The 57,671-nt window shown below is 56.3% G+C and carries 54 protein-coding genes and 1 tRNA gene (2 of these 55 cut by a window edge); 12 read left to right on the top strand and 43 right to left on the bottom strand.

Translation table 11 applies throughout. From position 1 onward, the window contains the following. On the bottom strand, positions 1-843 hold the 5' portion of the coding sequence (locus AXW84_RS04540) for a M20/M25/M40 family metallo-hydrolase (RefSeq protein ID WP_068229318.1). It extends 72 nt beyond the left edge of the window; the window shows 843 of its 915 coding nt (coding positions 1-843); it begins with the start codon at positions 841-843; its stop codon lies beyond the left edge, outside the window. Between the two features lie 102 nt (positions 844-945). Here AXW84_RS04540 and AXW84_RS04535 point away from each other — a divergent pair, with 102 nt between their 5' ends. Genes AXW84_RS04535 through AXW84_RS04525 form a run of 3 tightly spaced genes read left to right on the top strand, consistent with a single transcriptional unit; the run spans position 946 to position 3,558 of the window. Next, on the top strand, positions 946-2,193 hold the full coding sequence (locus AXW84_RS04535; protein ID WP_068229316.1) for a tol-pal system protein YbgF: 1,248 nt from the start codon (positions 946-948) through the stop codon (positions 2,191-2,193). A 7-nt stretch (positions 2,194-2,200) separates the two neighbouring features. Beyond that, positions 2,201-2,998 (top strand): hypothetical protein, encoded by a 798-nt coding sequence (locus tag AXW84_RS04530; RefSeq protein ID WP_068229313.1) that lies wholly within the window; start codon positions 2,201-2,203, stop codon positions 2,996-2,998. Next, a complete protein-coding gene (locus tag AXW84_RS04525) occupies positions 2,971-3,558 on the top strand; it encodes a hypothetical protein (protein ID WP_068229309.1) in 588 nt (195 codons plus the stop codon). Before AXW84_RS04530 ends, AXW84_RS04525 begins: the two co-directional genes overlap by 28 nt. A gap of 6 nt (positions 3,559-3,564) precedes the next feature. Here the strand turns inward: AXW84_RS04525 and AXW84_RS04520 are convergent, their stop codons facing one another. The 11 genes from AXW84_RS04520 to AXW84_RS04470 all read right to left on the bottom strand — a co-directional run bounded on the left by AXW84_RS04520 (position 3,565) and on the right by AXW84_RS04470 (position 15,520). Then, positions 3,565-4,356 (bottom strand): formyl transferase, encoded by a 792-nt coding sequence (locus AXW84_RS04520; RefSeq protein ID WP_068229306.1) that lies wholly within the window; start codon positions 4,354-4,356, stop codon positions 3,565-3,567. After that, positions 4,353-5,375, bottom strand: a complete 1,023-nt coding sequence (locus tag AXW84_RS04515; RefSeq protein ID WP_204248423.1) for a polysaccharide deacetylase family protein — start codon at positions 5,373-5,375, stop codon at positions 4,353-4,355. The genes AXW84_RS04520 and AXW84_RS04515 overlap by 4 nt, the downstream gene beginning before the upstream one ends. 52 nt (positions 5,376-5,427) lie before the next feature. Continuing rightward, complete coding sequence (locus tag AXW84_RS04510) at positions 5,428-6,504, bottom strand: glycosyltransferase family 4 protein (protein WP_068229304.1); 1,077 nt, start codon at positions 6,502-6,504, stop codon at positions 5,428-5,430. Positions 6,505-6,513: 9 nt separating this feature from the next. After that, on the bottom strand, positions 6,514-7,650 hold the full coding sequence (rffA, locus tag AXW84_RS04505) for a dTDP-4-amino-4,6-dideoxygalactose transaminase (RefSeq protein WP_068229301.1): 1,137 nt from the start codon (positions 7,648-7,650) through the stop codon (positions 6,514-6,516). Between the two features lie 31 nt (positions 7,651-7,681). Then, positions 7,682-8,578: a methionyl-tRNA formyltransferase gene (locus AXW84_RS04500; RefSeq protein ID WP_071890994.1), complete on the bottom strand. Its 897-nt coding sequence runs from the start codon at positions 8,576-8,578 to the stop codon at positions 7,682-7,684. A gap of 372 nt (positions 8,579-8,950) precedes the next feature. Then, on the bottom strand, positions 8,951-9,892 hold the full coding sequence (locus AXW84_RS04495; protein WP_068229295.1) for a glycosyltransferase family 2 protein: 942 nt from the start codon (positions 9,890-9,892) through the stop codon (positions 8,951-8,953). Positions 9,893-10,010: 118 nt separating this feature from the next. Further along, the gene (locus AXW84_RS04490; RefSeq protein WP_157886812.1) at positions 10,011-11,168 is read right to left on the bottom strand and encodes a glycosyltransferase; all 1,158 of its coding nucleotides are present in this window, start codon (positions 11,166-11,168) and stop codon (positions 10,011-10,013) included. Between the two features lie 98 nt (positions 11,169-11,266). Then, complete coding sequence (locus AXW84_RS04485; protein WP_162268243.1) at positions 11,267-12,496, bottom strand: glycosyltransferase; 1,230 nt, start codon at positions 12,494-12,496, stop codon at positions 11,267-11,269. A gap of 44 nt (positions 12,497-12,540) precedes the next feature. Next, entirely contained in the window at positions 12,541-13,509 is a 969-nt protein-coding gene (locus tag AXW84_RS04480; protein WP_068229286.1) for a glycosyltransferase family 2 protein, read from the bottom strand. Between the two features lie 188 nt (positions 13,510-13,697). Further along, positions 13,698-14,375 (bottom strand): DUF1919 domain-containing protein, encoded by a 678-nt coding sequence (locus AXW84_RS04475; RefSeq protein ID WP_071890988.1) that lies wholly within the window; start codon positions 14,373-14,375, stop codon positions 13,698-13,700. 86 nt (positions 14,376-14,461) lie between these two features. Further along, positions 14,462-15,520, bottom strand: coding sequence for a glycosyltransferase (locus AXW84_RS04470; RefSeq protein WP_157886811.1), 1,059 nt, complete (start codon positions 15,518-15,520; stop codon positions 14,462-14,464). A gap of 283 nt (positions 15,521-15,803) precedes the next feature. Here AXW84_RS04470 and AXW84_RS23030 point away from each other — a divergent pair, with 283 nt between their 5' ends. Further along, positions 15,804-16,952: an acyltransferase family protein gene (locus AXW84_RS23030; RefSeq protein ID WP_071890985.1), complete on the top strand. Its 1,149-nt coding sequence runs from the start codon at positions 15,804-15,806 to the stop codon at positions 16,950-16,952. Between the two features lie 361 nt (positions 16,953-17,313). On the opposite strand, the gene AXW84_RS04465 is transcribed toward AXW84_RS23030, so the two are convergent. The 22 genes from AXW84_RS04465 to asnB all read right to left on the bottom strand — a co-directional run bounded on the left by AXW84_RS04465 (position 17,314) and on the right by asnB (position 41,759). Beyond that, a complete protein-coding gene (locus tag AXW84_RS04465) occupies positions 17,314-18,306 on the bottom strand; it encodes a glycosyltransferase (protein ID WP_068229276.1) in 993 nt (330 codons plus the stop codon). A gap of 429 nt (positions 18,307-18,735) precedes the next feature. Then, positions 18,736-19,656 (bottom strand): glycosyltransferase family 8 protein, encoded by a 921-nt coding sequence (locus AXW84_RS04460; RefSeq protein ID WP_068229273.1) that lies wholly within the window; start codon positions 19,654-19,656, stop codon positions 18,736-18,738. A gap of 27 nt (positions 19,657-19,683) precedes the next feature. Next, complete coding sequence (locus AXW84_RS04455; RefSeq protein WP_068229270.1) at positions 19,684-20,565, bottom strand: glycosyltransferase; 882 nt, start codon at positions 20,563-20,565, stop codon at positions 19,684-19,686. Positions 20,566-20,602: 37 nt separating this feature from the next. Further along, entirely contained in the window at positions 20,603-21,706 is a 1,104-nt protein-coding gene (locus AXW84_RS04450) for a glycoside hydrolase family 99-like domain-containing protein (protein ID WP_068229267.1), read from the bottom strand. Then, positions 21,699-22,802, bottom strand: coding sequence for a glycoside hydrolase family 99-like domain-containing protein (locus tag AXW84_RS04445; protein ID WP_068229265.1), 1,104 nt, complete (start codon positions 22,800-22,802; stop codon positions 21,699-21,701). Before AXW84_RS04445 ends, AXW84_RS04450 begins: the two co-directional genes overlap by 8 nt. Before the next feature lie 121 nt (positions 22,803-22,923). After that, entirely contained in the window at positions 22,924-23,862 is a 939-nt protein-coding gene (locus tag AXW84_RS04440) for a glycosyltransferase family 2 protein (RefSeq protein ID WP_068229254.1), read from the bottom strand. Then, the gene (locus AXW84_RS23025) at positions 23,859-24,869 is read right to left on the bottom strand and encodes a glycosyltransferase family 2 protein (RefSeq protein WP_071890979.1); all 1,011 of its coding nucleotides are present in this window, start codon (positions 24,867-24,869) and stop codon (positions 23,859-23,861) included. Before AXW84_RS23025 ends, AXW84_RS04440 begins: the two co-directional genes overlap by 4 nt. Before the next feature lie 108 nt (positions 24,870-24,977). After that, positions 24,978-26,216: a protoporphyrinogen/coproporphyrinogen oxidase gene (locus AXW84_RS23020; protein ID WP_071890976.1), complete on the bottom strand. Its 1,239-nt coding sequence runs from the start codon at positions 26,214-26,216 to the stop codon at positions 24,978-24,980. 9 nt (positions 26,217-26,225) lie between these two features. After that, a complete protein-coding gene (locus tag AXW84_RS24490; RefSeq protein WP_157886810.1) occupies positions 26,226-26,849 on the bottom strand; it encodes a hypothetical protein in 624 nt (207 codons plus the stop codon). Continuing rightward, complete coding sequence (locus AXW84_RS24485) at positions 26,842-27,624, bottom strand: hypothetical protein (RefSeq protein ID WP_157886809.1); 783 nt, start codon at positions 27,622-27,624, stop codon at positions 26,842-26,844. The genes AXW84_RS24490 and AXW84_RS24485 overlap by 8 nt, the downstream gene beginning before the upstream one ends. Before the next feature lie 142 nt (positions 27,625-27,766). After that, positions 27,767-28,447, bottom strand: a complete 681-nt coding sequence (locus tag AXW84_RS23015; RefSeq protein WP_071890973.1) for a glycosyltransferase — start codon at positions 28,445-28,447, stop codon at positions 27,767-27,769. A gap of 140 nt (positions 28,448-28,587) precedes the next feature. Then, positions 28,588-28,944: a hypothetical protein gene (locus tag AXW84_RS24480; RefSeq protein ID WP_157886808.1), complete on the bottom strand. Its 357-nt coding sequence runs from the start codon at positions 28,942-28,944 to the stop codon at positions 28,588-28,590. Further along, the gene (locus AXW84_RS04430; protein ID WP_068229249.1) at positions 28,941-30,230 is read right to left on the bottom strand and encodes an ABC transporter ATP-binding protein; all 1,290 of its coding nucleotides are present in this window, start codon (positions 30,228-30,230) and stop codon (positions 28,941-28,943) included. Before AXW84_RS04430 ends, AXW84_RS24480 begins: the two co-directional genes overlap by 4 nt. Positions 30,231-30,281: 51 nt before the next feature. Then, on the bottom strand, positions 30,282-31,148 hold the full coding sequence (locus AXW84_RS04425; RefSeq protein ID WP_068238905.1) for an ABC transporter permease: 867 nt from the start codon (positions 31,146-31,148) through the stop codon (positions 30,282-30,284). 131 nt (positions 31,149-31,279) lie between these two features. Further along, positions 31,280-32,215 carry a GDP-L-fucose synthase family protein gene (locus AXW84_RS04420; RefSeq protein WP_068229246.1) on the bottom strand — a complete coding sequence of 312 codons (936 nt, stop codon included), beginning with the start codon at positions 32,213-32,215 and terminating at the stop codon, positions 31,280-31,282. 276 nt (positions 32,216-32,491) lie between these two features. Next, on the bottom strand, positions 32,492-33,607 hold the full coding sequence (gene gmd / locus AXW84_RS04415) for a GDP-mannose 4,6-dehydratase (protein ID WP_068229243.1): 1,116 nt from the start codon (positions 33,605-33,607) through the stop codon (positions 32,492-32,494). A gap of 1,026 nt (positions 33,608-34,633) precedes the next feature. Next, the gene (locus AXW84_RS04410) at positions 34,634-35,560 is read right to left on the bottom strand and encodes a glycosyltransferase family 2 protein (RefSeq protein ID WP_068229240.1); all 927 of its coding nucleotides are present in this window, start codon (positions 35,558-35,560) and stop codon (positions 34,634-34,636) included. A gap of 80 nt (positions 35,561-35,640) precedes the next feature. Further along, entirely contained in the window at positions 35,641-36,714 is a 1,074-nt protein-coding gene (locus AXW84_RS04405; RefSeq protein WP_269465516.1) for a DegT/DnrJ/EryC1/StrS family aminotransferase, read from the bottom strand. A 102-nt stretch (positions 36,715-36,816) separates the two neighbouring features. After that, positions 36,817-37,245: a sugar 3,4-ketoisomerase gene (locus AXW84_RS04400; RefSeq protein ID WP_068229234.1), complete on the bottom strand. Its 429-nt coding sequence runs from the start codon at positions 37,243-37,245 to the stop codon at positions 36,817-36,819. A 66-nt stretch (positions 37,246-37,311) separates the two neighbouring features. Then, positions 37,312-38,262 (bottom strand): UDP-glucuronic acid decarboxylase family protein, encoded by a 951-nt coding sequence (locus AXW84_RS04395; RefSeq protein WP_068229231.1) that lies wholly within the window; start codon positions 38,260-38,262, stop codon positions 37,312-37,314. A 168-nt stretch (positions 38,263-38,430) separates the two neighbouring features. Next, a complete protein-coding gene (locus tag AXW84_RS04390) occupies positions 38,431-39,774 on the bottom strand; it encodes a UDP-glucose dehydrogenase family protein (protein WP_068229228.1) in 1,344 nt (447 codons plus the stop codon). An 80-nt stretch (positions 39,775-39,854) separates the two neighbouring features. Then, positions 39,855-41,759, bottom strand: a complete 1,905-nt coding sequence (gene asnB / locus AXW84_RS04385; protein WP_068229225.1) for an asparagine synthase (glutamine-hydrolyzing) — start codon at positions 41,757-41,759, stop codon at positions 39,855-39,857. A gap of 122 nt (positions 41,760-41,881) precedes the next feature. Here asnB and AXW84_RS04380 point away from each other — a divergent pair, with 122 nt between their 5' ends. After that, complete coding sequence (locus tag AXW84_RS04380; RefSeq protein ID WP_068229222.1) at positions 41,882-42,328, top strand: acyl-CoA-binding protein; 447 nt, start codon at positions 41,882-41,884, stop codon at positions 42,326-42,328. A 183-nt stretch (positions 42,329-42,511) separates the two neighbouring features. Here AXW84_RS04380 and AXW84_RS04375 read toward each other — a convergent pair whose 3' ends face one another. Beyond that, complete coding sequence (locus tag AXW84_RS04375) at positions 42,512-43,924, bottom strand: FAD-binding oxidoreductase (RefSeq protein ID WP_068229219.1); 1,413 nt, start codon at positions 43,922-43,924, stop codon at positions 42,512-42,514. Positions 43,925-44,047: 123 nt separating this feature from the next. Between AXW84_RS04375 and AXW84_RS04370 the strand changes: the two genes are divergently transcribed. From AXW84_RS04370 to AXW84_RS04355, 4 genes are all read left to right on the top strand, one after another. Beyond that, positions 44,048-44,683 (top strand): C40 family peptidase, encoded by a 636-nt coding sequence (locus tag AXW84_RS04370; protein ID WP_082773694.1) that lies wholly within the window; start codon positions 44,048-44,050, stop codon positions 44,681-44,683. 145 nt (positions 44,684-44,828) lie between these two features. Next, the gene (locus AXW84_RS04365) at positions 44,829-48,326 is read left to right on the top strand and encodes a TonB-dependent receptor (RefSeq protein ID WP_068229213.1); all 3,498 of its coding nucleotides are present in this window, start codon (positions 44,829-44,831) and stop codon (positions 48,324-48,326) included. A 185-nt stretch (positions 48,327-48,511) separates the two neighbouring features. Next, a tRNA-Ala gene (locus AXW84_RS04360) sits at positions 48,512-48,585 on the top strand. Positions 48,586-48,756: 171 nt separating this feature from the next. After that, entirely contained in the window at positions 48,757-48,963 is a 207-nt protein-coding gene (locus AXW84_RS04355) for a heavy-metal-associated domain-containing protein (protein WP_068229210.1), read from the top strand. A gap of 56 nt (positions 48,964-49,019) precedes the next feature. Here the strand turns inward: AXW84_RS04355 and AXW84_RS04350 are convergent, their stop codons facing one another. Then, the gene (locus AXW84_RS04350; protein WP_068229207.1) at positions 49,020-50,234 is read right to left on the bottom strand and encodes a DUF2252 domain-containing protein; all 1,215 of its coding nucleotides are present in this window, start codon (positions 50,232-50,234) and stop codon (positions 49,020-49,022) included. A gap of 143 nt (positions 50,235-50,377) precedes the next feature. Here AXW84_RS04350 and AXW84_RS04345 point away from each other — a divergent pair, with 143 nt between their 5' ends. After that, positions 50,378-50,821 (top strand): hypothetical protein, encoded by a 444-nt coding sequence (locus tag AXW84_RS04345; protein WP_068229204.1) that lies wholly within the window; start codon positions 50,378-50,380, stop codon positions 50,819-50,821. A 104-nt stretch (positions 50,822-50,925) separates the two neighbouring features. On the opposite strand, the gene cysK is transcribed toward AXW84_RS04345, so the two are convergent. The 3 genes from cysK to AXW84_RS04330 all read right to left on the bottom strand — a co-directional run bounded on the left by cysK (position 50,926) and on the right by AXW84_RS04330 (position 53,229). Further along, positions 50,926-51,849: a cysteine synthase A gene (cysK, locus tag AXW84_RS04340; protein ID WP_068229201.1), complete on the bottom strand. Its 924-nt coding sequence runs from the start codon at positions 51,847-51,849 to the stop codon at positions 50,926-50,928. A gap of 68 nt (positions 51,850-51,917) precedes the next feature. Then, complete coding sequence (locus AXW84_RS04335) at positions 51,918-52,331, bottom strand: four helix bundle protein (RefSeq protein WP_236943243.1); 414 nt, start codon at positions 52,329-52,331, stop codon at positions 51,918-51,920. Positions 52,332-52,389: 58 nt separating this feature from the next. Next, entirely contained in the window at positions 52,390-53,229 is an 840-nt protein-coding gene (locus tag AXW84_RS04330; protein WP_068229194.1) for a serine O-acetyltransferase, read from the bottom strand. 156 nt (positions 53,230-53,385) lie between these two features. Here AXW84_RS04330 and AXW84_RS04325 point away from each other — a divergent pair, with 156 nt between their 5' ends. Continuing rightward, entirely contained in the window at positions 53,386-53,721 is a 336-nt protein-coding gene (locus tag AXW84_RS04325) for a cupin domain-containing protein (RefSeq protein WP_068229191.1), read from the top strand. Between the two features lie 163 nt (positions 53,722-53,884). Beyond that, on the top strand, positions 53,885-54,610 hold the full coding sequence (locus tag AXW84_RS04320) for an energy transducer TonB (RefSeq protein ID WP_068229188.1): 726 nt from the start codon (positions 53,885-53,887) through the stop codon (positions 54,608-54,610). 19 nt (positions 54,611-54,629) lie between these two features. Here the strand turns inward: AXW84_RS04320 and AXW84_RS04315 are convergent, their stop codons facing one another. From AXW84_RS04315 to AXW84_RS04300, 4 genes are all read right to left on the bottom strand, one after another. After that, positions 54,630-55,436, bottom strand: a complete 807-nt coding sequence (locus tag AXW84_RS04315) for a mechanosensitive ion channel family protein (RefSeq protein WP_068229185.1) — start codon at positions 55,434-55,436, stop codon at positions 54,630-54,632. A gap of 33 nt (positions 55,437-55,469) precedes the next feature. Then, positions 55,470-56,330, bottom strand: coding sequence for a peptidylprolyl isomerase (locus AXW84_RS25445; protein WP_204248421.1), 861 nt, complete (start codon positions 56,328-56,330; stop codon positions 55,470-55,472). After that, a complete protein-coding gene (locus AXW84_RS04305) occupies positions 56,261-57,517 on the bottom strand; it encodes a HEAT repeat domain-containing protein (protein ID WP_068229182.1) in 1,257 nt (418 codons plus the stop codon). The genes AXW84_RS25445 and AXW84_RS04305 overlap by 70 nt, the downstream gene beginning before the upstream one ends. A gap of 114 nt (positions 57,518-57,631) precedes the next feature. Beyond that, positions 57,632-57,671, bottom strand: partial view of a glycosyltransferase family protein gene (locus AXW84_RS04300; protein ID WP_068229179.1) — the 3' end only. 1,022 nt of this gene lie beyond the right edge of the window; the window shows 40 of its 1,062 coding nt (coding positions 1,023-1,062); its start codon lies beyond the right edge, outside the window — the gene reads right to left on this strand; it ends in the stop codon at positions 57,632-57,634.

The following is a 57,671-nucleotide window of genomic DNA, read 5'->3' as shown; positions in this document are numbered from 1 at the left end:
GGGGGTGTGCACGTGGTCTTCGGGGGCCCCCACGAAGCACCAGTCCCAGGGCTGGGCGGCGCGCTGCAGCTCCTTGGCGTCAGAACCGCCGATGTCTTCCACCTCCAGCTGCACCGCAATGCCCGCCCGCGCGGCAATGGCCCGGACGCGGTCCACGTAGGCGCGGCGCGGGATGAGGGAGTCGCGCAGCGAAATCACGCAGCCCTGGCCCAAGTGCACGCCCTCGGTCACCCATGTAATGTCGCAAATCAGGGCCTGGCGCACGCCGTAGGTGTCGTAGATGTACTGGGCCAGGAACGGCACCGTGCCGCCGCCGTGCTCCTCGCCGCACGAAAAAGCAATGACGCCGTGCTCCAGCGTTTCGCACAGGCGCAGGGCCGTCCACACCCCCAGGCGGTTGTCGAGGTAGCAGCTTTGCACCGTTGTCTCGGTTTCGCGGAAGTCGCAGCGGAACGTCAGCTCGGTGCCGCGGGGCAGCTCGCGGCTGAACTCGTAGCCCAAGGTTTCGGTTTCCTCGTTGATGGTCAGCGCACAATCAATCTCCCCTTCTGCATCGTGGCCCACCAGGCGATAACCGGCGTGGGTTTCGGGGCCCCCAATGGCCACCAGCTGCCGGCCGTAGCGCACCGTGAAGCCGATGCTGTCGAGGTGCGCAAACACGGCCGTGCGCGGCTGCCCGAACACCAGCACCACGCAATCCTGGAAGCCCTCGCCGGCCAGCACCTGGGGCTGGTGCTGCCACTTGGCTTGGTTTTGTTGCACGTAATCAAGCACAAAGGCCGTCAGCGGGCCTTCGTGGCCGGACGGCGCCGCGATGCGGCACAGGGTTTCGAGCAGTTGCATGGGCCGGAGGAAATTGGCCCAAAGCTAGGCCAGAGTCCGTACTTTAGGGCCCCGGCCGGCACCCGCCGGTTTTCCCGGGGCCCTGTTCCCCCGCTCTTCTCTATGGTTCGATTGCTTTTCTGTTGGGGCTTGCTGTTGTTGGGCCCACTGGTGGCCCGGGCCCAAACGGCCGACACAGTTCGCCGCCGCGGCGCCATGCGCGTGGTGCACCTCGACAGCGTGGCCGTGTCTCCCCAGGCCATCGACACGAAGGGCTGGCTGCTGCTCAATAAGGACATTCAGCAGGAGCTCGACGGGGCCGTGCACAACCTCTACAATTTCAAGTACGACCGGGCCGAGAAGCAGTTCCGCTCCCTCAAGCGGCGCTACCCCGAGCACCCCCTCGCCTACCTCATGCTGGGCCTGAACACGTGGTGGAAAATTCGCCCCACCAGCTTCCAGACCAAGGCGTACGACCGGCCGTTTTTCGCTTACATGGACTCGGCCATCACCAAGGCCGAGGCCCTCTACAAGGCCGATAAGCAGAACTACGAAGCCACGTTTTTCCTGGCGGCGGCCTACGGCTTCAGCGCCCGCCTGCACGCCGAGCGCCACGACTGGCGCCTGGCCACCGTCGACAGCAAGCGGGCCCTGAGCTACCTGCAGAAAAGCCAGGAAGCCAACGGCCTCAGCCCGGAATTCCTGTTTGGCCAGGCCCTGTTTAACTACTACGCCGTCTGGATTCCCAACAACTACCCGCTGCTGCGGCCGGTCCTGCTGTTCTTCCCCAAGGGCAATAAAGAACTGGGGCTTCAGCAGTTGCGCACCGTGGCCACCACCGGCTTCTACACCGCCACCGAGGCCAAGGTGTTCCTGATGGGCATCCTCAAAACCGAAGAGAATAACAGCGCCGAGGCCCTGCCCGTGGCAAAGCAGCTGGCCGCCACCTTTCCCGACAATGGCTACTTCCAGCGCTTCTATGCCCTGCTGGCCTACGACCAAGGCGAGTTTGTGGAGTGCGAGCGGGTGAGCAAGGAAATCCTGGCGAAAATAAACCAGGGCCTGCCCGGCTACGAGGCCATCAGCGGGCGCTACGCCAGCTACTTCCTCGGCTACCTCATGCAGTACCGCTACCGCGACGCGGCCAAGGCCCGCGACTACTACCAGCGCTGCATCGTGTTTTCGGAAAGCAGCGGCGACACCAGCGGCGGCTTCTACCTTTTCGCCAACGCCAACCTGGCCCGCCTAGCCGACAAGGAGCGCGAGCTGGCCACCGCCCGGCGCTACTACACGGTCGTGAAAGACATTGCCGACCACAAATCAGAGCAGTACAAAGAAGCCACCACGTGGCTGAAAAAGAACAAGAGCTAAGCCGATTATGGAGCTTTCCGACCTCTTCCTGACCCCGCTCTACCTCGGCATTTTCTATGCCGTAGCGTTCGGCATCCGCGCGCGGGTCACCAATCAGTTCACCAAGCAGTTTTTCATCCCGGCCCTCACGCTCAAGTTCGTCGGGGCCATTGCCCTGGGCCTAATCTACCAGTTTTACTACAACGGAGGCGACACTTACAATTACTTCTACCATACCCAAATCATCAATTCTGCCTTTGGCGACTCTTTCAGCGCAGGGATAAAACTGCTGCTTGACAACGGGGGCAGCACCGACCCCGCTACCGCCAAATACGTGGCCCAAATGTACTGGCACCAGCCCCACTCCGCCGAGTACGCGACAGTGCGCGTCGCGGCCTTCTTTGGACTGTTTTGTTTTAACTGCTACACCGTCATCGCCCTGTTTTTTGCCGCCACCAGCTTTAGCGGCTTGTGGGCGATGTACGTTACGTTTGCCAAAATTCGGCCTCACGTGTACAAGCAGCTGGCCTGGGCCATCTTCTACATCCCATCGATGTTTTTTTGGGGCTCGGGGCTCATGAAGGACTCGCTGGCAATGGGGGCCCTGGGCTGGCTTTTCTATGCCCTGTACCGGGGGGCCATCCAGAAGCGTGGCATTCCACAGGCCGCCGCCATTGGTTTTTTGGCTGCTTATGCTTTGTTGTCTATCAAGGTTTATATTTTGCTGTGCTTCCTGCCAGGGGCCCTGTTGTGGGTGTTCAATGAGAACAACGCCCTTATTAAAACCAAACCGTACGGGTGCTGGCCAAGCCCGTATTCTTCGTAGTGGGCGGGCTCATCGCCGTTTATGCTGCCACCAACCTCACCAAGGGCGATGATAAATATGATGTGGATAAGTTAGGCGAACGCAGTAAAATCACGGCTGACTACTTATATGAAACCAGCGTAAAACAGAACGGCTCGGCCTACAACCTAGGCGCACAAGACGGCACCATCGGCGGCATGGTAAAGCTGGCCCCACAGGCCATTTTCACGGCCCTGTTCCGGCCGATGATTTTTGAAGCCCGCAACCCCATCATGCTGCTCTCGGCGCTGGAAGCGGGATTTTTCCTGATTTTTACGCTCCGCATATTTTGGCGCACCGGCGTGGTAGCCACCATAAAGTTTGTGGCTACCACGCCGGTACTAGTGATGTGCTTTGTGTTTTCGCTGATTTTTGCGGCTTCGGTGGCCATTATCAGCGCTAATTTTGGCACTTTGGTGCGCTACAAAATTCCAATGATTCCGTTTTACCTAAGCGGATTGTATATCCTGCAAAGCATGCTCGACGCCGAAAAGGCTCACCGCCGGGCCCCGGCAACCCGGCGGCGGGCCCTGCCTGCCTAGCCTCTCTTACCGCGTTCCGTTGCGCTGCCGATTGGCCCGGTACTCGGCCCAGGTGGGGTGCGACCACAGACGCGACTGGCCTTCAGGAGCGGACTGGAGGCGAATTCCTCCTTGCAAAGCTGCCTGCACCGCTTTCTTCAGTAGCGGGAGGCCGGCGATGAGTTGCAACAGCGGATACGTAGCAAAATTATCCTCCGCTTCGGGCTGAATCAAGGCTTGGGCGATGATACCGCCCGTGTCGATGCCAGCATCCACTAGGTGTACCGACACGCCGCAGTGGGCTGTGTCATCATTGGCCAGGGCCCAGTAGCCACCGTGCACTCCCCGGTAGAGCGGGGTGATGCCCGCGTGGGTATTGATGAATGGGCACGGCACTCCCGTCAGCACCCGCTTGGCAATGATGCGGGTGCCATTTACTACCACCACGTCGGGGCTCAAGGCCTGTAGAGCCAAGAGAGCCTCCGGGGCATTCACCGACGACACTTGGATGGTGCGGTCAGGCGGCAAGGGCGCGTTGTTTAAGCCATGTGCTTGCCGCAGGTGCTGTAAGCGGGGCTGCGCCGCGCGGCTCAGGGGACCGGCAATGGCCAACTTGAAAGCAATTTGCCCCAGCACGGTGCCCCAGCCCAGCTTCTCGGCACGGCGCGTTAGCAGCTGTTTTTGACTGACTGTAGTTTCAACGATGATGCGGTGGACGCCAAACGCCGCGTCCAAGGCGTGAAATAGAATGTTGGTTGATTCGCCCGGCCCGGCCAGCATCACGATGTTTTTGCCGGCGTATTCAGAAGCAGTGCTCATGCAGCGGGAAGGTTTGGTAAGGAGGGGAGACGGGTGACCACGTCGGCCATGCCCAAAGTTTCCATGCCATAACGGGTCTCCAAATACCGAAAATGGTCGGCAATGCGCCGCAGCACCGCCATGTTTTCGGCCAAATTCGCCCCAAAATTATGCGGGTGCCACCACAAGTGGAAAACTTCGCCGGTCCGGGCGGCGTGCTCCATGCCTTGCAGGATGCGCCGCAGGCGCAGGCCTTCGAGCGGCTTCAGCCGCCCCGACCAGGGACGCAAAAACCGACTGGCCGGTATATTATACGGAAAGCTGGCCGCCATGTCGGCCCAGCGCGCGGTGTGTTGGCCCGATAGGTTCAGGTAGGCGTCCAAAAGGCGAGCCCCGCGCTTATAGAGCGACTGTTGCTCTTCGCTGCGTTCCTTGTAAATCCACGATTGTTCATTGCCCCGGTAGCTGCTAATACCTGCTTCCTGGCAAATGGCGAGGTAATCCGCATTATACTGATTGCGCGGGAAAACCAGGCTTTTGAGGCTGAGCTGCTGTGCGCCTGCCACGCGCACGGCCGCCTGTAAGTCGTGGCGGAAAGCTTCCGCGGTTTGGCCCCGCTCCAAGCAGTAGTAGTGGCAGAACGTATGGGAGGCCAGCTCCTGGCCGGGCGTAGCGCGAATTTGATTGATCAGCGTTTGACCAAAATGGTAAGGGTCCCGTGCTTCGTCTTCCCCTACTTGGCCGAGTACGCCGTAGGGCGAGAGGTTGGGGTCGTCGTAGGTGGGGCGCACCGCGGGCAAGTTAGCCATCATTTCGGCTTTGGTGCTAAAAAATAGCAAACCCACCGTGGCCCACGTCGCGTGCAAGCCGTACTCAGCAAATAGCGCCAGCATGGCGGGCACCGCTTGCCGCACGCCCAGCAGATTGGGCCCGTACTGAGCTAGGGTTTGCTGGTCGCGCACGCCCCAATTAATTTCAAAATCCAAGGAGATAACCAAGGCCCCCGGCATCGTAGCGGGCCCGTTAGCAGAGATGGGCATGTTTTATAGCGTTTAGCAGTACAATTTAGGGGCGGCCATTTTTCGGCTGATTTTATTGGAACAGGCTCAGGAAATTGGCGGTGTTAGAAGCCACCGAATAATGCTCCACGATGGTACGGCGGGCCGCCGCGCCCTGTCGCACCCGCTCGGGCGGGCTGGCCAGCAGCCGACGCAGGGACTGGTACCATTCTTCGTCGGTGGCGCACACAAATCCATTGGTTCCGTCCTGCACTACTTCCGTGTTCATGCCAACCGGCGACACCAGCGCCGGCATGCCCAGCGCCATGTACTGCAAGGCTTTGAAAGCGCACTTGCCCCGGGCCCACGGGTCGTCTACGAGCGGCATCAGGCCGAAGTTAAACTGCAACAAATCCGCAATCTCGCTTTGCTTGCGCCAAGGCGAGTAGCGCAGGCTGCGCAGCCCCATATGCGCGGGCGGCGCGTTGGAGATGACGTGAAACACAAACGCTTGCCCTTCACGCTCCAGCCGCTCCAGCACGGGCCACACCAAATCCAGGTGGCGCAGCGTGGTGTGGGTACCGGTCCAGCCGATGACGGGCGGGCCAGCAGGGGCCTGGTCCCGGACGCGGTTGTGCAATAAGTCGGTGTCCAGCGTCGTAGGGTTGACCATAGTATGGGCGTTGAATTGGCGGGCGTAGTCAGCTAGGTACGCATTGCCGCAACTCACCTTGTAAGCCCACCGGCAAATGGCTCCCACTTTTTGCGGCCACTTCAACCGGCCCAGGAGGCCCTGCTCGCCCGCGGGATCTTGCATCCAGATGGCATCGTCAAAATCGTAAACAATCCTCTTGCTCAACCCTTTGGCAATGAGCCACTCGAATATCGGAGGACCCACTGGGGCCGCTTCGCGGTGAATGAACACAAAATCGTAGGCGGGCACCGCCAACAATAGTCCCAGCCGCCGGCCAAACCCACTTAGCAGGCCCAGTATTTTGGCCGCGGTGTGCCCGGGCTGGTATAAAATGTTCCACGTAGCCACCGACCAAAACGGGGCAAGCCGGTACTGGTGTCCGTGGGCCGCCAGCAGGCTCAGGTATTGCTCGAAGCGAAACCGCTGCGACGGGGCCCGGCCGGCCGGGTACGGAGTGAAGAATAGAATACGCGCCATGCGGAAGGATTAGCGGCGGTGGTAGAAATTGAGGACGCCCGCGACGACGCGCTCCTGGTCGGTGGCGCTCAGCTCGTAAAACAGCGGCAGGCGCACCAGGCACTCGGTGTAGTGCTCGGCCCAGGCCAGGGCCCGGCCGTCGTGCCGCGCGGCGTAGTACGGGCTGCGGTGCAGGGCCCGGTAATGGAAAACGGCCAGAATACCCCGCTGCCCCAGGTGCGCAATCAGAGCGTCGCGCTCGGCCCGGTCGCGGCACACGAGGTAAAACAGGTGGCCGTTGTTGGTGGCGTAGGCTGGCAGCGCGGGCAGGCCCACGCCCAGGGCTTCCAGCGGGGCCAGGGCGGCGTAGTATTGGTCCCACAGGGCCGTGCGCTGCCGCTGGATGTCGGCCAGGTTTTCAATCTGCGCCCAGAGGTACGCCGCCGTCAGCTCCGACGGCAGGAACGACGAGCCTACGTCTACCCAGTTGTATTCCGTGGCCTCGCCCCGAAAAAAGGCCGACCGCGTGGTGCCCTTCTCGCGAATAATCTCGGCCCGCCGTGCAAACTGCAGGTCGTTGAGGGCCAGCAAACCGCCTTCGCCGGCAATGATATTTTTGGTTTCGTGAAACGAGAAGGCCGCCAGGGCCCCCAGCGTGCCCAGCCGCTGGCCGTCGTAAAAGCTGTCGATGGCGTGGGCCGCGTCTTCCACCACCGCCAGGCCGTGGCGCTGGGCCACGGCCAGCACGGCGCCCATGTCGCAGGCAATGCCGGCGTAGTGCACCGGCACAATGGCCCGGGTGCGGGGCGTGACGAGGGCTTCCAGGGCCCCGGCGTCGAGGTTGGGGTTCAGGGCTGTGCTGTCGGCAAAGACAATTTTAGCGCCCCGCAGCACAAAGGCGTTGGCCGTGCTCACAAACGTAAAGGCCGGCACAATTACCTCATCGCCGGGCTGAATGTCGAGTAGCAGGGCCGCCATTTCCAGCGCGTCGGTGCAGGAAGTCGTCAGCAGCGCCTTGGCAAATCCCCACGCCTGCTCAAAGTAGGCGTGGGCCCGCTGGGTGAACTGCCCATCGCCGGAAATCTTGCCCGAGCGCACCGCTTGCTCGATGTAGCAGGTTTCGTTGCCAGAGAAATACGGCTTATTAAAGGGAATCGGAGCGTCCATGCGGGCCGCAAAGGTACGCCGGGGCCCCGGCCTACCCGAAGCGCGACCGAAACTGCCGCAGCGGCAGGGCGTCGGCCCCGGCCTCGGTGCGCAGCGCGGTGAGGCGCAGCAGGCCCGTGCCGCAGACAACCACCGGCTGCCCAGCGCGCACAAACAGCACCTTGCCGGGGGCCCGGTTTTCGATTACCACGTCGGGCACGGCCTCAACGGCCAGCACCCGGCACAGCTGACCGTCGAGCAGCGTGCTGGCCCCGCGGTAGGGGGCCCCCAGCGCGTCCACGAAGCGCCGCAGGTACGCACTGTCGCGGTGCCAGTCGATGCGGTAGTCCGCCTCGTCGCGCCAGAGGCTGTAAGTAGCGGCGGCCTCGACCTGGGGCGTGCCCGGCGGCAGGGCCCCGGCGCACAAGCCGGGCCAAAGCCAGGTGGTGAGCTCCAGGTAGCATTCCACGGCCAGGGCAATGGCGCGGGTAATGGTGATGGGGTATTGCACCGGGCGCGCCACCTGCGCCAGCACGGGGCCCTGGTCAAACTCGGCGGTGGCGTACAGGGCCGTCACGCCAATCTCCGGCTCGCCGTTGAGCAAGCAGCTCACCAAGGGCGCAAAGCCCCGGTAGCGGGGCAATAGGCTGTCGTGCAAGACAATAAGCTTGTCAACATCCGTAATCAACCAGCGCCACGCCACCGCCAGCGCGTGCGTCGCTGCGGTTGGGCGTCCGGCTGTGCGGCGCTGAAATGGGATGCTCTCCCGCGCGCACAGCGCCTGAATTTCGACGAAATAGTCGTTAACCAGGTGCGCATCGGGGGCCCCTATCACCAACGCCACCGCCCTTTTGTCCAGCTGCGCTACGATGTGTTGCAGCACCCGGTACCCTTTTTCGGTCATCAGAAACAGGGTAACCCGGGCGGGCGCAACACTAGGAACGGCCATAGTAACTTGTTTTAATTGCGAGATTTGTCCCCGAATTAGCAAAAAAAGGCGGTTATACCTCGGCTGCGCTCGGCATGACCGCCTTTTCGAGTAGCTTTTTCAGGACTTCCGCAAACGTCCACGTCTTTAGCCCCGGAGGGGCGGCCCGTCGGTAGTAACAAATTGATTAAGAACGATAAAACCCCATCGGGGCGATCCAATACCGTTGTAAGTAGCTGGGTCACCCCGATGGGTCTTTCATACTCACTTTCAAGAAATTACTATAGACGGGTAGCCCCTCAGGGGCTAACAAAATGGACATTTGCGTAAGCCCTGTTCTTATTAGGGGACGTGTCTAATGTCCTACGCGAACAAAGAGCGGGCAATCCGGTGCTAATGCCCACCCGCTTCCTCGTCCACAATGTACAACGGCCGGTTTTTCACTTGCTCGAACGTCTTGCCAATGTACAAGCCCACCATGCCCAGCACGGCCAGCAGCAGGCCCGAAAAAAACCAGATGGAGATAATGAGGCTGGTGTAGCCGGGCTGGTAGATTTGCCCGGCCCAGTAGCGCAGCAAGGTGATGGGCACCAGCAAAAAGGCGCCGCTCGAAATCAGCAGCCCCAGTTTTATGGTCAGACGCAGGGGCTTGTCCGAGTTGGCCAGCAGGATGTCGAGGCCCAGGTGCAGCCGCCGGCCCAGCCCGTAGCTGCTGCGGCCTTTGGCGCGCTCGGCGTGCGTCACGTCGAGGTAGCCGGTGCGAAATCCCACCCAGCGCACCATGGTGGGAAAGTAGCGGATGCTCTCGCGCATGGCCAGCACCGCGGCAATCACGCGGCGGTGGTAGATGCCAAAATTAGCCACGGCCGGGTCCTGCGGTGTTTCGGTGAGGTATGATAGCAGCCGGTAAAATAACCGCGACAGCAGCTTCTTGTGCCACGCATCTTGCCTGCCCGCGCGCCGGGCCAGTACTAGGTCGTACCCGCGCTGGGCCTCGGCAAATAGGGCCGGTATTTCTTCCGGTCGGTCCTGCAAATCGCAATCTAGCACCACCACCCACTCGCCCCGGCACTGCTCCAGCCCCGCCGTGATGGCCCGGTGCTGGCCAAAGTTGCGGCTCAGGCGCAGGCCCCGCACGCGCGGGTCACGGGCGGCCAGCGCCTGGATGCGGGCCCACGAGCCGTCGGTGCTGCGGTCGTCCACCAGCACAATTTCGAAGCTGCTGCCCAGCGCCTCCCCCGCCGCGGTCAGGCGCCGCACCAGTTCCGCCACCAAGCCCTCGGCCTGGTACACGGGGCTAACGAAGGAAAAAATGGGTGACGGCACGGGCAGCATTCAAACCAACAAAGAGGGTAGGTACAGCCGCAAGATAAAATGCCTGGGGCAAGCAAGCCGCCAGCGCGGCATATCGGGGCATTGGGGTGCGGCTTCGCTTAGCCGCGCCGCTCAAATCCTAAAGTTGAGCAAAAATACCTTCCGCTGTAGGCAGGTATTGCGCCAGCCCGCGGTACTCAATGCCTGCTTCCCGGCAACGGGCTCTTAGCGTTTCTTTGTCTTCCGCTAGCAGTTGCCGGATGCCTGGCCAGACCCGGGCAGCTTCCGCAGTGCTAAACTCGCTTACCACTACCCCCACGCCGTATTGCTCAGCCACCCGGTCATCTTCTGAAACGCCCGCGCATACGAGGTAGGGTAGCCCGCAGCACAGGTACTCCCCTACTTTGATCGGTGAGCGAAAGCGCTGGGAGGGAAACGAAGGCACGGCCACCACACCAAAATCAGCCGCCGAAATGTAGTCCGGCACTTGTTCATAAGGGCTGCGCGTCACCGCAAACTGTTGGGGCAGCAGGCCTTCGGCAATCATCAGGTTCTGAACGTAATCGGCCGTATCGGGGCTCACGATTAAAAAAAATAAATCGGGCCGCTCCGCCAGAAACGTGCGAAACAATACCGCTACTTCCCGCTCGTAATAAATTCCGCCAAACTTGCCCAAATACAGAATTACGGGGCGGTCATCGGCCAGGCCCAGCTGCTGGCGGATGCGCTGGCGGCCCGCGGGCCGGAACTGCATTTTGGCTTCGTCCACGCAGCTCGGCAGCTTGTACACCTGCGCCCGGCTTCCCCAGGCTTGCAGCCGCTGCACCATGTGGCCGGTACCGGTAGACAGGATGTCCGCGTTCATCCCCGATGCTCTTTCCAAATAGTGCAGCCCCTTGTAGGCCAGGCTATTCTCGGACCACACCCGGCAGTCACGCATGAACTCGCTATGCGGCTCGTACTGGTAGCCGTAGTAGCGCAGGCCAAACAGGCGGGCCATCAGGTAGGCAAAGCTGCCCGCTATTGTGCCCAGCGAAACAATGGCCCGGGCCCCTGAAAACAATTTCAGCCGCAGCACTAAGCCAATGCCCATCGCTAAATCATACGCTTTTTTCAGCAATTTGAACCGGCCCGAATGCCACCGGAGGGGGTGCCAATGGATGTGGTACTGGGCAAAGTCCTGGTGCCGCTGCCGCTGCTGATCCGGCGAAAGGGCGTATTCGTCCTGCTCGTAGGTGATGAGGTGCAGGCGCAAATCGGGCTGTTGTAAGCCCACGTGCTGAAGCAACAGCAGCAAGTTCCCTTTGAATAAAGGGTCGTCGCAACTATTGTAAACGTAAATAATGATGACGCGGGGGCTCATGGAAGTGGGCAAATGCAGCGAAAGAAATTGCCTCAAAGCGCCTGGATTACGGTTTCCCATTGTTGCATGATGGGACCCGGGGCAAAGTTCTGAACGCGCTGCAGCGCCTGAGCAGCGTACTGCTGGCGCCGCTCAGGCGCTCGCAGCAAGCTGGCTAAAGCACTGCTCCACTGGGGAGCGTTCTGGGCCACCAAGGGTCCCGCCGTGAGCAGTGGCAACAGCAGGCCATACGTTGCCCACTCTGGGTGCTTTGCCCGCTGCGCCGCCGGAGTCGCCGGGGCCAGAATTTCACGGGGCCCAGTCGGGCAATCGGTGGCGGCCACGGGCACTCCGCAAGCCATGGCCTCGCACAGCGCCATCGGAAACCCTTCGGTGTCAGAAGGCATTAACGAAACCGTGGCGCGGGCAATGTACCGGAAGGGATTGGCCTGGAAGCCGAAGAAGAAAACGTCGTACCGTTCCGGGTCTGGGGGCCCCAGTGGCGCGTGCCACGCGCTCCAGGCCCGCAGCCCCAGCTGCCCGCACTGGGCAAGCAGCGCTTCCCGCGTCGGACCGTCGCCAAGCAGGGCCAGTCGGGCCCGCGGCACCTGCCCCTCGTGTTGCAGCTGCTGCAACACGGACAGCAGGCCCAGCTGGTTTTTCTCAGGAGATAAACGGCCGGCGCTGATGAGCACTGGGTAGTTTCTGAACAGCGCTTCTTCCGGCGCGGGCAGGGCTTCGCGGCTTCTGGTCTGGATGCCTTCCACATCAAAAAAGTTATTGATGGTGACCACCTGCGCCGGCCGCAGCCCAAACGTATCCAGCAGTTCCTGCCGCAGGTCCCGGCTTACCGCCACTACCCGGTCGGCTGCCTTGTAAAGCACGGGCATTAGCACCCGGCGGCGCAGCCCGCCCAGGGCCCCCCGGATGTTGGGGTCGTGCCGCTTGGAGTTGTGAATGCAGAGCACCACCTTTTCGGGGCCCTTGCTCAGCAGGTTCAAATAATCGGCCCCCTCCAGATGGCTAATGCACACATCAATACGGTGCTCACGCTTCAGTTCTTTAACGCGACGCACGCGCTGCACCAAAGCCCGCAGCTTGCTCAGGGGTCCCACACCGGCCGGCACGTCAAGCGCAACCAACTGGTTTTGAGTAGGGAAAGCCACGTCGGCACGGCTGTCGAATACGCATTCTACTACCCGGTGGTGCCGGGCAAGCTCTTGGCCATGGTCATGGAACACGCGTTCGGCCCCGCCGTAGGTGAGCTGCGGAATCAACAGCAAAATGTTCTTGCGCGGCGGCGCTGGTACGGTCGGCTTCCTCAATTTTACAGATGCCGCAGCACAAAGTTCTTGATCATAAATTTTCCGTACAGCTTGGCCGTGGGCGTAAAGTGCCGCGACAATTCGTGCCGCCGGTATTCCGCAAACGAATTTGTTTGCTTGTCCGGGTTGAGGTAGCACGTTAGAAACCAGCGTTCCGCCACGCATCGCAGCATCGACGAAGGCTTTACGTACTGCCGTTGTTGGTTATAAGCCTGTATTTTCCAAAGCCAGTCGTGCACTTCGGCCAGTGAAATATCGCCGAGCGTGAAAGGATAATAGGCGATGGTATTGTGTACGTGCAGCTCGCGCCCGGTGAACGGAACGCCGAACCCCCGTAGCAGCTTTTCCCGAATTTGGTTGGACTTGGCATTGCGCCGGGCGTGCACGTCGCCCTTCACCGCCTGGGGCAAAGTACGGTAATTTAGCAGCACTTCCGGCTGGTTAACGATATCGACCACCTGCGCGGCCCGGGCGATAAACTCGTAATCTTCGCCGAAGGTGTCCTGAATGGTGTCGTCGTAGCGCAGCCCGTGCTCGCTCAGCAAGGAGCGGCGGAAGCAAACCGTAGGGTTGGCAACCGGCATGTTGAACAGCAAAAAGCTGCGCACGTCATCGGCCGATACCGGGTACACATATACTATTTCCGATTCACCAAAACACTGCATAAACCCACTGGTCAGGCCCACCGTGGGATTTTTCTCCAGGAAATCAACCTGCCTTTGCAAGCGGTGCGGCAAGGCAATGTCATCGGCGTCCATTTTAGCAATGTAGCGGCCGCGGGCGTATTCGGCTCCGTAGTTGTCGCTGAACGAACGCCCCCTATTTTGCGCGTTGGCCAGCACCCGCACCCGGGGGTCAGCCTCGTAGCTGCGGGCCACGGCCAGGCTTTCATCCTTCGAGCAATCATCGACAAGGATAAGCTCAAAATCTTGAAGCGTTTGGTCTAAAATGCTATCGATGGCAGGACGCAAGTAGGCTGCCGCGTTATAAATCGGCAGAATGACGGAAACTAACGGGACAAAAGTAGTAGGCATAAATCACAACGGGCAACCTAGCACATGGCCGGCAACCCGCTACCGCGTCGCTGCCAAGTACCCTAAGTGCGTTTACACCGGCAAAAGTACCTTGATTATTGGCAAGCAGTCTTCTCAGTGAATTGCTAGCCGATTACCGGAAATAAGAGCTTGTTGTACACCTGCACCCCCGTTGTAGCATATATGCTTCCGCCATTCAACCAGCCAACTAAATCAAAATGCGGTAAAACTCGCTCAAACTGTTGCATGCCATCAATAGTGTAGCGTGGTACTACCACAGCCGACGAAATGTCCGCTTGGGGTTCGCTTAGCAAGGTCAGCCTCGGCATCGGCAAGGCATCAAATGTCTTCACTAGCTCCGGTGTAGCATAATCCTTGCTGCCGTCGAATTTGATGAAGATATTGTCCCAATTTATGCGCTGAACCCGCCGCGTCCACTTCGCCCGGGCCTCTTCCTCCGAGTGGTAGTGCAGAAATTGAATCTCAACGTCACCGCCCAGCAGTGCGATTGGAAAACGATGTGCCCAGCGCTCCTGCAACTCATTTATGTTTTGGTAAAGTGATTGAGCCTGAAACGCCAAGGGTTGCGCCAGATAATACTGGGGTTTGGACAATAGCTTCAGGTAGCACGGAGCCGATAGCATCAAACCAATAAAAGGAGTATTAAAAGGCAGCCCCAAGTGTTTATACACCTCTGCTCCCCAGCAGTCATTGGAAAACAAGGTAAAGTCCTTGTTCTTCAAACGGCGACGGTCCAGTATTCGGCCCAGTTTTTGGCGGCGTTTATCTAGAAAATAGCTCATAGCCTGCTGGTTATTACCTTATCCATTCCAACACCCGCTCACTTAGAAGTAGCGATTAAGCCCCGGATGTTCTACGAAACACTGGTTTAGGTTGATGTTGTGCTTTTGGTAGCTCGCTCCAAATCAGCTAGTCGCTGCTGTAAAGCCCTCACCTGTCGAAATACTTGCACCGCCGCAGTACGCTGGGTCACCGAAGTTTTCAGGTTGTAAAGCAAGCGCAGCGTTTCAAAATTTCGGGTTGAATGCTCATCGTTTGGCCGTGACAATGCAGTAACCAAGGCCCCCGGCTTTTTGGCAACTTGCGTGCTTAGCCACAAAATTCGCTTAGCGTACAGCTGCCGAAAACGTGTTTCGGTGAGATTGGGATGCCGAAAGATGAAGTAATACACCACGCTCGTGAGCTGCGACGAAGCTGTACTACGGGCCATTCGCAGCAAGTACTCCCACGTTAGGCGCTCCTTATACATAAAGTGCTGGAAACGCAGTTCATCATCGTACCAGAGCTTGTAGCCAGCCAGCCGCAGAGCATCCCCTAACTCAATGTCTTCAGCCCCCGATAGCACCTCACCTCGCTTAGCCGACGTCGTGAAAGCAAACCCGTAGGCCAACAGCTTACGCCAGCCCGTTTGCCGTACCACTGAGCCCGCCCCGTACAGGTAGCCAGCCTTATCGGGCAGTGGGCCATTCTGCCCACCGTTTTGGGGCCCCACGGCGTACACGGCCTCAAATTGCGCGAACCACACCGGCGGCGGCACCTCGAAAGCGCCTTGCCCATGGGCTCCCAGAATCCCAATTTCCGGATGGGCGCTCATCACTTCGTACGCGCGCTGTACGTAGCCGGGTGCCAGCCAGTTATCGTCGTCCACCACCGCCATAAACTCGTAGGCGGCGGCGGCAAATCCACGCACTAGGGCATGTTCTTTGCCGGCCTGCGGCTCGTCGAGCACGCGCAGCGGGGCGGGGGCCCCCAGCGCGGCCCACAGGCGTGGAGCCACGGCCAGCGTGTCGTCGGTGCTGGCGTTGCTCACGAGCACTACTTCCCAGCGTATCCCCGCCGCCACGCGCTGCTGTGCTAGGTGCCGCAGCGTTTCCGGCAGCCGGGCGGCACCGTTGTATGTGCAGATGAGTACCGCTACTCCTTTCATAGTGTTGTATTGTTGTAGCCGTGTTCTTCTATCCATGAATCGGTACCGTGATAGGTGCCATATTTGCACAAAATTACTGTTAAACAGCAGTGCTTTGCGGCACTTTTAACACTTATATAAGAATACTTATCAAACCAGCAATAGCAAGATTAAATTAGTCCGTATTATTATCTTTTTAAGAAGAGGGATTGGCTTTAAATATTCTAAAGGATTTCGGATACAAAATTTACTCAATTATTTAAACTATTTAATCATTTTAATCTAAGTAATAAATAACTCAACAATGCAAGAAATACGCGCGTTGACAGGCCTTCGCTTTTTAGCAGCATTATATGTTTTCATATTCCATTTGCACGAACGTCATTTTTTCAATTGGTTACCATGGTATGCCAAAAATATAGTGGAAGAAGGTGCTTTGGGAGTAAACGTTTTTTTTGTTCTATCGGGAATATTATTAACATACAGTCATTTGAAAGATTACGATGTACCCGTATTTAAAGGATATACATATTTTTCCACCTTTCTATTCAAAAGATTTGCACGCATATACCCTGTACTATTCATTGGTATTCTAGCAAGCTTAATAATTTCAATTTTCTTAGGAAAATTCTCTTCAGCTACTTTGCTTATTGCGTTTTCAGAATTTACTCTCACTAATGCTTGGTTTCCCAAATATACTTTAAACTGGCTTGGAGGAACATGGTCATTATCAGCCGAGATGTTCTTTTACTTATCATTTCCCTTTCTGCTTCCGGTCCTACTTCAAATTCGACGCAAAAATATACTTTTTATTATTCTTATAAGCGCGATTATTTTGGCCACACTACCAGGTTTATACTATTCGTCAATGGCTAGAAATATTCAATTTGATAAAATGTTATACGGTTTCTTTTACCTTTTTCCACCGGCAAGAATTCCTGAATTTATATGCGGCTGTATTACTGCGATTCTTATTTTCCGGCACGGATGTCGTGTACCAACATGGATGGCCGCTACGGCCAGCATTGCTGGGCTTCTGTACTTAATAAAATTTGGGCCTAGCCTGCTGGGCCATGTAGGGCATAACAGATTTGTACTGCCGGTTATCATTTTAATTGTAGGCCACTTAACTCAATCTAATCTCAGCTTATTTTTTCGGTGGCTCACGTTGGATTCGATTGTATACTTAGGACGTATCAGCTATGGCTTCTATATATGGCAGACGGTTGCTCTTGAGTTACCTGACACTGTATGGACGAATAATTATTTCCACTTACACAAAATGCCTATTGCACTGTTAATATTTTCTGCCACGATTATAGCAGCAATTATTTCCTATCATTTGATAGAGAAACCTAGTCACAAAGTATTACTTACGATGTTACGCGCTAGACATACTATGCACTCTACCAAGAAGTTATATAGTTTAAAGCAGAAAAAAATTAAAACATGATGAAACATGAACGAAAATCACATTCATTTTGCGATACAGCAGGTAAGCTATAACGTAGAACTATCCACACGTCTTGGGTGAAGCTATACCATATATCTATTTTAGTTAATTATAAAGGTGTGTGCATAATTGCACTAACGCTACCCGAGCAAATGCTTATTAATTAGGCTTAGGCTTTTTGCAAAAAGCTTGTCAACCTTGCGGTATAATACCGAGCAGCGCAGAACCTGGTAAACCAAGAACGAAGCTAATGGTCAACAATTTGCATGCACCTGGTAATTCTAGGTAACGACAGTTACCATCGGAGGCAGTTTGAAATCAGCAGGATAAATTGGTGTGCAGCGCGCCTCCCCGTGGTAGGCTACTTGGATTTGTTACTTAAGGGGTGGTGCAGGCACGCAATAAATTTCTGTACCTGATAAAAGCTGCGGTCCCGTTGCAATTCCTTCTGCATACACGCTTTGAAGGACTGCCAGTAGTAGAAGACCCGAATGGAATCGGCGCTGCCTTCCTTGCCTAACTCGCCGCGACGCAGCGCCCGCCCCAAAAAGGCGAACATGTAACGCAGCATGTAGATGCCGTTGCGCAGCCACATCAGCGGTGGTACCCGGGACGGCTGCTGAGCTCCTACTTCCAAGAAATGAACCCAAGGGCGTAGCTCGACGTGCGAAGTGGCGTTAGCCCGGTAAGTTTTGCATAAAAATTGCCACGTTAGTCGTTGCGCCGAGATGACGTGCCGGAAGCGTAGCCGCGCATCATACCATATTTTGTAGCCGTCGAATATTAACGCGTAGCACATCTCGTTGTCTTCGCCGCTGGGCTTGCTGCCGCGCACCTCCGTTACCAGCGACACGAAGCCCTGACTGACCATTTTGTCCCAGGCCGGCTTGCGAAGCACCATTCCGGCCCCGTACAGAAACCGATTCGTCTGAGTGACGTCGCCAGAGCACGGGGCCTGTGGGGCCGCCGCATAATCGATGGCAAACTGCGGAAACCACGCTGGTGGCATCACTTCACACAGCGGCTCGCCCGCTCCGCCTAGCACTCCAATGGCCGGGTCTGCCTCCATTATTTCCCAGGCCAGATTTAAGTAGCTGGGGGCAAGCAAGTTATCGTCATCTACGATGCACACGTACCGGTAGCGGGCTTTGGCAAAACCCAACTCCAGGGCACGGCTTTTGCCCGGGCGTACCTCATACAACACTTGGTACGAAAAAAAAGGCTTCAGCGCTGCTAGGGTGCGCTCGGCAACTGCCGCAGTCGCGTCAGTCGAAGCGTTGTCGATAACGAGAAGCTCCACCGCAAATTCCGTCGGCCGGTCTAGCCCGGCCAAGGCCTGCAGCGTGGCCGGCAAACGGGAAGCGCTATTATAGCCACAAATGAGAATAGTAATTCCCGCCGCGCAGGCTGCGGCACGTCCCACGCGGGAAAGGGGTTGGCTAGTGGCGGTAGGATCCATTCGTTATAACAAGGACTTTTGTAAAATGCTAACAAAAAACTAATGATATTATTAGTGGGCTCTCAGTACGGAATTAAAAGGTTCCTCTGTACCTTGGATAAGACCGAATCCCTCAAGCCCTGATTACAAAATGGGCTTTTGCAACACTCAAATCAGAGCTAAAAGAGAATCTTATGTAAGTTATCTTCAACGATAACTGCGTAGGCTAGCTTCAATTTTTATTGCATTGCTTGGGTAGCGCATCCAGTAAGGCCATGGCTCTCGCCGAAACATCGTTTTTGGATGCGTCACTGGCTACCTGCACTTCAACCGCGTACTTCTGTTTTATATTTTCCGAAACAACGAAATATTTGGCCATGTTTCAGTTAGACGAATCCCAATCATTTCCCGAATTTTGTGTCGGTCCCAAACAAAATCAGTATAATACGTTTGGTACTTCCTGGGCACCTTGGCCAAGTATCGGTGGTATATGTAGCGTAATGGATTTCGGCCAATCATTGCCCAAGGCTTATGCTGCGTAGTGTAATGCAGAATAACAACATCTCGAAGAAAATTGGTGTAATTCTGCTTCGATAACCCGTGCGGAATATCTTCAAACATTGTGTTGAAGCCACTCGCTAGCCTTACCCAATTATTACGAAATACTACGTTCAACGCATCCTGGTCGGGATAAACCAATTTATCTGCGTTGCCACGTATAAAATCGATGACCTTGCTGCTAATGTGCTGGTCCAGCCATTCCTGCTTGTTAATAAGAAGCACTCCGGAGTTGAAATAATTACTCGCTTCGAAAATTCCTAGTTCCGGGCGTGCACCGATCTTATCTACCACGGCGGCCAAGGGCCTGCTCGTCATATCTGTGCCGAAAAGCATGCTCAGGCTTCGCAACACGATAATGTCAGTGTCTAAATACAAAAACTTTTTTACACTCTTCGGCAGCAGTAAAGGAAATTGTAGCCGGTAATAGATCGAGGTTGTCCACCACGCCGTCTTAGGTAAAATGAAATCAGCACCAAAGTCCTTTCCTAGGTCATAAAAACTAATCTCCCCCTTGTATTTGCGCACGTACCGGGTAAGCTCATCCGTTTGCTCTACGGTCAAACCGGTAGCTATTGCGTGAATGGCAACTTTTACCGCGCTATTATTGACCAAGATCGACGTTAGCAACGCATACGCTGGTGGTAAATAGTTTTGATCAAAAGTGACAGCAATGTTCAGCGTCTCCTCAGCAACAGTAACGGCCATCGGCTCCCGGTTTAAGAATTGAAACAGCTAGCGAGCTACGGAAGCCCGTAAAGCAAAGCCAGCGTAGTGTCGGGCCAGCCAAAGTGTGTGGCGGTTAAACGGATCGATTTGAATACAAGCGGCCAAGTACTTATACCCCAAACGCGCAGGTTGCTTGCGCTTAATGATTTCTAGCAGAAAGCTCTTGCATACTTCGTACCGCTGAGTTCGCACTTCGGCAGCGCTGATAGTAGGCACACCGAGCGGCAAATACTTAGCGTATTTACAGTAGAACCGGTCGGCGTTGACGAACCAAGAATTGTTGAAATTCCCCTGCGAGAAGTGCGTAATATTCACTTCAAATGTGACGCATACCCGGTAGTTAGGATACACGTTGGCACAAAAATCCACGTCGTAAAAATGAAAATCGGGAAACGTTTCCGCATCGAAAGGATGCTTTTGCCAAACGTCCTTCCGCGTGCATATCCACAAGCCGTCCACGGCGGCTACGTCCACCAGAGATTTACTCTCAGGATTAGAATAGGTATTTTTTTCATAGCTACCTACCTTATCCCGGTCATGCAAATTAATGCTTAGGTATTTGTGGCCGCAGCCCCACCAACTGCTGGGCACTTTAGCCAACCACTTGCCCCCAGCAATGCCCAGGGCCCCAATCGAGTCGTCGCGCAGCACCCGCGCCACAACATGTCCCCAATCGAGAGTATCAAATACTAGATCTTCGTGCGCGAAGCACAACAACTCGTATTTGCTCCGGGCTGCTCCCTCATTATATGCCGCGCAAATGCCGTATTGACTGCTACTGTTGTCAACAATGACGACCTCGTAGGGCACGCCTATTGTTGATGCAATACTCTCGGTAACTGCTTTTCTGTGTTCGGGGCCCCTCGAGCAAATTATTACTGAAATCATTGAAACGCTTTAAGCCTTTAAATAAGCATTCGGAGAATTATGCTTCAGCATCTTTGCTCGCAGCTAGTAGCACCCGAGCAGTAGCCTCCAGATACTGATGCCCCCACCGCTGGCAAGGCTCCAAATGGTTACCTTCTGCCCACTCATTCCAAGCATTTATGAAAATGAAGTTTTCTTCGGGAGAGTACGGAACGAATCTTTTCACAATGTGGCGCAGCCAGGCCTCGTACTTGGCGGGAGTCGAATCGACGAAAATATCCGCCCCTGCCTTGCGCCGGGCACTGTTATCCCAGGCCGGGGTAACGCTAGGAAACAGCTTGTAGCCCGGCACTTCGCGGGCCATCATCGCTCGGGTGACTTCACTGTAATCAACGATTTTGTTGTTGATGTAAGCGGAAGGCTTTACTCCAGCTTTGTTCAATACCCGACTGAACAGGCTGCCGTACTGCCGCTCGGGCAGATTTGGCCAGTCAGGTTGGAACTCTACGGCAGCGTCGAAGCCCAACGTTTGTGGGTCGGGGTGCGGGCCCCAAGTGTTCATGCGCATCAGGTACAGCTCACCAATGCCTAACTGCCGCGCTTCATCCCGCCACGTAGCCACGGTACGCTGCACATCGGGCAGCAGGTCGGTGCGGTACACAACAAACACCGGCTTGCCATCGACGCGGATGTATCTGGCGTCGGCAAAAGCTGGGGCCAGAGCGCGCATGTGGTTTCGGTCGTCCTGCTCGCCGTACTCTTGCTTCAGCAACACTTCTTTATCCTGGCCGTCCCAGCGCCGGGTCCAGTTCTCATTAGCCCAGCACAGGCAAAACGGAAAGTCGGGACTACCCGATGCCAATACCTCCTGAAATGGCCGCTCCAGAATGCGTCGCCCGTTGAACCAATAGTGGTAGTAGCAAAACCCTTCGATGCCGTATTGCCGCGCCATTTCCGCTTGCTGCTGCCGCGTATCTGCCAGACGCAGGTCGTAGAAGCCTAGGTCAGCAGGCAAATGGGGTTGGTAATGACCCGGAAACCTGGATTTTGACTTCGCTACATTAGCCCACTCTGTAAACCCTTTGCCCCACCACTCATCGTTTTCGGGAACTGGGTGAAACTGCGGCAAGTAAATAGCAATTGCTCTTAAGGCCCTAGTCATTAAAAACTTCTTTAACGGTTTCTAGAAACAAGTGGCCATAAGTGGTGCAGGGCTCCAAATGGTTTCCCTCGGCCCACTCATTCCAAGCGTTGATGAATACTATCCTTTCATCATCCGGATAATCTTTCACCATTTCTTTGGCGCGGACCAAAGACGCTTTGAAATCAGCCTGATTTTGGTTGTGCATAATAATACCGTTTTTACCGCGCCGGGCAGTATTATCCCAACCCACAAATACAGACGGCATAAACTTATAATCAAATTTTCTAGCAGCCATTATCTTTTTGACCTCTCCATAATCATACACTTTTAATTCTGCCGATTTAATATTCAATTTTTTATTACGCTGTTGTTTTGCCTTATTAGGCCCGTCGTCAAATGCGTCGGGTAATAACCCTAATTGAGGTTCAAAATTTAAAATATGGTCAAAACCCGTCAAATCACTACCATGAGAGTTGCTACCGATAATGAATGCTTCGGGCATATCCTTACTCTTTGCTATCTCTCTGAATAGCGCAAGCGTTTTTTTATAGTCTGGTAAATCATGGGCCCGATAAATCACGAAGGCCGGGCGGCCGTGGATTTTTATGTAACGCTCGTCTGAGAAAGCATTATCATAAAGCCAGTTGATGTGGTTTATGTCGTCTTCTCCGCTATATGTCTGCTTTATTAATACTTCTTTCTCTTCGCCTAGCCACCGGCGGCTCCAGGTTTCATTGGCCCAAAATAACATGAAAGGAAAATCCGGTTTCTTAGAAGCTAGAATTTCGTCGATGGGACGGTTAAGTAGACGCTTGCCGTTGAACCAATAGTGATAATAGCAAAAACCGGAGATGCCATATTGCCTGGCCAACGCGGCTTGAGCTTCGCGCACTTCGGCTACCCGTAAATCACAAAAGCCCAAGTCAGCGGGTAGCTGCGGCTGCTGGTGGCCAGCAAACAATTGCTCAGCTTTAGTTACGTTGGTCCATTCCGTAAATCCCTTGCCCCACCACTCGTCGTTCTCGGGTATGGGGTGGAACTGCGGCAGGTAAATGGCAATGGCGCGGACTCCGTTTGCAGAAGCCTTTGCATCAGCGGAAGCAGAGTTTCCCATATTAATTAATTAACAATATTATTAAATTAAAAATTTCGTTGTTTTACGCCAAAAGCCCCATAGCTGTTACTGTCATGTATTCCCTTTATACACTGCGGTTCAGGTCTACCACAACATGGGTTTATTCTTTGCGCCAGCGCTGGCGCAGGCGGTAAGCCATCGCGTGGACATAATAGCCGTAGCGGCCCGACTCGCGTGCCAACTGCCAGAACAGCCGTGCCCCTAGCGCCAAGCTACCCCGCTCTACGTTGTACACTGCGTTGCGGCCCCTGATTGCCCGTAGCTCGGCCTTATTGATAGCCAGTGCTTGTACTGCATTTATTTTCAGCAAAGACTTTTCTAACTGCTCCCGAACCTCTCCCATGAAAGAAACCATTCGGTCGTTGTTTTGACTGGTGCTGGTTGGATGTATACGCACCAGCGACCACATATCAGGTGTGTCTTCGTATTGGAAATTAGCATCAGCAATAGCGCAACGCATCCAAAAATCCCAATCTTCCATGCAGTGCATTCGCTCCGAGAAAGGTCCAACCCGGCTTACCAGTTCCGCTCGAAGCAAAGGAGCGTTCATTACCATTTCGTTTCGCACCACCAACTGATTCACCAATACCAAACCCTGACCTTGCAGCTTCGACATCCACACTTCGTCCTCCATGTTGAACGACCGACTTAATGCGTCAGGGTTGCCGTGGCGAAAATATCGCACGTCGCCGTAGACTAAATCTACCGCGGGCTGAGCTTCCAAAATGGCTACTTGCGTCTCTAATTTACGGGGAGCTAGCAAATCGTCCGCATCCAGGAATTGGTAGTATTCGCCCTGGGCCAATCGAATTCCGTGGTTTCGAGTGCTGGAAATCCCTTTGTTTTCTTGGTACACGTAGCGAAACCGTTTATCGCGGTGCAGGTATTCTTCTGCAACTGCTCTCGTCGCATCGACCGAGCCGTCGTCTACCACAATGCATTCCCAATTGGAGTACGTTTGCGCCAATACAGAATCAAGGGTCTCAGCTAAAAGCCAGCCATAGTTATAACACGGTATGATGATACTAACCAGCTTCATATTTTTCGCTTATTGCGTTGCGATGCAAGCCAGCTCAACACTTTATTCGGAATCAGGGATTTAGCTAACTGCCGCAGTACGCTTGGCGCCTTTGGGTGCCCATTTTGCTGGGCGACCAAAAGGCTCTCACGGGCGGCAACTACGTTTTTTATTTCACTGTAATGCTGCTTGGCTAACAATGCCATGTGAAGTAAAAAATAGCTCGTTTCCTTGGTGCTGACGGCCACTGGGTAGCGGATAGGAGAAAACGCGTCGGCATTGGGTATGTTAAGCCTTGCAAAATCCAAAAGTACCCTAGGCGCATTAAGGCTGTGCAGAACGTTATAAAATACCTTCTCAATATCACCAACAAATCTGGAGCTCTGGGCAACCGACTTAGATGTTTCGTGTAACCGGAAATAAGTAAAGAGACTGTCAGATAGTAACACCCGTTGCTGGCCGGCTTGCAACAGATAGCGAAACCACAGTTCTAAATCCATGGCGTAGTGATACTGCTCATCCACACCCAATGCCTTCAATACGGATGCTTTGAAAAAAGTAGACGGTTGATTAATTTTTTGTTCCACCAACGTATTTCCAACCGTAGTTCCTAATCCCATCCGTTCATTACGCAGATCCAGGTGATTCAAGCTGTTCAAAAAATAATCGCAATTGCCGCATATAACATCGTACTTATCCAAATAGAATTCAGCGGCGATGCAATGAAATGCTCCAGGAGCTACTAAATCGTCACTATTAATCCAGTTTATTATATCGCCCGTTGCAATAGCCAAACCTTTGCGTATTGCGTGACTTTGGCCCCGGTCTTTCTCGCTAACCCAATAGGTAATATATTCCTCGTACTTTTTAATTACCTCAATCGTGTTATCTGTACTTCCACCATCTATAATGATTAATTCGTAACTAGAATATTTTTGGTTAATGACAGAAAGAATAGTCTCTTGCAAATAATTACCTTGATTATAACTCGGGGTTATAATAGATATTTTGGGCGTGTTTTTTTGCATTTAATTTCCCGAACAGGAATTTTATCCACCTCAATTAATACGAAAATTTTGAAATTTATTCAAGATTAACCATATTAATTTTAATTCTGTCACATCTATTATATAAAACTATATTAACTGATTAATCAAATTAATAGAGGACTCTATGCATTTATCCATATTGTTATATTCCCATTCCGCAAACCTACCCAATATGAATATGCTATGTTTTCGTAGAGAATCTTTAATTTTATTGATCAAATCCCTAGTGTTTTCACCCTGGATAACATAAGAATTTGGCTCATAATTATGCGCTAAAATCTCCATATTTCCAGGCAGTTTCCTTATTTCCTCATGTATATCTTCAATAGAAACAAAATTCGAAAATTCAACCGTGCATGTACTTCTACCACTTGGGCCATTATTGGTTTCAGAAAATCCACCCGTATAGATGATTCTATGAGCTCTAAATTTATCTTCTGGTATGTATAACCAAGACAAATCTGTTTTGTCACAATAACATAATACGTTTGTCGTACCGTTTGATTTTAAATTATCTAACTCTGACTCATATTGATCCAGAATCAGCTTATCCTGTAATAAATTATTTAGAGTTCTTATGTCACCGGTAAAAACAACCTTATCAAAAGGATCGAAGTCATCAATCTTCACCGTAAACTTGTCTGTGCTAATTTTAGTTATTTTATAATTACTAATTATTTTAATTCCTTCTGATAATCTATCTATAATAAATTGTGACCCCCCATACTTTGGATAATAAAAAACAGAATGAACCATTGATTTATCCTGTTTCCTTAATACATTATTATATATAATATCCTTCGGGCGAGGCATCGGCAACTTACCTTCAAGCCAATTTAATGGGACTTCTTTTAAATCAACGTTCCATATTTTTTTATTATACGGTTTGAAATATATTTCATATAAAGTTATTCCGAAAGTATTAATTAAAAAGTCTTCAAAATTATTACTTGTAACGCTTTTGATATTTATTAAATCATCAATGATATTTTCTGCATCAGCGTTATTAAGTTGAAAAACATGATCTTCAATAGGATAATCGATAAAAACATTATTCAAGTAGACTTTTGCTAGTCTATTAGCTTGTATAAATTCATCCTCTTTATTGAAAAAACTCCAAAACCAGTCGAGAACGTCTTGATTTTTTGAATTAAATACGTGACCCCCAACTCTGTGATATAGTACATCCTCCACTCTATCACAGCCAATCAATCCACCTATCTTCGCATGCTGCTCCAATACAGTCACATCTGCCTTATCCTCTAACATTCGAGCTAGTGATATACCAGATATTCCAGCTCCAATTATGGCTATACGCTTTTTCATTACAAGAATTTAAATAGTCCAAAAGAATTCTTCACAGAATTGGATATACTCATTCCTTATTATATTCCCTTTTGAAAACCAGGCAATATAATCTCTAAGCTCTTCGCAAGGAAGGCTAGCAATATCTTTTATATATAGTACCTCCTGTGATTCCCATAGAATTAAATTAATTGTTAGTAAACCATAAAATGCCTCTTCCCAATTTTTGACTAGTACATCACCTTTTATGTTTGTGATCTTAGAGTTCATAGCAGATGATCCAGGGGCAGCGTTGACCATAGCCTGGATTATATCCATTGTCTGTTCTTCATGAATTTTTCTTGCCTTCTCTAAATTTTTGTTGGTCTTGTTTTTTAAGGACCATTCTCTTATTAATAGTATCGTAAATCTATCCATTAACATGCCTATAGAATTTAGGCCTTGCCAATCATTACTATTTCCAGGAAAAGCTAATTTATTATCGTCACGTAAATAGGTAATTTTATCTATTTCGGAATCTTTTATTTGCTCTATTCTGGGCTTCAAAATACCCAATGAATAGTTCAATGGTTTTGGCTCTAACTCTATTGGGAGAGAATTAAAGAGAGCATCAGCATAATTTGCTAAGCCAACAAAATAGTTAAATTTATTCATTGCGAGAATGTTTTAAGGCGGAAATTACGGTTTCTGAAATATTTTCATCCTTAAGTGATAATTCCAATAAATTATGTTCTGTTAAATGCATTTCTCTCAAACTTGCACCTTCAATCAATGCACCAGAATACCATTGTCTATCAGGATATAAAATAATTTTAAGAGAGTCAGATTTAGATATCAAATCACAAAAACCACTGCGGAGAGAAACCACTTTGCCAACCAAGTTGCAAAAGTCATTTGCATATTCTAAAGGAAAGGATACCATTTGAAATCTTTCATCTTTTAAATTATCATTCATAAATAAAGGGGAAAAGCCCTCAAGCTCTATTTTTTCAGCAATATCTATCCAGAAAGCATCCTCTAACACATCTATAGAGTTTGCTTGAGGGCATAATAAAACAACGTCCTCACCAAGCAAATTAATATCACGTAATATATTTTTTACTTCATCAATATACGATTTTCTAAAATCAGGACTGAAAGGCAAATATTGCGGTTCTAAATTCAACATTATTTTATACACATCAATTAATGTAATACCATTGTAGCCTATCAAATTCACAAGGCTTACATCTTTAACATCTAAAGGATGCAAGGCAATTGGAGTACCCTTACCATATCTACCAAATTCATTTAATAATTGCTTTGGTATTTTTAAATTTGAAATAATTTTTATTTTATCAGAAAATAAGTGCGGAATGAAAGCATGATTTTTTTTAATATTAAAGATATATTCTCTCCTCTCTCTAACAAATATGGCAAAAGACAGCAAACAAGATACGTATCACCTATTCCATAATTCAAAACAAAGTACCAAGTATTTTTATCGAATTTATTCTTTTTTAAGAAAATAAACCATTTTAAGAAATTGAATAGCTTTTGTAAATAACGTAAAAAAACCATGATCTATGAATTTATTTATCTAAGACTCGTGTAATTATTTCTTTTAAATTTGTTTTATATAACGCATAACTATGGTTTTTTCTGAAAAAATATTTCGTTTCCCTGCTTATTTCTTTTATCTCTTCAATATCAGTAGAAATTAATAAATCTATTGATTCCCATACACCCTGAGTTGTTACCTCTTTGATTATGAATTCTTGATTCAAAACATTTAAACCACAGTTACGAGTAACAATAGGAATTAATCCCGCAGCACTTGCAATATTTACTACACCAGGAGCACCTCCTTCAGAAATTGATGGTGATATTACCGCAATACATAAATTTAAAATTTCGAAGTACCTATCTGAACCTATTTTAACAAAGCCTTCATTATGAATATTTTCACAATTTTTTATTTCATCCAGCATAAATTCATCGAAGGGCGCTTCGCAATTATATCCACATATGTAAAGATTTAAATTTTTATTTCTTTTAAATATATCAATTAAAATATCTAGACCTTTATGTATTGCTCCAGCACTCCCCCACCATAAAAAACTATTTTTTGATTTTGTGTAATCTTTATCAAGAAGATTAATTTCTTCTGAACCATCATGGAAAATGTTTATGCAATCAATAGACGATGTTGATTGCATTCTGTAAGTCTCTTTTACGAACTCATTACCAAGCGCTATTATTTTATCAGACATCAATATTTGTAATCGCCAGGCGTTACGTTCAATTCTTGCAGAATTAACACACCAAATATTATTTATTGCATAAAATTCTTTAATACGTTCAATGGAAACCCTATTGGAAAAAACTGTATCGCAACCAGTTCCATAAATTATTATTTTGTTTTTTGAGTTCCCCTATTATAAAGACTTCTCTCAACTGGCTCTCCGAACCCATAAATTAAATCGTATTTTGTAAAAGTTAAATCGCAATCAAAATTATCATAATCGATAACATCAACGTTATATCCCAATTCATCAAAAATTTGACAAGCCGTATAACATTCCAATAAGTTAGTATGTGTGTTATTTAAACCATAAATGAAAGGTCGGACAATGTAAGAAACTAAAATATGTTTATCATTACTTTTTTTAAAAACATTTTCAATAAATTTTATTTCGGAAGATATATTCTTTGAATTATAGAAAAGATTTGAAATTCTACGTTTGATTACCTCAAATAAATAATTCATGATTTAGACCAATTTAATGATGGTATCATTACACCATTCCTTCCTTCTCCAGATTTAAATATCGGACTGGAAATATCACTTACTTTAAATACTAATTCTAACGGAAATTGATCTAGCATCTCAACATTAGGTATTGCGCTTGCAACATTTAAATAATACACTCCTTCTTTAAACATTGCGACAGGCAACTTCACTTTCATTTTCATTTTACCTTTCTCCCATTGTGTTTCTTGCAACTTTTCAATTTGAGTATCAAAATAAGCACTGCCAAATAAACATTCTCCTTGACTATTCCAAATATCAAATATAAAATTATACCCCATTCCTTCTTTAAGAATTTGAATATCAATTTCAAGAAAGACTATGGAATCGTTTAGAACCAAATCGAGTATTTTATTTTCAGCATCCACAAGGGCCACCCTCGTAATTAATACCTTCTTTGAGCTATCCTGAAGCTCACTCTTGGGTCTTGCAACTACACAATTTGTTGATTTGCCGCTTGATAAATAATGATTTAAAACATCATTTGTATTCCCCTGCTGCGTTACTTTTCCATTATTCATTAAGATGGCAGTATCACACAGCTTTTGAATAGCACCTATATTGTGGCTTACAAAGAGCACAGTCCGACCGTCGTTCACACTCACGTCTTTCATCCGTCCCAAGCATTTCTTTTGGAACTCAGCATCACCTACAGCTAGTACCTCATCAACAATTAGGATTTCAGGCTCTAAGAAAGCAGCGACTGCAAAAGCGAGCCGGACATACATGCCGCTACTGTAGCGCTTTACTGGCGTATCTATGTAGCGTTCGACACCGGAGAAGTCCACAATCTCGTCGAATTTGCTACGGATTTCCGTTTTACTCATCCCCAAGATTGCCCCATTGAGGAAAATATTCTCCCGGCCTGTTAACTCGGGGTGGAACCCGGTTCCTACTTCCAACAGAGAGGCAATACGCCCATTGACGTTGATTTTCCCGGTGGTTGGAGCAGTAATTTTAGAGAGTATCTTGAGCAAAGTGGATTTGCCCGCACCATTGCGACCAACAATGCCCAATACCTCTCCTTTCTTTACTTCAAAGTTTACGTCTTTGAGCGACCACACAAAATCGCTAACGCCCTTGCTGGTGCGGTCATTGGTTTCACCGACGGTGGCGAATGGATCTTCCTTGCCGCGAACGCCAGCCCACCAGCGGTTAAGGTCTTGGCTGATGGTGCCCGTGCCTACTTCGCCCAGGCGGTACAGCTTGCTAATGTTTTCTACTTTGATGGCAATATCACTCATTGGTTTCTAGCTAGCGGCAACAGGTAAGGTAAGCGGGGGTTACTGGGGGCCCTATACGGTATCCGTAAAGCTTTTCTGGACGCGGTTGAAAACAATAGTCCCTAGCAATAAGATAACTGTAGTGAAAGCAACGCTGTACGTTAAATATTCCCAGCTAAATGTACCCGAACCCAAAAAGGCATAGCGAAAGGTTTCGACGATGGACGTCATGGGGTTGGCTAGGATAAGCCAGCGGTACTGCCCGGTGATGCTCGACAGGGGGTAGATGACGGGGGTAGCGTACATGAGCAGCTGCACCCCAAAGGCCAGCAGCATGGCCAAGTCCCGGTATTTAGTAGTCATCGCGCTGAATATCATCCCTAGCCCCAGCGACATCAGGCCCATCACGATGACCAGCAACGGCGTAAGCGCAATCAGCCAGTTGGGGTGGATGTTGCTACCGCCCTTCACCAGGTAGTACAGCCAGATGGCCAGGAATAGCCCGAACTGAATAGCAAACCGCACTAAGTTGGAGATAACGATAGACAGCGGCATGGTCAGGCGAGGGAAGTACACCTTGCCGAACATGGTGGCGTTGTCGCGAAACACCGTAGAGGTCACCGTCAGCGTCTGAGCAAAGTAGTTCCAAACTGTGATACCGGATAGGTAGAACACCATCTGCGGTAGCCCATCGGTGGATAACTTAGCTACCCGACCAAAGATGATAACGTAGGTGATGGTGGTGAGTAGAGGCTGGATAAAAAACCAGATGGGCCCTAACACGGTCTGCTTGTACGTCGAAACGAAGTCGCGGCGCACGAATAGCATCACCAAATCGCGGTAGCGCCACACATCGCCTAGGCCTAGGTCCAGCAGGTTGGTACGAGGTTGAATTACTTCGGTCCAGTTCTCCTCCTGCGGGCTATTTTCAGCTGGCAAAGGTTGTGGTTTTTCTAGAACGTTTATCGTGTCCACTAGCAATGGGTAAAATAAAAAATACGCCCGGAAGCAGTTGCTTCCGGGCGTAAAGGTAACTGGCCGGCGGGACATACCTGCTGGAGGGAATTGTACTATGCGACGGGTGTAGGCTGAAATGCCTCTTGATACACGGCCCGGACGCCTTCCGGTAGGCCGGTTCTATAGCGCCAGCCGGCTTCGGCTAGCTTCGATACGTCGAGCAATTTGCGGGGTGTGCCGTCGGGCTTGTCGGTGTTGAAGCGCACGTTGTCCGTGTAGCCCACCGTGTCGCACACCAACTCCACCAGCTCGCGGATGGTCAGGTCTTCGCCGGTTCCCACGTTCACGGGCTCCTTGCCGTCGTAGTGCAGCATCAGGTGCAGGCAGGCATCGGCCAAGTCGTCCACGTGTAGGAACTCGCGCCGCGGGGTGCCGGTGCCCCATACCTCTACTTCGGGGGCCCCGCTCTCCTTGGCCTCGTGGAACTTGCGTAGCAACGCCGGCAGCACGTGCGAGTTGTTCAGGTCATAGTTGTCGCCGGGGCCATACAGGTTGGTGGGCATGGCGCTGATGAAGTTGCTGCCGTACTGGTCGCGGTAGGCCTCGCAGAGTTTGAGGCCGGCGATTTTGGCCAGGGCGTAGGGCTCGTTGGTTGACTCCAGGGGCCCCGTCAGCAGGTACTCTTCCTTGATGGGCTGGGGAGCCATCTTGGGATAGATGCACGAGGAGCCGAGAAACAACAATTTCTTCACATCCTGTTCGTGGCTGGCGTGGATGACGTTGTTCTGAATCTGGAGGTTTTCAAACAGAAAATCGGCGCGAAACGTGTTATTGGCCATAATGCCGCCCACCTTGGCCGCCGCCAGTATCACGTAATCCGGCTTTTCTTCGGCAAAAAAACTGTTCACGGCCGCCGTATCACGCAAATCTAACTCCTTGGAGGTACGGTAGACGATGTTCTGGTAGCCGGCTTTTTGCAGGCGGCGCACCACGGCGCTGCCTACCATGCCGCGGTGGCCGGCCACGTATATTTTGGCGTTCAATTCCATAAAAGAGGTGTTACGTAATGATTGAAAGCTTATAAAGCCCAGGCCGTCATGCTGAGCGCAGCCGAAGTATCTCTCCCGCGTAACTAACTCAAACAATTGAATTACCTGCGCAGGAGAAATATTTCGGCTGCGCTCAGCATGACGGCCTAGATTTAGTTTTTTTTAGTGCAAAAACTAAAAACTAGAACTAGTTCGCCCTCTCCTTCTCCGAGATTCTGCACATAAAGCAGATGCGGCTAGGGGGTGAGGCGCTCGCTGAACGGCCTCCCACGCTGATTACTCGGCGTAGTTCTTCAAAATGGTGTGGCCACCTTCGCGCAGATACTCGTCGCGGCGGGCGCCGTCAACGTCCGACTGCATCATTTCCTTCACCAAGCCTTGTAAATCGTACTGCGGCACCCAGCCCAGCTTCTGCTTAGCTTTAGTGGGGTCGCCGATGAGCAGCTCCACTTCCGTCGGGCGGAAGTAACGCTCGTCTACCTCCAGTACCACGGTGCCCGCGGCTATCTGGTATTCGGAGTTGTGGCAAGCCACCACCCGGCCCTTTTCTGCCACGCCTTCGCCTTCAAAGGCTACTTCGATGCCCACTTCCATAAACGCCAGGCGAATGAATTCGCGCACGGTGGTCGTGACGCCGGTGGCAATCACGAAGTCTTCGGCTTCGTCCTGCTGGAGCATGCGCCACATGGCTTCCACGTAGTCTTTGGCATGGCCCCAGTCGCGCTTGGCGTCGATGTTACCCAAAAACAAAGCGTCTTGCAGGCCCAAGGCGATGCGGGCCACGGCGCGCGTGATTTTGCGCGTCACGAAGGTTTCACCGCGCAGGGGGCTTTCGTGGTTGAAGAGGATGCCGTTGCAGGCGTACATGCCGTAGGCCTCGCGGTAGTTCACCGTAATCCAGTAGCCGTAGAGCTTGGCTACCGCGTAAGGCGAGCGGGGGTAGAAGGGCGTCGTTTCCGACTGGGGCACCTGCTGCACCAAGCCGTACAGCTCCGAGGTCGAAGCCTGGTAGATGCGCGTCTTCTTGGTCATGCCCAGGATGCGCACGGCTTCGAGCAAGCGCAGCGTGCCCACGCCGTCCACGTCAGCTGTGTACTCGGGCGTGTCAAACGACACTTTCACGTGCGACATGGCCCCCAGATTGTAAATCTCGTCGGGCTGCACCTCCTGCACGATGCGAATCAGGTTGGTCGAGTCGCTCAGGTCGCCGTAGTGCAGCTTGAAGTGCACGTTCTTTTCGTGCGGGTCTTGGTACAGGTGGTCGATGCGTTCGGTGTTGAACAGCGAGGAGCGGCGCTTGATGCCGTGTACTTCGTAGCCTTTGCTTAGCAATAGTTCGGCCAGGTAGGAACCGTCCTGCCCCGTGATGCCCGTGATAAGTGCGCGTTTCATGATGTGTGAAATGATGTTTGGATTATAAGATGATTTAGTAAGACACGAGTGGCTACGTGGGGCACAATAAAAGCAATTTAATTGCGGGTTTTATCCGCTTCATACGGCAACTAACATCAAAGATATAAGATGCTGTGTCAATATTTTATCGCTTCCACAGCCTTAAGGCGACTCTTGCGCTACCCTCCGCCCCTGGCAACTTTTCCCTCCTCGTCACTTATCTACCTAGTAAAGGCCTTAATCAGGCCATTAAATACTTGAATAGCCCGGGGCTCTACGTGCCAGTTCACTCATTTGACCATCGTGCCCGGCTAGCAAAAATATTTTAGGCATTATTCAATTTTCTGCAACCGAATACACATTGGCAACTAATCAAAAATTGAATTTATTTGAGTTCAACGCATTTTATTATTTACCCAGCCATTTTCTTTTATTCGTCCAATCGGGTTATCATGCATTCGCTTGCATACCCGCTTTCTTCCAATTTATCGAGCGCCACAACCTCCATTTAGCGCTAGGTTCGAGTATGGCTGGAGCTAGGTTGGAGGCAGGCTCGAGTTACCTTCAAGTTAGTATGCCAGTTATTGCTCCGGCGCAACCCAATTCTCAGCCATGTTGCAGGCGCCCGTGCCTACATCAAGATGCCACTGAAGCAGTCAGCCATGTGCTCTGCAAAAATAAAAATTGAACTTTACCAATAAATTAACCTGGCTAGCCTTTATTTCAAGAAGTGCTTAGGCCACGTTAGCACATTCTGAAGATGTTTAGGAAGTCCTCGAAAACAACTAGAACGTCATGCTGAGTGCAGTGAAGCATGATGTTCAGTAGAGTTCCTAAACAGTCTTTCTGTTACTAGCGGCGGGAAGTGCTGGGCCTACTAGCCCCTGGAATGGTTTCTTGGTTAGTGTACACGCGGCTATCGCTTAGCTCTCCCTTTCCTTATTCGGAGACGCTGCGCATTAAGCAGATGCGGCCGGGGGGGTGAGGCGAACGGGTAGAACAATTGCGAAATTACTATAAGTCGCTTTAAAACAGTTCTTTGACTACGTACAGGGGCCGGTTGCGAGCAGCATCCAGCCCGCGCCACACGTATTCACCGATTACGCCCAGGGCTATCATCTGGAAAGCCGACACGAACAGCAGCACCACCATCAAGGTGGTCCAACCGGCCGGCTCGTTAGGGTGCACGAGCTTGAGAGCGATGACGTAGAGCCCATAGAGAAAAGCGAGCAGGCCCAGGCCCAGGCCCACCACCGAGATGGCCCGGATGGGCACGAACGAGAACGAGACCAGCGAGTCAATCAGGAGCGTGATTTTTTTGGTGAGCGTCCAGCGCGAACGGCCAATCTGGCGCTTACGGCGGGTGTAAGGCAAGCTCACGTACGCAAACCCCAGCCACACCATCAGGTAAAACACATTGGAGTTGCGCTCGTGCAATTTCAGAATTTCGGTGGCCACCTGCCGGTCAAACAAGGCGTAGTCGAACCCCCCGTCCGGAATATTACGCAAAGCCAGTCGCTTCATTAGCCAGTGAAATCCGCTGGCCAGCCACTCGCCCGCGCCGGTTTCTTCGCGCTCCTGCCGGTTGCCAATAACCAGCTTGAAACCCTGCTGCCAGTAGCCGTACATCTGGGCCATCAGGGCGAGGGGGTCCTGCAAGTCGGCCGTGGTGATGGCCAAGCAGTCGCCGGTGGCGTGGGCCAGGCCCGCCACAATGGCATTGTACGAGCCCACATTGCCAGCCAGGTCCACAATGCGCAGGCGGCCGGGGTACTGCGCCTGGGCCCGGCGCAGGGCCCCCAGGGTATCGTCGCCCGACCCATCGTTGACGAACACATACTCGAAGGTTAGGCCGGGTGCGAAGTTGGCTTCGTTGGCTACCAGCTCGGCCACCGTCACCGGAATATTTTCCTCGTTGTAGTAGCAAGGAATGACGATGGAAAGCTTGGGCATGGTGCTCTGTTCCGGGAATATAGGCGGCGCGGCCGTCGCCAGCCCACGGCTTGGCGGGCCCCGTTGGCCACAAAACTGCTTTAAAATTGGCGAATGGCCATGGCTACGGCAGCAACTTGCTCTTCCGTCATGCCCGGCCACAGGGGCAGGCTCAGGCAAGTGGCGGCCAGGTTTTCGGCAATGGGCAGGGCCCCGGCCGCCCACCCGAGCCCCGCGTAGGCGGGCTGGCGGTGCGGCGGTACGGGGTAGTGGATGAGCGTGCCGATGCCCTGAGCGGCCAGGTGCTGCTGCAACGCCTCGCGGCGCGGGGTGTGCACCACGTAGAGGTGGCACACGTGGGTGGCTCCGGGTGCCACGGCGGGCAGGCGTAGGCCGTCGGTACCGGCAAGGTGCTCGCCGTACCAGGCAGCCAGCTGCTGGCGCTGGGCCGTCCAGGCCCGCAGGTGCCCGAGCTTAACGCGCAGCACAGCGGCTTGCAGCTCGTCGAGGCGGGAGTTGTAGCCGATGACGTCGTTGTGGTACTTGCGCGCCGAGCCGTAGTTGCGGAGCGTGCGCACCTGCTCGGCCAGGCCCGCGTCGGCCGTGGTGAGGGCCCCAGCGTCGCCGAGGGCCCCCAGGTTTTTGCCGGGATAGAAGCTGGTGGCGTTCAGGGCCCCGAAGGTGCCGGTGAGCCGCCCGCCGAAGGCGGCGCCCTGGGCCTGGGCGTTGTCTTCCACCACGTGCAGGCCGTGCTGCCGGGCCACTTGCATGATTTCCGGCATGCGGCACGCCTGGCCATACAGGTGCACCGGCACGATGGCGCGGGTGCGCGGCGTGAGGGCCGCCGCCAGCCGCGCCGGGTCGAGGTTACTGGTGGCGGGGTCGGGCTCGACGGGTACCGGCCGGGCCCCCACGTGCGTTACGGCCAGCCAGGTGGCAATGTAGGTATTGGATGGCACCAACACTTCGTCGCCGGGCCCCACGCCCAGGGCCCGCAGCGCCAGCGCCAGCGCGTCGAGGCCGTTGGCCACGCCCACCGCGTGCGGTACCTGGTTGAAGGCCGCGTACTCGCGCTCAAAGGCCGCTACCTCATCGCCCAGCACGTACCAGGCCGAATCGTAGACCCGGGCCATGGCGGCCAGCACCTGCGCGCGCAGCGGCGCGTGCTGGGGCACAATCGAGAAGAAAGGAATCGGTAGGGGCCCTGGCATCGTGCGCGCAACGGCCGCCGGCGTAGCAGTCCGGCGGGGTAGGGCCGGGCAAAGATAGGCCCGCCCCTACCCCGCCGCCCGGTTCCGCACTAGTGTCCGGAACTGGTCGTAGTCGCGGATGTAGTCGGCCTCGTCGTACGGCTGCGAGGCCAGCACCAGCTGCACTGCCGAGTGCGAGTACTGCATGGTATGCCACGTGAAGGGCGGCACGTACAGCCCCACGTGGGGGCCTTCGAGCCGGAAGGTGTGCAGGCCCCCCGCCGCCGTTTCGGTGATGACGGTGATGCGTCCGGCCACGGCCACCAGCACCTGCTCGGTGCGGTGGTGAGCATGGCGGCCCCGCACGATGCTCTCCGGGGTGTAGTACGTCCAGAACACGCGCTGCACCGCAAACGGTACCTCCGCCCCCTGCCCGTCGGCCACCGAGATGTAGCCGATGTCGGGGGCCCCGAGCTTGGGCAGGGTGATGAGGTACGGTTCGGCGAAGGCGGACATGGCGCAACAAAAAAGCGGGAACGGCTTGGCGCCGCTCCCGCTTCAAAATAACTACCCGGGGCCCGATTACACTTTCACGTGCTCCTTGAAATACTCCAGCGTGCGGCGCAGGCCCTCGGCCCGGTCCACCTTGGGCTCCCAGCCCAGGATTTCCTTGGCCTTGGTGATGTCGGGCTTGCGTTTCATCGGGTCGTTTTCGGGCAGTGCCTGGTAGGTGGGCTTGAACTCGACGCCGGTGAGGCGGGCAATTTCTTCGCCGAACTCCTTGATGGTGATTTCCGACGGGTTGCCAATATTCACTGGCATGTGGTAGTCGCTGAGCAGCAGGCGGTAGATACCCTCCACCAAGTCGTCTACGTAGCAGAACGAGCGGGTCTGCGAGCCGTCGCCAAACACGGTCAGGTTCTCGCCGCGCAGCGCCTGCGACAGGAACGCCGGCAGCACGCGGCCGTCGTCGAGGCGCATCCGGGGCCCGTAGGTGTTGAAGATGCGGATGATGCGGGTTTCCAGGCCGTGGTGGTTGTGGTAGGCCATCGTGATGGCTTCCTGGAAGCGCTTGGCCTCGTCGTAGCAGCCGCGGGGCCCCACGGGGTTCACGTTGCCCCAGTATTCCTCCACTTGCGGGTGCACTTCCGGGTCGCCGTACACTTCCGACGTGCTGGCAATCAGCATCCGGGCCCCCTTCACGCGGGCCAGGCCCAGCAGGTTGTGGGTACCAAGCGAGCCCACCTTCAGAGTCTGAATCGGAATTTTCAGGTAGTCAATCGGCGAGGCCGGCGAGGCGAAATGCAGGATGTAATCCAGCTTGCCGGGCACGAACACAAACTTGCTGACGTCGGCGTTGTGGAACTCAAATTCCTTCTTACCAAACAGGTGCTCAATGTTTTGGAGCGACCCGGTAATCAGGTTGTCCATCGCAATGACGTGGTAGCCTTCGGCCAGGAACCGGTCGCAAAGGTGCGACCCCAGGAAGCCCGCCCCACCGGTGATGAGGATACGTTTTTTTTCTTCAGTCATAAGTGAAAAGTAAGCGCCAAATTAAAGAAGGTAGGTCATGCTCATCTGACGTCCGCCTGTCGAAGCATCTCTCCCGCGGCAGTAATCAAATTAGTCAGCGGGAGAGATGCTTCGACAGGCGGACGTCAGATGAGCATGACATTCTACTTGATTCGATTAATATTTATACTAAGAAACCGCTGGCTCTTTGTGGTCGGTTTTCACCCCGATGCAGTGGTAGGCAAAGCCTAACTCTTTCAGCTCCTTGGCTTCGTAAATATTACGGCCGTCGAAGATGGCTTTTTGCTTCATTAAGCGGGCTACTACGTTGAAGTTTGGCACTCGGAAGTCGGGCCATTCCGTTACCACCAGCAGGGCGTCGGCATCAATCAGCGCGTCGAACTCGTCCTTGGCGTAGGCAATCTGGTCGCCCAGGCTGTGCTTGGCTTCGGGCATGGCCACCGGATCGTAGGCCGTTACGGTGCAGCCGGCCGCCAGCAGCTTCTCGATGATGACCAATGAGGGCGCCTCGCGCATGTCATCGGTCTTCGGCTTGAAGCTGAGGCCCCACACGGCAATATGCAATCCGCGCAATTCCCCTTGGAAGTGGCGGCTCAGCTTATCGTACAGCACCGATTTTTGGGCGTCGTTCACCGATTCTACGGCCCGTAGCACCTGCATGTCGTAGCCGTTTTCCTGGGCCGTTTTGATCAGGGCCTTTACATCTTTTGGGAAACACGACCCGCCGTAGCCAATGCCGGGGTAAATAAACTTGGTGCCGATCCGGGCGTCGGAGCCGATGCCGCGGCGCACCATGTTAACGTCGGCCCCCATGATTTCGCAGAGGTTGGCCACGTCGTTCATGAACGATATTTTCGTGGCTAGCATCGAGTTGGCCGCGTATTTCGTCATTTCGGCCGACGGGATATCCATGAAAATAATCGGGTGGCCGTTGAGCAGGAACGGCTTGTAGAGCTTGGTCATCACGTCCTCGGCCCGCTCCGATGCCACGCCCACCACAATGCGGTCGGGCTTGAGGAAGTCGTCGATGGCCGCGCCCTCTTTCAGGAACTCAGGGTTGGAGGCCACGTCGAATTCAACGGCAGCGCCGCGCTTTTGAAGGGCTTGCTCCAGTTCAGCGCGCACCTTGGCGGCCGTGCCCACCGGCACGGTGCTTTTGGTGACCACCACGCAGTACTCATCAATGTTTTCACCGATGCCGCGGGCCACGGCCAGCACGTACTTCAGGTCGGCCGAGCCATCTTCACCGGGCGGGGTGCCCACGGCAATAAAGGCCACGTCGCAGCCCTTGATGGCTTCGCTCAGATTAGTCGAAAAGTGCAACCGTCCTTTCTCGACGTTGCGAGCTACCATTTCCTCCAGGCCCGGCTCGTAAATGGGGAGGATGCCGTTGTGGAGGTTATCGATTTTTTTCTGGTCGATATCAATGCAAGTCACATCAATACCTACTTCGGCAAAGCACGTGCCCGTCACCAGGCCGACATAGCCAGTGCCTACTACTGCAATCTTCATTTTAATGGGTTAAGGTTTAACATTTGGAAATATAAAAGCTAAGCAACGCACTCAGGGAGGCGAACAAAGGTATTCACCTATTAAAGCATATATTTTTTCCACCACGTTTGAAAGACGATGAGGGCCCAGATGCGCGCGTGGACGTCGCCGGGGCTGCGTGAAAAAAGCTGGGCCTTGAGCTTGCGTACCGCGTCAACGTCGAAAATGCCCTGGCTCGCCACGAACTCGTCGGCCAGCAGGTCGTTTTCAATAAGGGGCCGCAATTCGTTGCGCATCCACTTCAGCAAGGGTACTTCGAAACCGTGCTTGGGCCGGTCGTAGAGTTCGGGCGGCAGCTCGGCGCGGAAGGCGTCCTGCACGATTCGCTTTTTCATGGTGTCGTCTACCTTGCTGCTGACGGGCAGCGAGAAGGCAAAATCCACTACTTTGTAATCAAGGAACGGAGTACGCACTTCCAGCGAGTTGGCCATGCTCATCAAGTCCACTTTCGTGAGCATGTCGTAGGGCAATACCAACGTCATGTCGGTGAGCAGCACCTCGTTGAGGTCACCGTCGGCGTGCAGGTTTTCCAGGATGTCTTTGCGGCGCTTCTCGGCCAGCTTCTTGCCGATTTTCTGGCGGCTGGCGGGGCTGAGCAGGGCCCGGGCATCCTTTTCAGAGGCGAAGGTGGCCCAGTCCCAGTACCGGTCCTTCACGCCGGACAGCATGCCGCGCGAGAAGCGCTGGAGCTGGCGCACCTTATTGCCAAAGAAGCCGTTGCGCGACTTGGGCAGCGCGTCCCACAGGAAGTTCAGGCCCGTCACGGCTTCGGCCTTGAAGCCGCCCTGACGTACCTTGTACTCGCCCATGTGCTTGTTGTAGCCCCCAAAAATCTCGTCGGCTCCGTCGCCGCTCAGCGCCACCGTCACTTGCTGGCGGGTGCGCTGGCTGAGGATGTACACGGCCAGGGCCGACGAGTCGGCAAACGGCTCGTCGAGGTAGTCCAGCATGTCGTGCAGGTGCTCGTACAAGTCGTTGTTGGTAAGCGAGAAAACCGTGTGGTTAGTCTTATGTCGGGCCGCCACCAGGTTGGCGTACTTGGTTTCGTCGAAGAACGGCTCGTCCTTGAAGCCGATGCTGAACGTGCTCAGGTGCGGGGTGTGGCGGGCGGCCAGCGCCGTGATGACGCTCGAATCGATGCCGCCGCTCAGGAAAGCCCCCAGCGGCACGTCGGCCACGAGGCGGCGCTGCACGGCGTCGTCCATCAGCTCGACCAGCTTTTGCTGCTGCTGCGCGTAGCTGAGCTTGTTTTTGGCAACTTTCTTGGGGTCGTACGGAATCTTGTACCAGGCCTTGCCTACCACCTTGCCGTCCGTCACGTACAAATAATGGCCGGGCAACAATTTCTTAACGCCCTTGAAGATGCTGGCGGGCCCCGGGATGTAGTTGAGCTGCAAATACTGGCTCAGGGCCACGTAGTCGAGCTTGCGTGGCACACCCAGGGCCAGCAGCGACTTCATCTCGGAAGCGAAAAATAGCTGGTCTTCGTCGCGGTACACCAGCAGGGGCTTCACGCCGTACCGGTCGCGGGCAATGAAGAGCGAGTTTTCCTCTTTGTCGTAGATGGCAAAGCCAAAGAAGCCGTTCAGCTTTTTAAGGAAGCTGCGGCCTTCAGTAATGTAGAGCTGGAGGATAACTTCGGTATCGGTCTGCGAGTGAAACCGGCAGCCTTTTTTAATCAATTTCTCGCGCAGCTCGCGGTAGTTGAAGATTTCGCCGTTGAAAACGATGGTGTAGCGGCCGGCTTCGTCGGTCATTGGCTGGTTGCCGTCGGCCGATAAATCGAGGATGGCCAGGCGGCGAAAACCCAGCCCGCACTGGTCGTACACGAAGTGGCCCTGCGAGTCGGGCCCACGGCGGGCAATGGCATCGGTGGATGCCTGCAAGCACGTCAGCGACTGGCGGCCGGCATCAGAAAAGGCAAAAACTCCGGTAATTCCACACATAAGCTGCGGGCGAAAGTACGCACGGCCAGCGGTTGGGGCCCCAGCGTAGCGCAGAGTTCTATCCGCAACCCGGGCCCCACGAAGGCAGTACACCCGGCAGTTTCCACCCATTTTCCCCCCGTATGAATCCTTCCGACGCCACCCTCGACCAACAGTTCCAAGCCGCCGTGGAGCGGGTCAACAACCTGCCACCCGATGCCGCCGCGGCTCAGATGACCGACCTCTACGGCCTCTACAAGCAAGCTACCGACGGCGACGTAGATATGCAAGGCGACGCCGTGGCCGCCGACGAAGCCACCGACGCCAGCGGGCCCGCGGGCCTCTCGCAGGGCCAGTGGGACTCCTGGAACAAGTACAAGGGCACGCCCCAGGAGGAAGCCAAGCGCCAGTACGTGGCCCGCGCCGCCGAAGCCGCTGGGGGCCCCGCCGGTGCCGCCTCCGCCCAAACCGTGCCCACCGACGGCCGCACCGGGGCCCCCGCTGCCACCGACCACGGTGGCCTGCGCGGCGATATTACCGAAGGGGCCCCGTATGGCGGGGAGGACACGTTGAAGGACGCGCAGAAATAAACAGGCCCTGGAGGACTGTGCATTAAAAAACTGATCATGCTGAGCGTAGCCGAAGCATCTCTCCCGCTGAGTAATTTAATCTACTAACGATTAGAGTAGTCAGCGGGAGAGATGCTTCGGCTGCGCTCAGCATGACCGTTCTTATTGACTTAACACAGCGCGCTGGGGCTCTAAAGCAACGGACTAAAATATTTTACCTGGGTTCATAATGCTGTGCGGGTCAAACACTTGTTTGATGCCGCGCATCAGGTCGAGGTTGATGTCGGGCAGGGCGATGCCGATGTAGCCCTTCTGCACCAGGCCGATGCCGTGCTCGCCACTGATGGTGCCGCCCAGCCGCACGCAGAGCCGGAAAATCTCGCTGATGGGCTCGCGCAGGCCCACGTTCCACGTCTCGTCGTCGAGGTCGCCGCGGATGATGTTGACGTGCAGGTTGCCGTCGCCGGCGTGGCCGTAGCACACGGTTTTGAAGCCGTACCGGGCCCCTATTTCCTTCACGCCCTTCAGCAGCGTGGGCAGCTCGGCGCGGGGCACCACGGTGTCTTCCTCTTTGTACACCGAATTGTAGCGCACCGAATTGCCGATGTTGCGCCGAATGCGCCACAGCTCGTCCTTTTGGGCTGCCGTATCGGCCAGCAGGATTTCGCCCACGTCGTAGCGCTCCAGCACTTCGTACACCTGCTCGGCTTCCTTGTAGAGGTACTCCAGGTCCTGGCCATCCAGCTCGATGAGCAGGTGGGCCTTGATGTCCTCGGGCAGGGTGAGCGGGATTTTGAGGTAATCCGACGACCAGGCGATGGCCTCGCGCTCCATAAACTCCATGCCTGAGGGCACGATGCCGGCCCGGAATACGGCCGACACCGCCTCGGCCGCCTGCGCCTCCTGGCGGAAGGGCACCAGCATCAGGATGTTCTGCTTCGGGTAGGGCAGCAGCCGGAACACCGCTTTGGTGATGATGCCCAGCGTGCCTTCCGAGCCCACCATGAGCTGCGTGAGGTTGTAGCCGGTGGCGTTTTTGAGCGTGTTGGCGCCGGTCCAGATGATGTCGCCGGTGGGCAGCACCACTTGCAGGTTCAGCACGTAGTCCTTCGTCACGCCGTACTTCACGGCCTTGGGCCCCCCGCTGCTCTGGCTCAGGTTGCCGCCCAAAAAGCACGAGCCCTTGCTGGCCGGGTCGGGCGGGTAGAACAAGCCCACGGCCTGCACGGCGTTCTGGAACGCCTCCGTCACCACCCCGGGCTCGACGGTGGCTTGCAGGTTGCGCTCGTCGATTTGCAGAATTTTATCGAAGCGCGCCATGCGCAGCACCACGCCGTGGTGCACCGGCAGGGCCCCGCCGCTGAGGCCCGTGCCCGCCCCGCGGGCCGTGACGGGCACCCGCGCCGCGTGGCAGAGGCGCATGATTTGGCTGATTTCCTCGGGCGTGCCGGGCGTCAGCACCACGTCGGGGGCAAAGTGCAGGTCCTCGGTGTGGTCTTGGCCGTAGGCGGCGTACTCCTCGGCGGGCACGCGCTGGGCCGTGGCCACGTGGGCGGGCCCCACAATGGCTTCGAGCTGTACCAGCAGCGCGGGGGTGAGGGCGTGGAAGTCGGGCATGAGAAAAAGAAATGAGATTTTGCAGGTATACGATTGACAGCTAGTAACAATCGGCACCGAGGAATTGTACCGGCGGCGCAAAGGTCCTATTTTGACCGGCGAATAAAAGTATATTTGCCGCCGATGGGTAGGAGGACGACGAAGATACTGCTGCTGTTTGGGCTCTGGGCCGCGTTGGTGCTGGGCGCGTGCAGCCGCAAGCTCAACTACCGCGACGGCCGTTACCGCTCGGCCCGCGACATGGTGCGCCTCAAGCACGGCAGCCGGGGCCCCGCCCGCCCGGCCTTCAAAACCAAGGACAAGTACAGCCCCGCCGGCGGGGCCACCACCAAAACCGTGGCCAAGCGCCCGTTTCGCGCCGGCAGCGCCACCGGTACGCTGGCTACCGTCATCGACGCAGCCCGCGCCTACCAGGGCACTCCTTACTTGTTCGGGGGCACCACGCGGCTCGGGCTCGACTGCTCGGGCCTGCTCCAGCTGGCGTTTGGCGAGGCGGGCGTGGCCATTCCGCGCTCGTCCAACGAGCAGGCCGTGTGGGGGGCCCCCGTGGCGGCGCCCGACCTGCGCCCCGGCGACCTGATTTTTTTCGGGGCCTCGCCCGGCAGCCGCACCATCACCCACGTGGGCCTGGTAACGGTGGTAGATGCTGACGGGGTGGATTTTATCCATGCCTCCAGCTCGCTGGGCGTGGTCGAAAACAGCTTCGAATCGGATTACTATTTGAGCCGGTTCATCCGCGCCGTGCGGCCCCGATTGTAAGAACTCCCCTTACCTTTGCCTAGCCATTTGGTGTGCCGAGTAAATAAAGTATTAGGTAACGTTGGCTTAACACTGCTCTTGCTCAGTTACTCATTCTTTTTTTACCCCTTCTGCTGCGTTTCTTTTCTCCACTAACCCTTTTCGTATGAAGCTTTTACGTTTACGCCAACTGCTGCTGCTGGTGCTGATGGTTTTCACAACCCAGGTGGGTTGGAGCCAAGGCACCACCACGGCCGCCATGAACGGGGTAATCTCGGACAAAACCGGGATGGGCCTGCCCGGGGCCACGGTTATCGCCGTGCACACCCCCACCAACACTCAGTACGTGGTGCCGACCAACTCCGACGGTCGCTTCAACCTGCAGAACATGCGCGTCGGGGGGCCCTACACCGTGAAAGTGAGCTTCGTGGGCTACCGCGACGTGCAGCGCGACGGCGTGTTCCTGAGCCTGGGCCAGAACCTGCGCTTCGACGTGAAGCTGGACGATGCTTCGACCGAGCTGACTGAAGTGACCGTGAGCGGCCGCCGCGACCCGGTGATGAACGCCAGCCACACCGGCGCCAGCACCACCGTGCAGCGCGAAACCATCGAGCGCCTGCCCACCCTGAACCGCTCGCTCAACGACTTCACCCGCCTCACGCCCCAGGCCAACGGCCAGAGCTTCGGCGGTCGCAACAGCGGCTATAACAACATTACTGTCGACGGCGCCATCTTCAACAACGCCTTCGGCCTATCGTCGACGGTGGGCGGCCAGGCCGGCGCGCAGCCGATTTCACTCGACGCCATCGACCAGATTCAGGTGAGCATTGCCCCGTTCGACGTGCGCCAGGGTTCCTTCACCGGGGCCGGCATCAACGTGGTGACCCGCTCGGGCAGCAATAAGTTCTCGGCTTCGATCTACGACTTCTACCGCAACCAACAATTTGTGGGCAGCAAGGTAGGCAACGTAGACTCGCCCTACCCCACCTTCAACCTGAACAACGTCGGCTTCCGCATCGGGGGTCCTATTGTGAAGGACAAGCTATTCTTCTTCCTGAACGCTGAGCGCGAGCGCCGCAACGACCCGCCCACGGGTAACTACACCGCCAACCGGGGTACCACCACGCCTCCCCTGGGCGGCACGGTGTCCACGGCTTCGGGCCGCGACCTTGATGCCCTCAGCAACTTCCTGCAAGCACAGTACGGCTACAGCGCTGGCCCGTATGAAAACTTCGTTCTCCGGTCGAATAGCGACAAGATTACGGCCCGCTTGGACTGGAACATCAGCCAGAACCACCGCTTCAACATCAAGTACAACTACTTGAAGTCGTTCTCCGACGTGCCGCCGAGCACTTCCGGCGCCATCGCCGGTCAGCGTTCACAGTCATACTTCGGCCTGCCCTTCCTTTCGTCGTACTACACCATCAACAACAACCTGAACTCGATCATTGCCGAGTTGAACAGCACATTCGGCAGCGGCAAGTACTCGAACAACCTGACGGGTGGCTACTCGGCTTTCCGCGACCTGCGCTCCAGCCTCGGCGGCAACCCTTTCCCGCTGGTTGACATCGGTACCGGCACGGGACTAAGCACCGGCGCCGCGCTAAGTGGCATTAACGCCCAAAACTCGCTGACCTCGTTTGGTTACGAGCCCTTCACGGCGTTCAACCTGCTCAATTCGGACGTGTACCAGCTCGGCGATAACTTCACCGCTTACCTCGGCAAGCACAACGTGACGGTGGGCACCTACAACGAGTATTACAAGTTCCGCAACGGCTTTGCGCCGAACTACTACGGCAACTACTCGTTCAACTCGCTGGAAGATTTTTACAACTCGGCTGGTTTTAGCTACAACCGCACTACGGCTACCGCTACGCCGCTTGCGGCCGGGGTAACCCGCCAGGGGCCTCAACGCTACAACCTGCAATACTCAGCCCTGCCCGGTGGTCAGTTTCCCTACGCCGATATTCAGGCGGCCCAGTTTGGCCTCTACCTCCAGGATGAGTGGTCGCCCCGCAGCAACCTGCGCGTGACCTACGGCATTCGCGCCGACTTGCCCTTTGTAACGTCGGACCTGCAGCAGAATACCAACGCCGCGGCCCTCACGTTCCGCGACGGGGTGAAGATTAACACGGGCAACCTGCCCAAGAAGCAAGTGTTGTTCTCGCCCCGCGTGGGCTTTAACTGGGACGTGAACGACGACCGCAAAACGCAGCTACGCGGCGGTACAGGCATCTTCACCGGCCGCGTACCGTTTGTGTGGCTCTCGAACCAAGCCAGCAACAACGGCGTGCAATTTGGGTCATTCAGCACCGCCGGCGCGGTTGCTACAACTGCAAACGGCGTAACCACCCCAAACGCTTCCATCTATCCTTTCAGCCCGAATGTGGACGCCTACCGGCCGCAGAACGCTGCTGCCAACACGGCTTACAACTTGGCCGTGACGGACCAGAACTTCAAGTTCCCCCAAGTATGGCGCACCAACCTGGCCATCGACCAGGAGCTATTCGGCGGTGTAATTGGTACCCTGGAAGCCTTCTACACGAAGGATATCAACTCGGTGTATCACCAGAACGTGAACCTACCCGGCACGGAAGCCAACCCATTTGCCCGCTCGGCTGGGGCTGACAATCGCCCCATTTTCCGTACGCTCGGTGCTCCCTTAACGGGTACTAGTGCCGGCTTGGTTGCTTCTCCCGCCAACTACCAGATTTACGCGGGCCGCGGCGGCGCCACAGCTGCCAACCCTAACATCAGCGATGCTATCCTGATGAAGAACACCAACAAGGGTTACTCCTACGCCATCACGGCGCAGCTGCAAAAGACCTTCAATAACGGCGTATACGCCAGCGCCGCTTACACCTACTCCGACTCCCGCTCGGTGAACGACGGCGGCTCGATTGCTCAGTCCATCTGGCGCGACCGCTCGATCTCGGGCGATCCGAACGCCGAGGCGTTAAGCTATTCGCAGTTCCTGTTACAGCACCGCGTGATTGGTTCGCTTTCGTATCGCCACGAGTACTTGGGCCACTTGGGAACCACACTTTCCATGTTCTACCAAGGGGCACCAGCTGGCCGCTTCTCCTATGTATACTCCGGTGACATGAACGGTGACAACCAAACGTCGAACGACCTGATGTATATCCCACGTAACGCCAACGAAATCAACCTGCGTGACATTACCCTTACTACGGCTCAGGGTGGCGGCACATACACCGCAGCGCAGCAGTTCACAGACCTGGACAACTACATCAACCAGGATAAGTACTTGAGTAAGCACCGTGGCGAGTACGCGGAGCGCAACGGTGCCGTATTGCCCTGGCAGCACTCACTGGACATGCGCTTGCTCCAGGACATCTTCACCAACATTGGTACCAACCGCAATACTTTGCAGTTGAGCATCGACATTTTCAATATCGGTAACCTAATCAACAGCAACTGGGGCACTTTCCAGACCCCCAACCGCAGTAATCCACTGACCTACGATGGCTACAACGCCGCCGGCCAGCCAGTGTTTGAGTACCGCTACCTGACCAATCCGTCCGTGGCCACCGACGGCTCGAAGGCCGCTGGCGTAAAGCTGACGGACACGTTCCGCAACAACACTGGCGGTATCGGCTCGCGGTGGCAGGGCCAGGTTGGCGTGCGCTACCTCTTCAACTAAGCCTTTCGGCCCACGTTGCCTCGAAAAGCGGGCGGAACTTCGGTTCTGCCCGCTTTTTTTCTGGCTGATTAGTTGGGCGTTGGCTTTGGCTGGGCAAAAAAAGCGCTGGGGGCCTTGCCTATGTGCGCCGGGGCCTTACTTTTGCAGAACCAAATCGCAATAGGCGCCGCGGTAACCCACAAAACGGGGGATTAGCTCAGTTGGCTAGAGCGCTTGCATGGCATGCAAGAGGTCATCGGTTCGACTCCGATATTCTCCACTTTCTCAAAAGCCCGGTTCGCTTGCGTACCGGGCTTTTCTGTTTTTATGGCCTAGCCGAATTGCATTGCCTGGGGGCACAATCCTGCACCGGGGCCCCAGCACAGAAACGCCCGCTTGCTTGTTACGCACTGGGCCGCCCGTTGCGGTTCCTTTCCTACTTACTTCCCTTATGGCTACTCTCCAATTCAAAACTACCATCAACTGCGCCAACTGCGTGCGCGCCATCACCCCCGCCCTCAACGGCGAGCCCGCCATCCAAAGCTGGCAGGTTGACACAGCGGGGCCAGATAAACTCCTCACCGTGCACACCACGCTGGGGGCCCCGCAGGTGGCGGCGCTGGTGAAGGAAGCCGGCTTCGAGGCGCAAGCCGTTTAAGCCGGCTCTTTTCCGTTTAATTTCTTTAAAAGCGTGCTTCGGTGCGCTTTTGCTTTTTAGGGGGCGGCGGGCAGTTGCCCGGCCCGGCAGGCGAGGCGGAAGCTGTGAAAGTCTTCGCGCACCGCTGCCTTGGCTCCCGTGGCGAAGTGCAACAGGCCGGGCAGCCAGTCGGCAGCCGCCTGGCCAAAGGCCATTAGCTCGTCGGGGCCCGCGGCGCCCTGATGGGCAGCGGCCCTCAGGTGGGCCCAGGCCAGCAAGCGCCCAAACGTGGGCACGGCGTTTCGAAAAGCGGAGGCCCCGCGGGTGAAGTTGGTAAAGTCCAGCTTGTCGGCCACGGGCTGCAATTCCCGCAGCACGTACGGCTGCTCGGCCAGCACCAACGGCTGGAGGAGGGCCGGGGGCACGGCTTGCAGCCACGTTTGGGCAGTGACTACGCGCTCCGCTTCCGTGGCCCACGTGGGCTGGGGCACGGGGCAATACACCGCCGGCGCCGCGGCGGGGGCCGCCTTCAAGTCCAGGAGCCGGGGCAGCTTGCCGGGGCGCAGCGACGCGGCTAGCACGGCGTAGCGCCGCACCCCGAGGCTGCCCACCCCCGCAATGCGCCCGGCCACGTCGAGCAGCGGGCCGCAGGGCGGGTGGGCTTGCGCCTGCCGCCACGCCTCCAGCCCTTGCAGTACAGCTTGGTGCTCGGCCGGGGGCAGGGGCCGTAGGTTGGGGGCATGGGCGGGCAGCAGGTGCCAGCCGCCGCGCCGGCGGGCACGGCCCGCCAGTAGCGCCCGCTGCCGGCGCTGCGCGACGGCCTTCAGCAACTGCCGCACCACGCCGCGGGCCGTGGCCCGCTCCAGCTGGTAGGGCTTGCCTGTAGCCAGGGCCGCGGCGTAGGCGGCCAGCAGGTCCTGGGCCAGGGCCTGGCGCTCGGCCGGGGGCAGGCCGAAGCGGGCGGCGGCCAGCAGCACGCTTACGGCCAGGCGGCCCACGTCCCAGCCCACGGGACCCAGCACGGCCTCGTCGAAATCGTTGACGTCGAAATACACCAGCCGGTTATCGCCCCGGAAGCTGCCGAAGTTTTCCACGTGGGCATCGCCGCACAGCCAAGCCACGGGGCTGGCTTTTAGCAGCGGCTCGGCTTGGAACCGGGCGTAGTAAAGCGGGGCGCTGCCGCGGAAGAAGGCCAGCGCATCGGCCTGCATCCGGTGGTAGCGCAGGGCCAGCAGCTCGGGTACACGCCCGGCATCGTGGCGGTGGATGAATTCGGCAACGGATTCGGGCATGGCACGGCAAGGAAAATGAATTGCAAGCTACCAGCCGCGCTTAGTAACCACGTGAAGATAGACTCACTGAAGCTTCATTGAAGGATAGCTACGTTTGAATAGCATTTTCCATCCTTGGGTAAGCAAGGTTTTTCTATTTCACCATGCGCTTTCTTCTTTTTGCCCTCCTGCTGGTGGGCCCTGTGCTGGGCCACGCCCAGCAGCTGCCCGCCGCTCCAGCCCTGCCCACCGTGCCGGCTCAGGCCACCCAGGCCGCGGCGGCAGCCGGCACGGCCACCACTGCGGCCAAAACCAAAATGGCTACCTCCTACCAAGCCGCCGCCCCCGAGCAGCGGGCCGAACGCATGAGCCAGCAGATTGGCAAGCAGCTGGGGCTGGACGCGGCCACCGTCGCCAAGGTGAAAGCAGCCGCCCTCGTGCGGGCCCAGAAAATTGACGCCATCCAAACCGGCCCCGACTCCAACAAGGCCAAAAACACGGCGCTTCAGGCCAACGCCACCGACTTTAAAACGGCCCTCAAAGGCATTCTCACGCCCGAGCAATTTGCCAAGTACACCACCCGCGGCGCTAAAATGGCGGCCGAGTAAGCACGCCCCCTCCTCTTGCGGTACTGCCCCAAGAACCACTAAAAAAGCCCCGCTTCGGCGGGGCTTTTTTATTTTTTGGCATAGGCAAACTACCGCTGGGGCCCCTACACAAACAGGCCGTCGACCGAGAGGTACCGCTCGCCGGTGTCGTAGCAGAAGGTGAGGATGCGGCCGCCCCGGGGCACATCGGGCAGCTTTTTAGCCACGGCGGCTAAGCTAGCGCCCGACGAGATGCCGCAGAACAGGCCTTCTTCGCGAGCGGCGCGGCGCGTCATCTCGTAGGATTCGGCCTGCGTGATCTGGATAACCCCATCCAGGATGGCGGTGTGCAGGTTTTCGGGAATGAAGCCCGCGCCGATGCCTTGGATGGGGTGGGGCCCCGGGGCCCCACCGCTGATGACGGGCGACGCCTCGGGCTCGACGGCGAAGGTTTTCATGTTCGGGAACAACGGCTTGAGGGCCTCCGTGATGCCCGTGATATGGCCGCCGGTGCCCACGCCGGTGATGTGAAAATCGAAGCCCTCGGGCATGTCGCGCAGAATTTCCTGGGCCGTGGTTTCGGCGTGGATGCGCACGTTGGCGGGGTTGTTGAACTGCATGGGCATCCAGGCGCCGGGCGTGGCGGCCACGATTTCGTGGGCCTTCTCGATGGCGCCCTTCATACCTTTTTCGCGGGGCGTCAGTTCCAGGCCGGCGCCGTAGGCGGCCATGAGGCGGCGGCGCTCGATGCTCATGCTCTCGGGCATCACGAGCGTGATTTTGTAGCCCTTCACGGCCGCCACCAGGGCCAGGCCCACGCCGGTGTTGCCGGAGGTGGGCTCCACAATGAGGCTGTCGGGGGTGAGGATGCCGTCCTTTTCGGCCTGCTCGATCATGGCCAGCGCGATGCGGTCCTTGATGGAGCCGCCGGGGTTGCTGCGCTCCAGCTTCACCCACACCTCCACGTCGGGGCGGGTGGCGGCAAACAGCTTGTTGAGGCGCAGCAGCGGCGTGTGGCCAATGGCTTCGAGGATGTTATTGACTTTCATTCGGTTTGATTGTTCGATTGTTGGGGGGGTAAATTGTTGGCCGGGCAGCGGCATTTCTTGTGGCTACGTTAAATTTTCAGGCGCTCGTTCGTGAATTTTATGGGCGAATTAATAGCCTTGGGCAGTCGTTGCAATTCTGTGTACACCTGCATGTATTGCGCCGGTGTAACGAGGCCCCGCACTTTTGCCTTCTCGTTCCAATCCAGGGCCTCAAATAATGAGCCGCGTGCGATGCGGTAAAAGCGCACCTTGTCCTTTTTGCTAAACCGGCCGAAGCCCTCGGCAATATTGGCCGAAATGCTGTCCGTGGCCCGCACGAACTGTTTGCCCACCGTGCGCTGGGCCAGCTGTTCACAACTCGCAACCTGTCGCCAAACCACATTGCTCAATGCAAAACTGATGCGATATGCTTCGATGTCCCCCAACTTCAGGTATCTAGGCTCAGTACCCATATTATCTGGTGGCAGCAACGAAGGTTCCAAGGGGCAGTTAGTTTAACAATTAAACCATGCAGCAATTAAACAATTCAACCACAAACCATTAAATCGAAAACATCAGTTCGTTGGCCGGGTCTTCGGTGCGGGAAATGTGGATTTGGGCGCGGTGGTAGACGCGCGAGTGCGAGGGTACGCTTTCGGTGAGCCACACGTTGCCGCCGATGATGCTGCGCGTGCCCACCACCGTGCTGCCGCCCAGGATGGTGGCGCCGGCGTAAATTACCACTTGGTCCTCGATGGTGGGGTGGCGCTTGTGGCCCTGCAAGCCTTTCGTGACGCTGAGGGCCCCGAGCGTGACGCCCTGGTAAATCTGCACGTTGGCCCCAATTACGGCCGTTTCGCCGATGACGATGCCCGTGCCGTGGTCGATGCAGAACGCCGGGCCGATGCGGGCCCCGGGGTGGATGTCGACGCCCGTGCGTTGGTGGGCGTGCTCAGCCAACAGGCGCGGCAGGCGCGGCACGCCGCGCTGGTGCAGGGCGTGGGCCAGCCGGTGGATGGCCGTGGCATAAAAGCCGGGGTAGGTGCTGATGACCTCGGCGCGGTCCTGGGCGGCGGGGTCGCTGGCGAGGATGGCGGCCGCGTCGCGCAGCAGGGCCTCGCGCAGCAGCGGCAGCTGGACTGTGAACTCGGCGGCCAGCGTGGCGGCCGGCGCGGGCAGCCCCGGCACAGCGGCCAGCAGGGCCCCCAGCTCGGCCCGGAAGCGGTGCAGCTCGGCGGCCACGGCGTCGGCGCTGGTCAGGGGGCGCTCGGCGCGCTCGGGGAAGAGCAGGGCCAGCAGGTTGTCGGCCAGGGCGCAGAACGCGGCCCCGGGCAGGGCGTCGGGCACGGCCGCGTGGGCCTGGGCAAGGTGGGTAGCAAAACCAGCGGAAGGGGTGGTCACGACAAGCAAGGGGAAAAATATAAACAGGCAAGGCCAACCGACTTAACCCCGCCGGCTGCGGAAGGTTTGCGGCCAGCCGGGCAACCGCTGCCCGGCGCCGGCCGTTAGCCTACTCGCTACCCGTAGCTTTTTTCTCCCTTTTTCAATTTCCCGAAAATGTCCGATACCACCATCACCAAAGTCGATTCGCGCCACTCGCCCAAGGGCCCCGAGGGCGAAAAATTCCTGGCTTCCGGCAAGCACGTGTCCATGCGCCTGTGGGAAAACGAGCAACCCGGCGAGCCCAAGGCCCCCAGCGCTGCCGCCTACGAAACCGTGGGCTACGTGCTCAGCGGCAAGGCTGAGCTGCACCTGGCCGGCCAAGTGGTAATCCTGGAACAGGGCAACTCGTGGGTGGTGCCCCAAGGCGCCGAGCACACCTACAAAATACTCGAAAGCTTCTCGGCCGTAGAGGCTACCTCGCCGCCCTCGCAAATGCACGGCGGGAAGTAACCGCAGCAATTCTGCTTAAATGAACGCGGCCCCGGGGGCCCTGGCAGCCGCGCCAGGGGCCCCGGGGCCGCGTTGCGTTTGGTCCGGCGTTCACGCGCGCTACACGTGGCCAATTTGTTCTTTACCGGATGTTCCACACCCCGCGTTTACCCCGCGTTACTCTGTGAAAATCTACCTCTTACTTGCCCTGGCGCTAAGTACCGCGCCCCCCGGTGGGGCCCTGGCGCAGGCCCCGCCAACCCGGCGCGACACCACGTTCTTCGACGCTGGCTGGCACCACGTCAGCCGGTCCAACGCCGTATTTTTCGGCTGGGTGACCCCACTCGACTCGGGCCGCTGCCGCATCCAAACCTACTACCTCACCGGCGAGCGGCAGTTTGAGGCCGTGGGCCGCCCCGGCCCCCCGGTGGTGCGCGACGGGCCCGCCACGTTCTACTACCGCTCGGGCCAGCCGGAGGCCGCCGGCCGGTACGCCAATGGCAAACGGACGGGCCCCTGGGAGTATTGGCACGAAAACGGCACGCCCAAGCCCACCCTCACCTTCGTGCCCCGGCCCCCCACCCCCGACGGCGGCGTGCCGCAGCTGGTGGAACAGATGCCGGCGTTCCCCGGCGGCCAAGTGGCCCTGCTGCACTACCTGGCCACGCACGCGCACTACCCCACCCCCACCGATAAAACCCAGCCGCGCCCCGCGGGCCAGGTATTCGTGCAGTTCGTGGTCGACTCTACTGGGGCCGTGGTGCGGCCCGTGGTCCTCAAAAGCCTTGCCCCGGCCTGCGACGCCGAGGCCCTGCGGGCCGTAGGCAGCCTGCCCCGCTGGGCCCCCGGCCGCCGCAATGGCCAGCCCGTGGCGGTGCGCTTCGTGGTGCCCCTCACCTTCCGGCCGTAGCCGGCGGCCGGCCGGGGCCCTACGCGGCAGCCGGCTTCTGGGGCGGGTAGATGACGGGTTGCAGCTGCTCGATGAGGCGGTTGAAGGCGGTGCCTTCCTGCCCGGGCAGGGTGTGGGCGCGAAACGCCACCGTGGTGGTGTCGGCCTTGAGGGCCACCACGTCCACCGTCGGGGCGGGGTCGGCCAGCACCTGGGGGTCGGCTTGCAGGAGGGGCAGGGCCCGGGCGCGCAGGGCGGCCACGTCGGTGCCCGCGTCCACGTCCACCTGAATTTCCACCAGCGCGTGCTTTTCGGAGGATTTGTTAACAATCACGCCGTTAGAGGTCGCGCCGTTGGGTAGAATCACCGTGTCGCCGTGGGGCGTGAGCAGCAGCGTGTTGAAGATTTGGATGGCTTGCACCACGCCACTTTTACCTTGGGCCTCGATGGCGTCGCCCACCACAAACGGCTTGAACACGAGGATGAGCACCCCGCCCGCAAAGTTGGCCAGCGTGCCCTGCAACGCCAGGCCCACGGCCAGGCCCGCCGCCCCCAATATGGCCACGAACGACGTCGTTTGCAGCCCCACCATGCCCGCTACGCTGATGAGCAGCAGCACTTTGAGGACAATGCTGAACAGGCTGGTGAGGAACGAGCGCAGCGATATGTCGAGCCGCTCGGTGGCCACGGCTACCAGGCGGCTGGCCCAGCCAATCACCCACCAGCCCACTACCAGCACCAGCACGGCCACGGCCAGCCGGGGCAGGTACAGCACCACCAGCGACACCAACTGCGTAGCGTAGCCCGCCAGCCGTTCGGCAGTGAAAGGATTGTTAACCAACAGCATAAGCAACCTTGCTCAAAGTAAAACGATGCGCTCTTACGGGTTGGCCACCAGCTCCACAGCCACGATTTTATCCCCGATTTCGAGGTGGTGCACCACGGTCATCCCGCTCACTACCTGGGCAAAAATGGTGTAGCGGCCGTCGAGGTGCGGGGTGGGCGTGTGGGTGATGAACCACTGGCAGCTCTCGGTGTCTTTGCCGGCCGAGGCCAGGCCCACGCTGCCCTCCTGGTAGCGCAGGTCGCCAAATTCCGAGCGTAGCGTGTAGTCGGTGCTGCCCGAGCCATCGCCGCGCGGGTCGCCGCCCTGAGCCACAAAATCGGGCACCACGCGGTGGAAATACAACCCGTCGTAGAAGTGCCGCCGCACCAGCGCCACGAAGTTGGCCACCGAGCCGGGGGCATCATTCACCTTCAGCTCCAGTACGATGTCGCCCTGGGTGGTGCTGATTTTTACGCGTTGGTTGGTCGGAATGCCTTGCACTAGGCCCCAGTCGATGGGGTGCTGGCGGGCTTGGCCCACGGGGCTCGGCGTGGGTTGTGGGGCATGGGTGAGCTTGTCGAGGGCCTGCTGCAAGCCCTGCCAGGCCTCAATGTCGCGCGGCAGCTGCAGCTTGGCTTGGGCTTGGCGCAGGGCCGCTAGGTCGGCGGGCGCAACGGTTGGTACCAGCTGGGGGTCGGCCAGGGCCTCAGCGGCGGTGCCGAGCTGGGCCACGTCGCCGCCCGCCAGGGCCTGACGCAGGGCCCCGGCAAAATCGGCTTGGCGGCCAGCCGGGAAATCGGCCTGCCGACGGGCGGCTACCAGGGCCCCCAGCGCGTAGCCGCCCACTACCGGCGACTGCCCCGCGGCAAAGGCTTCGCGCTGCAAGAAGTCGAAGCTGCCCGCATTTTCGCCCAAGGCTTGCAGCAAATAGCCTTTTCGTACACCGAAGTAGCGGCGCCGTAGCGCTTCTCCACGGTGCCCGCGATGCTGGGACGGCTGGCGGGGCTGGCTACCTTCAGGGCCGCGGCCAGCAGCGTGGCCCGCACCCGCCAAGCATCGTGCCGGGTGGCTTCGGCGGCCAGGGCGTCGCCGGTTTCGCCCCGGGCGTGGGCCAGCAGCCACTCGGCCGCTGTAAGGGCCACCGGCTCGCGCCGGTTGCCCAGGGCCCCAAACACCGTGGCCCGGCTGGCGCCGTACTCGGCGGGGCCGTAGGGCAGGCCGCGCAGCGCCACCACGCGCACCCGGTAGTCGGCGTCGCGGGCGGCGGCGCGGCGCAGGGCCCCGGCGGCGGCGGGCAGCGCAGCGGAAGCGGCCGCAACAGGCGCCCCGGGGCCGGCCGCCGGCGGGCGGGCCAGCCGGCCCAGCGCGGTGGCGGCAGCAGCGCGCACAGCGTAGTAGCGGTCTTGCGCCAGCAGGCGCAGCAACGGGCTGCCGCCTAGCCGGGCCAGGTCCGCGTCGAGGACCCGTGGGGTGCGGGCCAGGGCCGTGGCCGCGGCCAGGCGGGGCTCATCATTTAGCTTAAAATCGTTGAGCAGCAGCACCGTGCGCCGGATGGCCTCGGGCGAGCTTAGGCCGCGCAACGCGGCCCGCGCCAAGCCCCAGGCCTGGGCCCCGGCGCGGGCCGTGTCGGTCAGCACGGGCACGCGCCACAGCTCGGGCAGCGAGCGCTGCGTCACGCAGCGGCCCAGGGCCTCGTGGGCGTAGCGGCGTACCAGCGGGTCGGGCTCTTGCAGCACGCGCACGCGCAGGCTGTCCACGGCCAGGCTGTCGCCGGTTTGGCCCAGGGCATAGGCGGCGGCGCGGCGCACACTAGGGTCGGCGTCGCGCAGGGCGGGCAGCAGGGCGGGTACGGCGGTGCGGTCCTGCACCGAGGCCAGGGCCAGGGCGGCCTCGCGGCGGTAAGCGGGGCTGGCATTTTTCAGGAACGGGAGCAGCGCGGCGGCGTTGCGCTCGTCCTGGGCCGTGCCAATTTCGCGCAGGGCGGCATCGGCGTATTTGTTGGGCGCCGGGGGCCCGGCGCTGGGCCGCGGGGTGCGGGCGCAGGCGGCCAGGAGCAGCACGGCGGGCATCAGGCCCCAGCGGCGCGAAAGGAGTAACGTCATGCGAAACAAGGTTTTAAAAGACAGTTGGCGGTTGTTAGTTGCTGGTTGTCAGTTGATTTATGCGCTGCTTACTAACAACTGAAAACGAGCAACTGACAACTAAAGACAAACAACTTACTCGGCGGCCAGCCCGGCCAGGCAGGCGTCGAGGTTG

Source organism: Hymenobacter sp. PAMC 26628, from assembly GCF_001562275.1.
Taxonomy (GTDB): domain Bacteria; phylum Bacteroidota; class Bacteroidia; order Cytophagales; family Hymenobacteraceae; genus Hymenobacter.
The sequence above is the reverse complement of the archived record's forward strand: the minus strand, read 5'-3'. Positions and strand labels throughout refer to the sequence as shown.

What these genes read in the sequence shown, in the direction of transcription:
- AXW84_RS04355 (WP_068229210.1), top strand. Translation starts at nt 48,757, where the DNA reads ATGGCTACTCTCCAATTCAAAACTACCATCAACTGCGCCAACTGCGTG.
- AXW84_RS04445 (WP_068229265.1), bottom strand. Translation starts at nt 22,802, where the DNA reads ATGGGAAACTCTGCTTCCGCTGATGCAAAGGCTTCTGCAAACGGAGTC.
- AXW84_RS04315 (WP_068229185.1), bottom strand. Translation starts at nt 55,436, where the DNA reads ATGCTGTTGGTTAACAATCCTTTCACTGCCGAACGGCTGGCGGGCTAC.
- cysK (WP_068229201.1), bottom strand. Translation starts at nt 51,849, where the DNA reads ATGAAAGTCAATAACATCCTCGAAGCCATTGGCCACACGCCGCTGCTG.
- AXW84_RS04475 (WP_071890988.1), bottom strand. Translation starts at nt 14,375, where the DNA reads ATGAGCTATTTTCTAGATAAACGCCGCCAAAAACTGGGCCGAATACTG.
- AXW84_RS04305 (WP_068229182.1), bottom strand. Translation starts at nt 57,517, where the DNA reads ATGACGTTACTCCTTTCGCGCCGCTGGGGCCTGATGCCCGCCGTGCTG.
- AXW84_RS04410 (WP_068229240.1), bottom strand. Translation starts at nt 35,560, where the DNA reads ATGCCCAAGCTTTCCATCGTCATTCCTTGCTACTACAACGAGGAAAAT.
- AXW84_RS04460 (WP_068229273.1), bottom strand. Translation starts at nt 19,656, where the DNA reads ATGGCCGTTACTGTTGCTGAGGAGACGCTGAACATTGCTGTCACTTTT.
- AXW84_RS04450 (WP_068229267.1), bottom strand. Translation starts at nt 21,706, where the DNA reads ATGACTAGGGCCTTAAGAGCAATTGCTATTTACTTGCCGCAGTTTCAC.
- AXW84_RS04370 (WP_082773694.1), top strand. Translation starts at nt 44,048, where the DNA reads ATGGGTAGGAGGACGACGAAGATACTGCTGCTGTTTGGGCTCTGGGCC.
- AXW84_RS24480 (WP_157886808.1), bottom strand. Translation starts at nt 28,944, where the DNA reads ATGAATTATTTATTTGAGGTAATCAAACGTAGAATTTCAAATCTTTTC.
- AXW84_RS04400 (WP_068229234.1), bottom strand. Translation starts at nt 37,245, where the DNA reads ATGTCCGCCTTCGCCGAACCGTACCTCATCACCCTGCCCAAGCTCGGG.
- AXW84_RS04345 (WP_068229204.1), top strand. Translation starts at nt 50,378, where the DNA reads ATGCGCTTTCTTCTTTTTGCCCTCCTGCTGGTGGGCCCTGTGCTGGGC.
- AXW84_RS04520 (WP_068229306.1), bottom strand. Translation starts at nt 4,356, where the DNA reads ATGAGCACTGCTTCTGAATACGCCGGCAAAAACATCGTGATGCTGGCC.
- AXW84_RS04395 (WP_068229231.1), bottom strand. Translation starts at nt 38,262, where the DNA reads ATGACTGAAGAAAAAAAACGTATCCTCATCACCGGTGGGGCGGGCTTC.
- rffA (WP_068229301.1), bottom strand. Translation starts at nt 7,650, where the DNA reads ATGGACGCTCCGATTCCCTTTAATAAGCCGTATTTCTCTGGCAACGAA.
- AXW84_RS04515 (WP_204248423.1), bottom strand. Translation starts at nt 5,375, where the DNA reads ATGCCCATCTCTGCTAACGGGCCCGCTACGATGCCGGGGGCCTTGGTT.
- AXW84_RS23015 (WP_071890973.1), bottom strand. Translation starts at nt 28,447, where the DNA reads ATGTCTGATAAAATAATAGCGCTTGGTAATGAGTTCGTAAAAGAGACT.
- AXW84_RS04365 (WP_068229213.1), top strand. Translation starts at nt 44,829, where the DNA reads ATGAAGCTTTTACGTTTACGCCAACTGCTGCTGCTGGTGCTGATGGTT.
- AXW84_RS04455 (WP_068229270.1), bottom strand. Translation starts at nt 20,565, where the DNA reads ATGATTTCAGTAATAATTTGCTCGAGGGGCCCCGAACACAGAAAAGCA.
- AXW84_RS04350 (WP_068229207.1), bottom strand. Translation starts at nt 50,234, where the DNA reads ATGCCCGAATCCGTTGCCGAATTCATCCACCGCCACGATGCCGGGCGT.
- AXW84_RS04380 (WP_068229222.1), top strand. Translation starts at nt 41,882, where the DNA reads ATGAATCCTTCCGACGCCACCCTCGACCAACAGTTCCAAGCCGCCGTG.
- AXW84_RS04440 (WP_068229254.1), bottom strand. Translation starts at nt 23,862, where the DNA reads ATGAAGCTGGTTAGTATCATCATACCGTGTTATAACTATGGCTGGCTT.
- gmd (WP_068229243.1), bottom strand. Translation starts at nt 33,607, where the DNA reads ATGAAACGCGCACTTATCACGGGCATCACGGGGCAGGACGGTTCCTAC.
- AXW84_RS04470 (WP_157886811.1), bottom strand. Translation starts at nt 15,520, where the DNA reads ATGAAAGGAGTAGCGGTACTCATCTGCACATACAACGGTGCCGCCCGG.
- AXW84_RS04535 (WP_068229316.1), top strand. Translation starts at nt 946, where the DNA reads ATGGTTCGATTGCTTTTCTGTTGGGGCTTGCTGTTGTTGGGCCCACTG.
- AXW84_RS23030 (WP_071890985.1), top strand. Translation starts at nt 15,804, where the DNA reads ATGCAAGAAATACGCGCGTTGACAGGCCTTCGCTTTTTAGCAGCATTA.
- AXW84_RS04530 (WP_068229313.1), top strand. Translation starts at nt 2,201, where the DNA reads ATGGAGCTTTCCGACCTCTTCCTGACCCCGCTCTACCTCGGCATTTTC.
- AXW84_RS24490 (WP_157886810.1), bottom strand. Translation starts at nt 26,849, where the DNA reads ATGAATAAATTTAACTATTTTGTTGGCTTAGCAAATTATGCTGATGCT.
- AXW84_RS04430 (WP_068229249.1), bottom strand. Translation starts at nt 30,230, where the DNA reads ATGAGTGATATTGCCATCAAAGTAGAAAACATTAGCAAGCTGTACCGC.
- AXW84_RS04325 (WP_068229191.1), top strand. Translation starts at nt 53,386, where the DNA reads ATGTCCGATACCACCATCACCAAAGTCGATTCGCGCCACTCGCCCAAG.
- AXW84_RS04375 (WP_068229219.1), bottom strand. Translation starts at nt 43,924, where the DNA reads ATGCCCGACTTCCACGCCCTCACCCCCGCGCTGCTGGTACAGCTCGAA.
- AXW84_RS04510 (WP_068229304.1), bottom strand. Translation starts at nt 6,504, where the DNA reads ATGGCGCGTATTCTATTCTTCACTCCGTACCCGGCCGGCCGGGCCCCG.
- asnB (WP_068229225.1), bottom strand. Translation starts at nt 41,759, where the DNA reads ATGTGTGGAATTACCGGAGTTTTTGCCTTTTCTGATGCCGGCCGCCAG.
- AXW84_RS04500 (WP_071890994.1), bottom strand. Translation starts at nt 8,578, where the DNA reads ATGGCCGTTCCTAGTGTTGCGCCCGCCCGGGTTACCCTGTTTCTGATG.
- AXW84_RS04495 (WP_068229295.1), bottom strand. Translation starts at nt 9,892, where the DNA reads ATGCTGCCCGTGCCGTCACCCATTTTTTCCTTCGTTAGCCCCGTGTAC.
- AXW84_RS04390 (WP_068229228.1), bottom strand. Translation starts at nt 39,774, where the DNA reads ATGAAGATTGCAGTAGTAGGCACTGGCTATGTCGGCCTGGTGACGGGC.
- AXW84_RS04420 (WP_068229246.1), bottom strand. Translation starts at nt 32,215, where the DNA reads ATGGAATTGAACGCCAAAATATACGTGGCCGGCCACCGCGGCATGGTA.
- AXW84_RS23020 (WP_071890976.1), bottom strand. Translation starts at nt 26,216, where the DNA reads ATGAAAAAGCGTATAGCCATAATTGGAGCTGGAATATCTGGTATATCA.
- AXW84_RS23025 (WP_071890979.1), bottom strand. Translation starts at nt 24,869, where the DNA reads ATGCAAAAAAACACGCCCAAAATATCTATTATAACCCCGAGTTATAAT.